This window comes from Chelatococcus sp. KU-N122, from assembly GCF_055391085.1.
The window spans coordinates 2,467,172-2,523,291 of sequence record NZ_AP043981.1 but is presented as its reverse complement, the minus strand read 5'-3'; the positions used below and the strand labels follow the sequence as shown (position 1 = coordinate 2,523,291).

Sequence of the window (56,120 nt, the reverse complement as noted above, 5' to 3'; positions counted from 1 at the left end):
GACGCTCTGAGTTGTCAGCTTTGGAACATGGAGGCTTGGCGGTGATGCCCCGTCCCGATCCCGGTCCACTCGTGAGCAGCAAATGGCTTGCCGCTCACCTCGCCGACACCGACATTCGGATCCTCGACTGCACCTGGCACCACGCCAGCACGAACCTCGACGGGCGCACGCAATACCGCGGGCGCCATCTCCCGGGCGCCGTGCACTTCGACATCGATCATGTCGCCGACACATCGACTTCGCTCCCGCACATGCTGCCGAGCGCCGCCGACTTTGCCAAGAAGGTCGGGCTGCTCGGCGTCGGCGATGGAGACCGCGTCATCGTCTATGACCGGCTCTTCGGCGGCTCCGCCGCGGCGCGGGTCTGGTGGATGTTCCGCGTCTTCGGCTACGACCGGGTGAGCCTGCTGGACGGCGGCTTCGACAGGTGGGCGAAGGACAAGCGTCCCACGGAAATGGCGCCGGTGCGGCCGGAGCCGCGGCCGTTCACGGCGACGTTCACGCCGGCCTACCTGCGCACGCTCGCCGACATGCAGGCCAACCTCGTGTCCGCCGGGGAGCTGGTTGTCGATGCGCGCGGGCCCGGCAAATTCGACGGCACCCAGGAGGACGTCTTCCCGTTCGCCAAGCTGGGCCACATGCCGAACGCCCTCAATCTCCCCTGGGCCGATCTCATCGATCCGGCAACCGGCACATTTCTGCCGCCCCAGGCTCTCAGGGAGCGCTTCGCGACCGCCGGCGTCGACCTCGGGCGCCCGATCGTCGCGACCTGTGCGTCGGGCATCACCTCCTGCGTCGTTGCCCTGGCGCTCAGCCTGCTCGGCCACACCAATACGGCTGTCTACGACGGCTCCTGGGCGGAGTGGGAGGCGGCAGCGGATGCGCCCGCCGTCGCCGCGTGAGGAATGATGCCACATCAGGGCCTGATGCAATGAGCAGGATCGAGGAACCGCTGACCCTCGTAGCCGACGGCGCCGAATATGCGCTTCTCCGGTTGGCCGACGGGAGCCATTTCGTGCTGCGTTCCAAGGTCAACGGCCTCTCGGCGGATCTCCGAGGAGACGATGCCGCCCGCTTCAAAGCCGACTACGAAACGACGCAGCTGCAATTTCCCAGCTGGAGTGCGGATCAGGTTCTGTCCCAGCTCTGGGATCAAGGCGGCTACAGCTGGCTTGCCACCGAGGATGGATGCTGACATGCCGACCCTCATCAAGACGACCCAGGACGGACGACGCCTCGAAGCTTCGGGGCTGGCGATCCTGCTCGACGGCGAGCTCGAAGCATTCGAGCTCATCGAGGTGAAGCTTCATCCCAATCGCCGCGCCATCTGGGAGGCGGATCCCGAGGCGACGCACATGGCCGGTCGAGTCACGCTGACGCGGGACCAGGCCAACGCGGTGGTGGAGGCTTTCAAGCAGGCCGAAGCCGAGATCCTCGCCAGCCCGACCGCCATCAACGAGCGCTTTCGCATCGCGGCGATGTGGAAGGCGCGGGAGCAGGGCATCGAGTAGTCCAAGGGGCGCAGCCGTCGAGCTCGGCCCGGTTGCGGCTATTCATACGTCCGGGCGAGGCAGATTCTGCCGGCGTCGAGGTTCACCCCCATCAGTCCCTTCCGTTCCGCACGGGACTGCCTCCCCACAAGGGGGAGGCCGTTCGTTTGGCCACCTCGCCCAACGTCTCCAAGCTTAAAAGGTGAGGCTCCTCCCTCCCCCTTGTGGGGAGGGGTTAGGGGTGGGGGGCCGTCCAGCCACGCTTTCAGAACAAGACCTTACGCGGCAAGCCTCAGATGTGCTCATATGAACACTTGTGTGCAGAGCTGCTAGGCCGCCTGTTCCGGCACATGGGTCTGGCAGTTCGTCGGGCAGACCCGGGCACAGGCGCCGCAGCCGATGCAGGCACCCTGGTCGTTCATGACCATGATCTTCTTCTCGATCTCGTCGTCCTCATCATCGTCGAGGCTGACGAGCTCGCCGTCCTCGTTGAGGCCTTTGAGGGTCATGACATCCCGGCCGCAGACCTTGAAGCAGCGGCCGCAGCCGATGCACTTCCTGGGATCGATGGCCACGAGGTAGTCGGGTCGCCAGGCGCGGCCGTCTCGGGTTGCGTAGGACATGGTTCGGCGAGCTTTCGATCAAGCGCTTTCGAGGACTTTGAGATCGGCACGCTTCCGCTCGAGCTCGGCGAAGGCGTCGTGGGCCTTCTGCGCGACGCTCATGATCGACGTCCAGTTGATCGGCAGCTCTTCCGACAGGTCGTGCAGGTCCATCTTCGCCTGCGTCGCCTTGGCGGACAGCTTCTTGAGCTCCGCCTTCAACGATTCGATGTCACTCATGGCTTAACCTCAATACTTGGCAACGTCGGGGAACTTCTCGATCATCTCGACGCCGCCCTTGACGTACTTGTCGCCCTCCGCGGCGAGCTTGGCGAGGCTGTCGAAGCCGAAGCGGTGGACGTCGCGCAGCTGCTTGTTGACGACGATGAGGCGCCCGCCGATGAGCACCATGCGGCCGAAGCCCTCGTGGCTCATCTTCAGCATCGGCGAGATCATCACGCCGGTGGCGCGCTCGATCGACAGGGAGATGGCATTGAAGAACAGCTCCAGCCGCCAGATGGTCTCTGGATCCGGGTCGCCGATGATCGGCAGCGCCCGGCGCTTCTCCTTGTCGACGATGTAGGGCTCCAGAAGGTCGAGATCGCTCTTGCCGTCCCAGGCCCCGTGGGTGTCCTGGGCTCGCCAGATCTTGACGAGCTCCTTGACGAACGGCGCCTCGGCGGCGGTTTCCTGTTCGAGCACTGCGGCGTCGGTCATCTCATCCTCACTCGTCGAAGTCGAAAGCACGTTCCTTGCTCTTGGACATCGCCTTCCGCAGCCAGGGCGGTGGCGTGCCCTTCAAGACATCGCTCAGCTTGACCAGGAGATCGGCGATCTCTTCCGGCTGATTGACCTTCATGGGATGGATGTTGTTCGCCACGACGCGCGCCGCGCCCGAGCCGCCGATCGCGGCGACATAGAGGATGGCGCAATCCTTGATCGCCTCGATCTTGGGGGCGAGCTTGTCCTCGTTGCCATCCTCCTTGAGGTCGCCGTCGAACGCGATCGACTCCAGGAAGCGATGTCCGTCCGGCTCCACCTCATAGATCGCGATGTTCTTGGCCCAGCCGAAGTGGGCGTCGACGCGCCTGAGGTCCTGGGTTGCAAACGCGACTTTCATGTCATGTGTCCTCGTGCCGTCAATGCGACGCGGATGGGGCGCCCTGCAGGCTGTCGAAGCCGTGGCGCCAGGTTTCGGGCGTTGCCTGGCGGTTCTGCTCGTGGTCGGCGATGACCAGGTTGGCGATATCGAAGATCAGGTCGCGCGTGCCGCGATAGCCCACCATCAGCTGATGGCCGGCGCCGATGCGGTCGAACATCGGAAAGCCCGCCCGGTAGAAGGGGATGCCCAGCCGCTCAGCCGCCTGCCGCCCGTGCGAATGGGTGATCAGGAGATCGCAGGCCCGCGCCTTGGCCAGGGTCTCGAGGTCCTCCAGGTCGCCGATCAGCACCTCGTCGCCGGCGACCCGCTCCAGCACCGGCGACTGCGTCGTGGTGACCGCCGCCGTCACCTGGGCGCCCATCTCGTGCAGCGCGCTGCTGAGCTCGAACAGCAGATCCGGCTCGGCGCCGATCGCGAGCTTGCGCCCACCGATATGGAAATGCGCATCCAGCATCGCATCGGCCAGCTGGCCGCGCTGCCGCCGATACTTCGCCGGCACCGGGCGGCGGCCGATCTCGCTCAGGAACATGATGAGCTCGTCGTTCGGCGCCAGGCCGCATAGGCGCTCGAACAGCCGGAACGGAACGCCCGTCTTGGCCTGCATCGCTTCGGCGGCGCGCCGCATCTGGGCGCCGACGGCGATGGTCACGGCGGCCTGGCCCATGGTGGCGATCTCCTCGAGGCCGATGCCGCCGATCGTGGTCGGGCTGAAATCCTCCGGGATATGGCCGTCCAGCGAGCCGGCGATGTCGGGGAGGAACGACGGCTCCAGGCCGAAGTCCTCGATGATCGTGCGCAGCTCGTCGAGGTCACCCGGCGTCAGGTGGCACCCGGGCAGAACGTTGACGCGGCTCGGATCGCGCCGCGCCCGGTTGCGCGGCGTCTCGACCAGTTCCTCGACCATGCGCGCGACGGTCTTCTCCCAGCCGTCCTGGAAGGCGTCCTTGAAGTCCGGCGTCGAGATGTAGACGAGCGGATAGGTCGCGAGCTGCGGATGCTTGGCGCGGATCTGGCGGATGAAGCCCTCGACGTCGTCGCCCTTGGTCTCGGTCACCCCTGTCGAGCAGATGCCGATGATCGCCGGCTTCTGCTTGTTGCAGATGTTCAGGACGGCCTGCTCGACGTTCTCGTAGCCGCCGAGCACGGTCGCCACCTCGCTCATCGCCGTCGTCTGGAGCGGCACGTTCTCGTTGAAATGCCGCACGAACAAGGTGAGCCCGAACGACGTGCAGCCTTGCGAGCCGTGCAGCAGCGGCATCGCGTTCCGGAGGCCCAGGAAGGCGAAGGCGCCCCCGATCGGCTGGCTCATCTTCAGCGGATTGACCGAGCAGGCCTTCTTGACGACGGTGACCTTCGCCATGGCCACCTACTCCGCGGCGAGCAGGGCGGGAATGGCACGTGCGGCCGCCAGGATGTCCTCCACCCGCACCGAACAGGCGCCGCATCCCCCCGAGGCGTGGGTGTTGTCGCGAACGCCGTCCACCGTCGTGAGGTCGTGCGCCTTGATCGCGTCCTCGATGGTGCCGAGATCGACGCTCTTGCAATGGCAGATTTTCTTGGCGCGGCGCGCCTCTTCGGCGCGCACCGGGTCGGCGGCCAACGCAGCCGCTTCGGCCTCCATCTGCTGAAGCGCCTTGCTCTGCCAGTTCGACGCGGGGTCCTCCCACGGCGCCGCGCGGCGAAGCTGTCCCCAGATCGGATTGTAGAGCGCCTTGTCGATCTCCTGGACCAGCTTCACCATGCCGACGTAGCCCATGTAGGCGTGCTGGCGCTCCTGGTTGATGTCGAGCCAGGGCATGGCCGCCTTGAGCGCGACGAACTGGGACTTGCCGCCCGACAGCATGATGTCGGCCCGCGCATCCTTGAGCATCTTGTACATCTCGCGCGGGGCCATATCGTCGATCATGTGGGCATCCTGGCCCATCAGCTCCTTGATGCGCTCCTTGTCTTCCTTGGTGGATTTCTTGACGCTGGTGCCGACCATCTCAAGCCCTGCCTCCTGAAGGGCGGCGACGACCGACCAGGACTTCACGCCGCCGGTGATGAGCAGCACCTTCTTGCCGTCGAAGCGCGGCTTATACTTGGCGATCGCGGCCCAGGCCCTGGCCTCCTCGCGGGCGATCACGACCTCGGTGCGCTCCATCAGCTCGGCCGGCGCGCCCCGTTCGATGAGCAGGCGGGCGATCTCGCGCAGGGAGTCGCTCGTATCCTGGATGCCGTAGAAGGAGCCTTCGAAGAAGGGAATGTCGTAGCGCTCCTCCATCTTGCGGGCGATGTTGATCATCGCCTTGGAGCACACCATCATCGCTGCCCTGGCGCGATGGGAGGAGGCGACGTCCTTGTAGCGGCCGTCGCCGGAGATGCAGGCGAGGATGCGGATGCCGATCTCGTCGAGCAGCGGCTTGACCTGCCACAGCTCGCCCGAAAGGTTGTATTCGCCGATGATGTTGATGTCGTAGGGGGTGGTATACTCGGGCTCTTCCGTGCCGATCACATGCTCCAGGATCGCCTCGCCGGCGAGCTTGTTGCCCAGGTTCTTGGGTCCCACGAAGCCCGGCGAGTTGACCGGGACGACCGGCTTGCCGAACTTCTCCTTGGCCGCCTTGCACACCGCGTCGATGTCGTCGCCGATCATCGCCGGCACGCAGGTCTGATACACGAAGACCGCGGGGGGATCGTATTTCTCGATGATCTCCTTGATGGCCTTGAACAGCCGCTTCTCGCCGCCGAAGACCACGTCGGTCTCGTTGATGTCGGTGGTGAAGCCGGTGCGCCAGATCTGCGATCCCGACGAGCGCGCGCCCCTGTTGTCCCACGAGTTGCCCTCGCAGGCGATCGGCCCGTGGACGAGGTGGGCCACGTCGGTCAGCGGCTGCAGGGCGATCTTGGCGCCGTCGAAGGCGCAGCCGCCGGCCGCACCGCCCGGCTGAAGCTGCTTGGTGCAGCCCTTCTTGCGCTCCGCCTCGGTCTTGTTCGCGTTCTTGCCGCAGCCGGGTTCATTGAAGACGTTCTGGATGGTGGCTGAAAGCGAACTCATCTGTTTCTCCTTCAACTAGCGGGCTGCACACGGATTCGACGGGCCGGTTCGCGGCAACGCGTCGCGTTGCCAAGTGGATGGATGGCCGGGTCAAGCCCGACCATGACGTTGAGGATAAGAACCTTTCGCCTCCGCCGCGTCATCGCCGGGCTCGCCCCGGCCATCCCATCCAACTCAAAGAATCAGGATCGCTGCGCAGAGATGCCAGTGGTCCTGCTGGAACAAGCTCCCATCAGCGGATGATGTCGAAGCTGTAGTCGGTCTTCGCCGGAACGTTGGTGTTCTTGTCGATCTCGTCGAAGATCTTGTCGAGGATCCAGACGAGGACGTTCAGGCCGCCCTGATACCCCCACACCGGATAGCGGTGATGGTGGTGCCGGTCGAACAGCGGGAAGCCGATGCGGATCAGCGGGGTGCCGGTATCGCGTTCGAGGTACTTGCCGTAGGTGTTGCCGATCAGGAAGTCGACCGGCTCGGTGAAGAGCAGCGAGCGCATGTGCCACAGGTCGCGGCCGGGATAGACATGGCAGTTCTGGCCGAACGGCGAGCTGTCGAAGAGCGCCTGCACCTTCGCCGCCCAGGCCTTGCCGCCATTGGTGGCCAGCACGTGCGTGGGCTCGGCGCCCAGCTCGAGCAGGAACGCGGCGAGGCCCAGGCACAGATCGGGATCGCCGTAGATGGCGAACTTCTTGCCGTGAATATGCGCGCTGGAATCGGCGATCGCGTCGACGAGCCGGCCGCGCTCGCGGGCGAGCGCCTCCGGGATCTCCTTGCCGGTGATCCGCGACACCTCCATCAGGAAGCGGTCGGTGCCGACGACGCCCACGGGATGGTTGAACGCCACCACCTCGTGGCCATGGTTGGCGATCAACGGCAGCGTCTTCTCGGTGCAATACTCCTGCATCGAGATCGTCGCCTTGGCGTGAACCGCGTTCGCCGCGTCCTCGAGCGTCGTGCCGCCGTCGTACATGCGGAACTCGCCGTCCGTCGGGGTGTCCCACACGTCGCTGTTGTCGGCGAGGATGGTGTATTCGACACCCATCAGCTCGAAGATGCGCTTGATCTCGCGGATATTGCCGACGGTATAGCCGTCGAAGCCGCCGATGAAGTTGATCTTCTCGTTGGGCTGGCGCTCGAGCTTCGGCGCGGTGCCGGCCTTGCCGTCCCAGAAGTGCTCGAAGATGCCCTTCATCACGTTGTCGTAGCCGGTGATGTGGCTGCCGACGAAGGCCGGCGTGTGCGCGAACGGCACGTCGTATTCGGCGGGGACCGAGCCCTTTTCCTTAGCCGTCTTGATGAAGGCGTTGAGGTCGTCACCGATGACCTCCGCCATGCAGGTGGTGGAGACGGAGATCATCTTGGGCTTGTACATGTTGTAGGTGTTGGCGAGCCCGTCGATCATGTTGTTGAGGCCGCCGAAGACCGCCGCATCCTCGGTCATGGACGAGGACACGCAGGAGCTCGGCTCCTTGAAGTGGCGCGAGAAATGGCTTCGGTAGTAGGCGACGCAGCCCTGCGAGCCATGGACGAACGGGATGGTGCCCTCGAAGCCGACCGCCGCGAACACGGCGCCCAGCGGCTGGCAAGCCTTGGCCGGATTGACCGTCAAGGCCTCGCGGGCAAAGTTCTTCTCCCGATATTCGGGCGTCTTGGCCCACTCGCGCACCCGCTCGACCTCGGCGGGATCGCGCGGGTTCTCGAACATCTTCTTCTTGTTGGCCAGCATCTGCTGGTATTCCGGACCCCGGAACAGCTCGAAATGGTCGAGCACGTGATCGGCATTCTGTGTCATCGTGAAGCCTCTGTTTCGATAGCTATTCGGAGCCCGCGGTCGTCCGGCCCTCCCCCATCGGGGAGGGCCGGGGCGAAGATCACTCCGCCGCGAGCAAGGTCGGCTTGGGCGTCACCTTCCAGGGGGCCTTGGCCATCTTCCAGATCGGCGAGTTGATGGCCATGTCCATGTCGCGGGCGAAGATGGCGAACCCGTCGTAGCCGTGGTAGGGGCCCGAGTAGTCCCAAGAATGCATCTGGCGGAAGGGCACGCCCATCTTCTGGAAGACGTACTTTTCCTTGATGCCGGAGCCGACGAGATCGGGCTGGATCTTCTCGACGAACTTTTCGAACTCGTAGCCCGTCACGTCGTCGTAGATCAGCGTGCCGTCCTTCACGTAGTGCTGGGCGGTCCGCTGGTAGTCGTCGTTGTGGCCGAACTCGTAGCCGGTGCCCACCACCTCCATGCCGAGGTCCTCATAGGCGCCGATGACGTGGCGGGGCCGTAGGCCGCCGACGAACAGCATCACGGTCTTGCCTTCGAGCCGCGGCCGGTACTTGGCGATGACCGCGTCCATCAGCGGCTGGTACTTGGCGATGACGCGCTCGGCGCCCTCCTTGATCTTGTCGTCGAAGAAGCTGGCGATCTTGCGCAGGCTCTCGGCGATCTTCGAGGGGCCGAAGAAATTGTACTCGCACCACGGAATCCCGTACTTCTCTTCCATATGCCGCGAGATGTAGTTCATCGAGCGGTAGCAGTGCAGCACGTTGAGCTTGGCCTTCGGCGTCGCTTCGAGCTCGGCCAGGCTGCCGTCGCCGGACCATTGCGCGATGACGCGCAGGCCCATCTCCTCGAGCAGGATGCGCGACGACCAGGCATCGCCGCCGATGTTGTAGTCGCCGATGATGGCGACGTCGTAAGGCGACGGCTCGAACCGCGGCGGCGCGTCCGGGTTGATCTTGTCGAACACCCAGTCGCGGATGGCGTCGTTGGCGATGTGGTGCCCGAGCGATTGCGAGACGCCGCGGAAGCCCTCGCAGCGGACAGGCACGATGGTCTTGCCGTCGTATTCCTTCGACTTCACCTTGGAGACGGCCTCGATGTCGTCGCCGATCAGGCCGATCGGGCATTCGGACTGGACGGTGATGCCGTTGTTGAGGGGAAACAGCTCCTGGATCTCGTCCATGATCTTGGCGAGCTTCTTGTCGCCGCCGAAGACGATGTCCTTCTCCTGGAAATCGGAGGTGAACTGCATGGTCACGAAAGTGTCGATGCCGGTCGTGCCGATGTAGTAGTTGCGCCGCGCCGCCCACGAATACTGACCGCAGCCGACCGGGCCGTGGCTGATGTGGATCATGTCCTTGATCGGGCCCCACACCACGCCCTTGGAGCCGGCGTAGGCGCAGCCGCGGATGGTCATGACACCGGGGATCGACTTGAGGTTGGACTTGACGCCGCAGTCCGACTTGCCGGCTTCGTGGACGTTGAGGTGCTTGGCGCGGCGCTTGGCGGTCTTGTCCGGATAGACCTGCAAGACCTCATCGATCAGCTCTTTGTTGCGAGCCTTGATCTCGGCGATACTGAGTGTCTGGGACACGCTCATTGGGCTATCTCGCTTTCGTTCCGGTTGGCCGCCTCGCCTGCCGGCCGCTGGTGAGAGCGGCCGGCGTGTGGCGGAGTTTGCTCAGGCGGTGGCGAGCTCGGCGGCGGTCCTGCCGATCTGGCTCTCGTCGACGGCCTTCATGATGCCGTGCTCCATCAGCATGTCCTCCAGCTCGTCCATGGTGATGGGGGTGGGGATGATGCCCTTGCCGGCGTTGTTGTGGATCTTCTCCGCCAGCGCCCGGTAGTGCCCGGCCTGGACCGAGTCGGGCGCGTACTCCAGCACCGTCATGCGCCGCAGCTCGGCGTGCTGCACGATGTTGTCGCGCGGCACGAAGTAGATCAGCTTGGTCCCCAGCTTCTTGGCCAGCGCCTCCGCCAGCTCCAGCTCCTTGTCGGTCTGGCGCTCGTTGCACACCAGCCCGCCCAGCCGCACGCCGCCCGAGTTGGCATACTTCAGGATGCCCTTGGAGATGTTGTTGGCCGCATACATCGCCATCATCTCGCCGGACATGACGATGTAGATCTCCTGCGCCTTGTTCTCGCGGATCGGCATGGCAAAGCCGCCGCACACCACGTCCCCCAGCACGTCGTAGGAGACGTAGTCGATGTCCTCGTAGGCGCCGTTCTCCTCCAGGAAGTTGATCGAGGTGATCACCCCGCGCCCGGCGCAGCCGACGCCGGGCTCGGGACCGCCCGACTCCACGCAGCGGATGTCGCGGTAGCCCACCTTCATGACATCCTCGATCTCCAGATCCTCGACGCTGCCGGCGTTGGCGGCCAGGCTCAGGATGGTGTCCTGGGCCTTGGCGTGCAGGATCAGGCGGGTGGAGTCGGCCTTGGGGTCGCAGCCGACGATCAGGATCCTGTGACCCATCTCGGCCAGCGCCGCCAAGGTGTTCTGGGAGGTGGTCGACTTGCCGATGCCTCCCTTGCCGTAAAACGCGATCTGTCGCAGTGACGACATGCTCGTCTCCTTCAAAACCGATTGCCGATTTGCAAAACCGATTGCCGATTGCCTTGCGCCCGCCGCGCGGCCGGGGCTTCACGCCCCGCGCCACCGGCGCTCTTCATCGCTCTGGAACAGGCCCGCGGGTTACGGGAAGGAGTACACCGCTCGTTTCCACGTAGGCGTGCACTCAGCCCTCACTCCTTCGACCGATCCTCCATCAGCAACCAACATGCCAGCACCGTCGATCGCCGAAATATTTTGGAATAACAATAAGATAAAACGTCAGCTCAAGATGATGTCGGGCTTGTCCCAAACCCGACATCGCAGCTGGCAGCCGACATCGGCGACGGGACCTGTCCGAAACGAAACAGTCAGCTGTCGGCCCGGTCGACGCAGACGGCAGCAGCCGGGCCGGACGGCCGCCGTAGACCGGCGGCGCGGTCGCGGGCGAGGGCTGCGACCATGGGATCGGCATCGTCGACGAAGTCAGCCAGGTCGGCCGCGCCGATACGGCTCACCACGTGGTAGCGCACGCGCCAGTCGGAATCCGCCTTCAGCATCGGCAGCCGGTCCACCGGCATGCGCTCCGCCACCTCCAGACGCACCGCGCCTTCCACGTCCTGCGCCATGCGCGGCAGCCATTCGAGGCCGATGCGGCGGGCGACGACGCGCCTGACCTCCGGCTCCGGATCGTGGATCATCAGCGGCAGCAGGTCGGGCGCGATATGACGGGCCACCGTTCGCCGCACGTAGTAGTCCGGGTCGGCGGCCATCGCCAGCAGATCGGCGCCCGCGAGGCGCGTGGCGATGCGGATGCGGACCTCCCGGTGCGGGTCGTGGCGCAGGCGCAGGATGTAGCGCTGCGGCAGGCGCCGGGCCGCCTCCCAGCGCACCGTCTCGTCCGGATCGTCGAGTAGCGGCGGCAGCAGGAAGACGCTGGCGTAGGTGGCGGCAACCGCCCTCACCTCGAAATGCGGATGGCTGAGGTAGGTGTCGGCGAGCGCCGGGTTCCAAGCGAAGAAACGGTCGATGCGTCGAGCGTAGCGATCGCGGACGCAGGCCTTGCGGAGCGCGCATTTGCCCTGCGCCAGCAGGTCCCGGTGGCCGCAGGCCGCGCAGTCCACCTCCAGGCCCTGCCAATCGCGGGCCTCGTCGATGTCAGCCGTCATCGTCCCCGCTCCAGCGGTCGAGAATGTCGAGCAGGACCTTGCCGCCGATCTTGTCGCCCGGATCGAGCTCCAGCAGCTTGAGGGCCGCCTCGCGCCCTTCCTCGAGATTGCCGAGGCGCATCTGCAGGTAGGCGTAGCCCTTGAGCGTGAACATGAAGAAGCGCGGCGTCAGGCTGTCGTAGCGGGCGAAGGCGGCATCGTCCGCGCGCACCGCCCGCCAGTCGGCCGGCAGGTTGGTGTCCCGCGCCGCCTTTGCCAGGCACCGCCTGGCGATGCCGAGCGCCTCGCCGAGGCGTCCCTTGTAGAAGTAGAAGCGATAGAAGCCGATGAGGATGGCCGCGTGATCCGGCGCAATCGCCTCCGCCTGCCGCAGGTGGCCTTCCGCGACGTCGTCCAGGTGATAGGAGAGCCCCGCCTGCCACAGGTGGTATTCGGCGTCGGCCGGCAGCCCTGCCCCCAGGATGGCGCTCGCCAGCAGCGCCTCCGGCGTCAGCGACTCCGGCTCGCCTGCCCCTTCGGCCTCCATCATCGCCGAACCCCTTACTGCACGGTCGTCGCGGCGCCGGTGCTGCAGGCGGCTCCCTTCGGGTCGTAGAAGACAAGGCCGGTCTGCGTCGCCGTGTCGGCGAAATCGACGGTCACGCCGTCGAGCAGCAGGCGGCTTTCGGCCGGCAGAAACAGCTTGATGCCGTTGCGCTCGACGACGGCGTCGCCGGGCTCCGGGCCGGTCAGCACGCTGATGTCGGCCGAGAGGCCGGCGCAGCCGCCGGGGCTCACCGCCAGGCGGAAGCCGCTCTGCGGGCCGCCGTCCGCACGCAGCATGAGGCGGATGAAGCGCTCGGCCGCCGGTGTCACGGTGAAGTTCATCGGCTGCTCCTATGCCGGGGGCTGGTAGCGCGGGTAGGACGTGTCGATCACGCAGGTGTCGTCGACCGGGCACACGGCGGCGCACTGCGGCGTATCGAAATGGCCGATGCACTCGGTGCACTTCTTCGGATTGATCACGAACGTGCCGTTCTTCTCCGAGATGGCGACGTTCGGGCATTCCGGCTCGCAGGCGGAACAGCTCGTGCACTGCGACGCGATGATCTTCAACGTCATCGGGGACTTCTCCTGCCAATGCGGGGTACGCGCGCTGCCCAGATCTAACGGCAACCCGTCGTAACAAGCATCACGCAACGGATGTGCCACATTATAACTTGAATAAATCTAATCAAACCTGAGATTCGACGTCCCGTTTCTGTCGAGATGCGGACAAGCGCCGCGCGGATGTCCTGTTCCGAACACGACAGCGGCCGCGTCCCGGGACGCCTCAGGCGAAGAACGCCTGCGCCTTGGCGAGCGCACGCGCCAGGGCGTCGACCTCCTCGCGCGTGTTGTAGAGCGCGAACGAGGCGCGGCAGGTCGAGGTCACGCCGAAGCGCTCCAGCAACGGCATGGCGCAGTGGGTGCCGGCGCGGACCGCCACGCCCGAGCGGTCGATCAGGGTCGCGACATCGTGGGCGTGCGCCCCCTCCATGGTGAAGGAGATGATCGGGCCCTTGCCCGGCGCGCTGCCGATGATGCGCAGCGAGTTGATCTCGCGCAGTTGCTCGGTGGCGTAAGCGAGCAGCGCGCTCTCGTGCGCCCGGATTCGCGCCTTGCCGATCGACTGGATGTAGTCGATCGCGGCGCCGAGCCCGATCGCCTCGACGATCGGCGGCGTGCCGGCCTCGAACCGGTGCGGCGGGTCGCCATAGGTGATGCGGTCCTGGGAGACCTCGCGGATCATCTCGCCGCCGCCGTTGAACGGCGGCATGGCCGCCAGGTGCTCGTAGCGGCCGTATAGCACGCCGATGCCGGTAGGTCCGTAGAGCTTGTGCCCGGTCACCACATAGAAATCGCAGCCGATGTCCTGCACGTCGGCGTCCAGGTGGACGGCGCCCTGGGATCCGTCCACCAGCACCGGGATGCCACGCGCGTGGGCGACGCGGACGACCTCCTTCACCGGCACGACGGTGCCCAGCACGTTCGACATCTGCGTGATCGCGACCAGCCTGGTGCGTTCGCTCAGCAGCGCCTCGAGCTCGTCCGGCAGGAACTGGCCGGCATCGTCCACCGACGCCCACTTGATCACGGCCCCGTAGCGCTCGCGCAGGAAGTGCCAGGGGACGACGTTGGCATGGTGCTCCATGATCGACAGCACGATCTCGTCGCCCGGCCGAATGCGCTCGCGCCCGAACGTCTGCGCCACCAGGTTGATCGCTTCGGTCGCCCCGCGCGTGAAGACGATCTCCTCCGGCCGCGCGGCGTTGAGGAAGGCGCGCATCGTCTCCCGCGCGCCCTCGTAGCCCTCGGTCGCCGCGTTGGCGAGGTAGTGCAGCCCGCGGTGCACGTTGGCGTATTCACCAGTGTAGGCGCGCTGCATGCGCTCCAGCACGGCCGACGGCTTCTGGGCCGAGGCGGCGTTGTCGAGATATACGAGCGGCTTGCCGTAGACCTCGAGGGAGAGGATGGGAAAGTCCTCGCGCGCCCGGCCGATGTCGTAGCCGCCGTTCACCACCGCCGGATGCATGGCCTCATCCCCTGTCCTGGAGCCACGACACGGTCGCGCTCATCAGCGCCTCGCGCACGGCTTCGCTCGCGATCGTCTCCACGGCGTCGCCGACGAAGGCCTGGATCAGCAGCCCTTCGGCCTCCTGCGCCGGAATGCCCCGCGCCATGAGGTAGAACTTCAAGTCGTCGTCGAGGGCGCCGGTGGTCGAGCCGTGGCCGCACTGCACGTCGTCGGCAAAGATCTCGAGCTCGGGCTTGCTGTCCGCCTCGGCCGCCTCCGACAGCAGCAGCGCCCGCGACATCATGCGGGCGTCCGTCTTCTGGGCGCCTGGACGCACCGTGATCTTGCCCTGGAAGACGGCGCGGCTCTCCCCGTCGAGGACCGACTTGAACAGCTGCCGGCTCTGGCCGCCGCGGGCGGCGTTATCCACGAACAAGGTCGTGTCGGCATGCTGGCGCCCCGCCAGCAGGCTCACGCCGGCGAGGCCGGCGACCGTCTCGTCGCCGGAGAGCCGCACGAACAGCTGGTTGCGCACCAGCGCGCCGCCGACGGTGAAGCTGAAATCGTTGAGCTGAGCACGCGCCCCCAGGTTCGCCAGAACGCTGGCGATGTGGAACGCATCACCCCCCTCCCGCGTGACCTTGACATGGTCGACCCGGGCGCCCTCGCCGATGACGATCTCGATCGCCGAATTGACCTGATAGGCGACCCGGTCCGGCCCCCCGTAGGTCTCCACCACGGTGGCGCGCGCCCCCGGCTCGACCACCAGCAGCGAGCGGGTGAACATGGCGACGGGCGTGTCGCTGGTGCAGGCGAAGACGAGCTGGAGCGGCTGCTCTATCACCGCCCCGGCGGCGACCGCGAGGACGACACCGTCGCCCATGAGCGCCGCGTTGAGCGCCAGCGCCGGATCCTCCGCCGGCACGACCCGGCCCATGTGTGCCGCCACCAGCGGATCGCCGGCGCCCAGCACCTCGGCCATCGACCGTATGGTCAGGCCAGTCTCCAGATCGGCCAGGTCGGACAGCTCGGGGATGAACGCACCGTCGACCATCACGATGCGCCGGCCCTTGATCCCCGCGAGCAGGCTTCCGATGGAGCGGGCACGCGCCCTCGCGTCCGCGTCGGGAGGGGCGGCCAACGGGCCCGCATCCCGCATCAGGCCGCGCAGATCGGTGTATCTCCAGGCCTCGGCCCGGCGTCCCGGCAGGCCGCTGGCCGCGAAGCTGTCGAAGGCCTCCGCCCGCCGCGCGGCGACCTCGTGGCCCCCGGGCAGCCGCGGCCGCATGGCGCTGAAGAGATCGACCAGGTCCTGCTCGGCCTTGGTCCTCATGGGGAGAATCTCGGCGCTCATGGTCGCTACGCCGCCTCGCTCTGATAGGAGTTGTAGCCCGTGGCCTCGAGCTCGCGGGCGAGCTCCTTGCCGCCGCTGCGGACGATCCGGCCGGCGGCGAGCACGTGCACCACGTCGGGCACGATGTAGTCGAGCAGGCGCTGATAGTGGGTGATCACCACCATGCTCCGCTCGGGCGAGCGCAGGGCGTTCACCCCGCCGGCGACGACCTTGAGGGCATCGATGTCGAGGCCGGAATCGGTCTCGTCGAGCACGCAGAGCCGTGGCTCGAGCAGCATCATCTGCAATGTCTCGGCGCGCTTCTTCTCGCCGCCGGAGAAGCCGACGTTCACCGGCCGCTTCAGCATGTCCGGATCGATGCTCAGCTCCCTGGCGATCTCGCGCACGCGCTTGAGCAGGTCGGGCGACGACATCTCCGGCTCGCCCCTGGCCTTGCGCTGGGCGTTCACCGCCGCACGCAGGAACGTGGTGGTGGCAACCCCGGGGATCTCCATGGGATACTGGAAGGCGAGGAACAGGCCGAGCGCCGCCCGCTCGTCGGGCGGCAAGGCGAGGAGGTCGAGGCCGCCGAGCAGCACCTCGCCGCCGGTCACCTCGTAGCCGGGCTTGCCGGCCAGCACGTAGGACAAGGTCGACTTGCCGGCCCCGTTGGGGCCCATGATGGCGTGCACCTCGCCCTTGCCGACCGTGAGATCGAGGCCGTCGAGGATCTTGCGGCCGCCGACCTCGGCGTGCAGGCCGCGAATCTCCAGCAGGGCGGTCATGGCAAAGCTCCTCTTCTCAAGGGTTGGGGGCGGGAGCCGCTAACCGGCGTCCATTTCTTGGGATCATGCTGTCGCTAGAGCAGGATGATTTTTCTTCAAATCATCCTGCTCCAAGTCTTTGTGAGCATGATCTTGTCCAAAAACCGGTGTCCACTTTTTGGGATCATGCTCTAGCCGACGCTGCCTTCGAGGCTGATGGAGATCAGCTTCTGGGCCTCGACGGCGAACTCCATCGGCAGCTGTTGCAAGACGTCGCGCACGAAGCCGTTGACCACGAGCGCCACCGCGTCCTCCTGGGAGAGGCCGCGCTGCATGCAGTAGAACAGCATGTCCTCGGAGATCTTCGAGGTCGTGGCCTCGTGCTCGAACACGGCCGAGGCGTTTTTGGCCTCGATGTAGGGAACCGTGTGGGCCCCGCACTGATCGCCGACGAGCAGCGAATCGCAATTGGTGAAGTTGCGCGCGCCCGACGCCTTGCGGTGGGCCGAGACCAGGCCGCGGTAGGTGTTGTCCGAGCGGCCGGCGGCGATGCCCTTGGAGATGATGCGGCTCGACGTGTTCTTGCCGAGGTGGATCATCTTGGTGCCGCTGTCGACCTGCTGGCGGCCGTTGGAGATGGCGATCGAGTAGAACTCGCCGCGCGACTCCTCGCCCCGCAGCACGCAGCTCGGGTATTTCCAGGTGATGGCCGAGCCGGTCTCGACCTGGGTCCAGGAGATCTTGGAGCGGGCGCCGCGGCAGTCGCCGCGCTTGGTGACGAAGTTGTAGATGCCGCCCTTGCCCTCGCTGTCGCCCGGATACCAGTTCTGTACGGTCGAATACTTGATCTCCGCGTCGTCGAGTGCCACCAGCTCCACCACCGCGGCGTGCAGCTGGTTCTCGTCGCGCTTGGGCGCCGTGCAGCCCTCCAGGTAGCTGACGTAGGAGCCCTTGTCGGCGATGATCAGAGTGCGCTCGAACTGGCCGGTGTTGCGCTCGTTGATGCGGAAGTAGGTGGACAGCTCCATCGGGCAGCGCACGCCGGCCGGGATGTAGACGAAGGAGCCGTCCGAGAAGACGGCCGAGTTCAGCGTGGCGAAGTAGTTGTCCGACTGCGGCACCACCGACCCCAGATACGTCCGCACCAGGTCCGGATGCTTCTGCAACGCCTCGGAGATCGGACAGAAGATGACGCCGGCCTTGGCCAGCTCCTCCTTGAAGGTGGTGGCCACCGACACGGAATCGAACACGGCATCGACGGCGACCCGCGGCCGCTCGACCCCGGCGAGGAGCTCCTGCTCATGGAGCGGGATGCCGAGCTTTTCGTAGGTCTTGAGGATCTCCGGATCGACTTCGTCCAGCGACGCCAGCACCGGCTTCTGCTTGGGGGCGGCGTAGTAGTAGAGATCCTGATAGTCGATCGCCGGATAATCGACGCGCGCCCACTGCGGCTCGCGCAGGGTGAGCCAGCGGCGATAGGCGGCGAGCCGCCAGTCCGTCATCCACGCGGGCTCGGCCTTCTTGGCGGAGATGAAGCGGACGATGTCCTCGGAGAGGCCCTTGGGCGCCTTGTCGGATTCGACATCGGTGACGAACCCGTACTTGTATTGATCCACATCGATGCGGCGGACCTGGTCGATGGTCTCCTGCACGGCTGCCATTCGTCTCTCCGCTCGGGTTCCGCTGCTGCGCTGCCACGTCCCGGCACGCCGGCGCACCCGGCCTGCCTCGCGGTCCGGCTCGGCCGGAGGACCGCTTCCGGCTTGGCGCCGTCCGTCAGCCGGCCGGCACGCAGGTGTTATCGACGGGACAGACGGCCGCGCACTGGGGCGTATCGAACTGGCCCTCGCACTCCGTGCACTTCTTGGGATCGATCACGTACATGTCTCGCTTGAGCGAGATCGCCGCATTCGGGCAATCGAATTCGCAGGCGCCGCAGACGGTGCACTGGGAGGCAATGATCTTGTAGGCCATGACGCCGGCTCCTGATCGCAGAGGCGATGCACAGGGACGTTCTTCAAGTCCTGTGCCAGGGAGCCAATTCTATGGTTTTTAATCGTTTTATTTCGATGCGGCAGAGGGCGACGTGTCCGGCTCACGACAGCTTGTCGCGAAGGCGACAGGCTGTGTCGGCACGCGCACCGATCCGCGGCCGCGCACCGCGCGGTCAGATGTGCTGGCCGCCGTTGATCTGGATCTCCTCGCCCGTGACGTAGCTCGCCGCGTCCGAGCACAGAAAAAGGATGACCTTGGCGACCTCGTCCGGCGTGCCGATCCGCCCCATGGGAATGGTCGGCGCCAGCCGCGCTTCGGTCTCGGGGAGAGGATGTCCGTCTTGATCTCCCCCGGCGCGATGGCGTTGACGCGGATGCCGTGCGGGGCGAGATCGTGCGCCATCTCCCGCGTGAGGCAGGCGAGAGCCGCCTTCGACGTGGCATAGGCCGTGCCGGCGAACGGATGCACGCGTTGGCCGACGATCGACGTCACGTTGACGACAGCGCCGCGTCCGGCGTGTAGCGCATCGAACAGGCCGCGGGCGAGCAGGACGGGAGCGAGGAAGTTGACGTGGAACGTCCGCATCCACGTCTCCGGCGGCGTGGTCAGGGAATCGAGCCGGCCGCCGCCGTCGTCCTTGGGCGATATGCCGGCGTTGTTGATGAGCGCGTGCAGCGGCTCGCCGGCGAGCTGTGCCTTGATCTCGGCGATCGCCCGCGGCAGGGCGCGCTGGTCGCCGAGGTCGACCTGGACGTGGTTGTCGAGCCCTGCCTCCCACGGACACCGTTCGCGGTCGAACGGCTGGCGCGAGCAGGTGATGATCCGCCAGCCTGCCTCCGAGAACAGCTTCACGGTGGCGTGGCCGATGCCACGCGACGCCCCGGTCAGGACCAGGTTCCGGCGGGCCGCCGGCCGGCCGTCGGCGTCCGGTTGGGCGCCGTGATAGGGGCAGGCCGCGGTGCCGGGCCCCGGGCCTGTCCGCTCCGCCTCCAGCTTCCAGCCACCGCTCGGCATGTCATGCTCACCCATGCGCTCGCGATGCATGACTGACATTGTCCGATCTGCGACGCGCAGCGGTAGGCTGCAGGAACCGGGCCAGCCCCGGGCCGGCCAAGCGCGCCTTTCCAGCGCCGTCTCGGAGCAGCTAGAACGGCGGACGCTCCGATGGAAGCGGAGCTGCCGCTTTAGCTCTTTGTTTCAGCATCGGATTTATGCCGAAAACCGGTATCCACTTTTGGATCCGATGCTCTGGATGCGGCCGCTCCCCAGGCTAGTGTCACAACGAACGCTGAAGGTCGATCGCTCTATTCGTGCTGCGTAGCGCTCGGCTCAGCACCTCTGCGAACGTGCTCGTCGCAGAGTGTCGCCGGCTCATCTGCTTTTCGGCCCGCCGCGCGCAGGCGGATTCCTGTATCCCTCACCAGCGAAGCCTGTGCTCAGCGCTGCGAACCGGTTCGCAAGTCGCGCGTTGCGGTCCGGCCGCACGCGGCGCCTAGTCCAAGCTCGACGCCTTAGCATTCGCATTTTCGCATTAGGCCGACGGTCGTCGCTACGGGAAAGCCGTCGATTGCTGCCTGAGGCGGCTGACGCGCGGGTCTATCCACCATTGGTGGTTGGACGCTCCGCACCAAATGCGCCCCACGGCACCGCGCAATTGCCGACAAGCCCGGCAATAGGGGAAAACGCCTCGACACCGCAGGTGCTTGCGGAGCCCCGGCACTTTCGCGTCAGGCTGACGATAAAACCCTCGCCGTCGCACCGACGCCGGGGTTTGCTTCAGCGCGCTCCTTTTAGCGTTCGACCTTTTTCTTCAGGTCGCATTTGCAAGGGAGCGCTTCTGCGATACCCCCCAGGGATCGGAGCCGCCCTAGCTCGGTCTAAAAAGAAAGGCCGGCGCTTGGATGCCGGCCTTTCAACGCTGCACTACGGGCAATACGCTGCGGTACTGAACGGGATGTTCAAGTTTGAGCGAAGTCGATCGCGCGGCGCAAGCACGACTTTGGGCTATGGCTGGCACAAGGCCACACGGTCTCAAGCGCTCGCCATTCGAGCGACACAGCTCCTGGGCAACCGCAAGGTGCTCAGTGTGTTCCGACCTCTATGAAGGACAGACCTGCCCGCTCTCAGCGCCGATCCAACCTCCGCTCGTACCGGTTCGTTCTTCGATCCATCCGACGGTCGTGCCGATAGGCCCGTCGATCCCACCGACGCTGCATTCCCAGTGTCTGCGCCTTAGCGATCAAGCCTTCCTCGACCCCAGGCTTTTCAACCGCCTGCCGTGTACCGCTGAGGGGTGAAGCTACTCCAGCGCTTGCCGCTCCGAGGGAAAGCGCCGCAGCGATAGGAAGAGCGACAAACTTGAAACCAAGCATCGTAACCTCCCTCGATTGCTTGCTTCTCCGCCTCCCCTGTGACCACTTGATCGGACGAGATCGAGAGAGGAGGCGAGATTACTCCCGTTCCTCTCGGCTCAACCATCGTCCTGGTCCCCACGATCGAAGCGCTGGTCAAGCCCGTCCCTCAACTCGTGAAGAACGTAGAGCGTCAGAAAGGCCATCCTGCGCCTTTGGTCCTGGGACAGCGTCTGGTAGAGCGGTTGCCACGCGTCCGCGAGGCTCTTCAAGTCGGTTGCGCGCTGCGTCAGCGCGGCGGCGCGGCGATTCAGGAACGCGATTGGGTCACGATCCCGAACGCTATCGGCGAAGCCGCGCTTCTCAATCTCGCTGACGCGGTTCTCGAGTTCCAGAAGCCGCGCTTGCCGGTTCTTGGAGCGAGTGAGAATGGCCTGCTCGACCGCCGGCCAATATTTCATCTGATCTGGGGTGAGTTGCAGCGCAGCCTTCACGATTTCGATTCGAGCATCCGTGAGCTTGTCGAAATCGACTTGGCTGCTCTGTCGTAGTGCGGGGGCAGTCGTGGCTTGCGCGAGCGCCAAGGGCGTCCCCGCCGTCAGCGTAAGTGCTACGGCCGCTATTCTGATTGTCCCAATAGACATGCTGCGCCTCCCTTCGCATGGTCAGCAGGGTTCGGCACAATTACTATAGCGAATACGGCGAGCCGCTTCGCTCTTAGGCAGTCCACCAATTTGATCCACAATAACTAGGGCGGCGTCCTGGCTCACCATAGCCACGACGGTCGAACCCAAGCGTCCGCCTACTTATAATATTAGCGCAAGGCACAATGCTGAGCTAGAGGAATTCTTATCGCGGTTGTAGCTGTAACAACCTTCACCTCCGCGGTGACCTGCGCTTGGCGAAATCAGACCTTGTGAGCCGCCGAGAGCTGCCCCGCGAGCGAGCGGATGTAGAACGTCGGCGGCGCGCGCCTCTACGGCGCCGCCGCTCCGGTCAGAGTGAGCAGCGCGGCGACCGAGGCGGCGGCGAGCCCGAGCAAGATGCCGGCGACCAGGCGGGCCATCAGGGACGACCCGCCGGCGACAGGAACGACAGCAGCCGGCTGCGCGTCGGCACGTACAGGCCGCGGGCCTGGGCGATGGCGTCGACCTGCTGGCGCGCCTGGCGCACCGCGGTGACGGCGGAGGGGTTGTTGGTGGTCGTGGTGCAGACGCCGTGCGCGCGCCGGTGAGCAACGCGCTGTCCACGAACAGGTCGACGGCGGCGAGGCCCTGCTGCAGTTGGGTGCACGCGCCGAGCAGCCCGCAGACGGCCGCAGCCGCGGCGATGGGCAGTTTCATGGGAGGCTCCAGGTGGTGCAGGTGCGGCTCAGCCCGGCCGCAGGGTGGTCAGATCGGGAACAGCCTCGCTTCGGAGGTTGCGCGATCGGGGACTAGGACAGGAACGAACAGGGGACCGGACTAGAACGAACACCTGATGTCCGGCCGGGAGCGCAACCGCGGATCACGTAGCCGCGGCGGCGGCCGGCGTGGTGCTCAGGAGCGCACGCCGCGTGCATCGCTGCCAACGCCGCCGTTCGGCGACAAGCGAAGCGCGGTTGGTGACGCCGAACTTGGTTGCGCTAACCATGACAGCTCTGACTGCGGCGTTAACCGCTACCGAGTGGGTCCAGAAGCCCTGCCTGCGCGAGCGGCTCGCACAACGCGACATGATCGAGGCGTACATCCGCGCCTACAACGATGAGCGCCGGCGCCTCGCCGCTGGCATCATCAAGGACCGCGCTCAGATTGAGCGGCGTCTCGAATCGGCGAAGCGCGAGATATCCCTGGTGCTCGACCTGCTCGTCAAGGAGATGATGGGCGACGACGAAGGGCGCGAGCGGCTCACGGAATTGCGGGCGAGCAAGGCCGAGGCCGAGCAGCAGCTTGTGTCGATGGAGAAGCCTCCGAAGGTCGTGTCCCTGCACCCGCGGGCCGTCGACGAGTACCTCACCAACGTCGCTCGCCTGGACGAAGCAATCCGCGCCGGCCTTGCCCGTCGGCGCGGAATCGACGCAGGCGCTGCGCGATATGATCCAGACGGTGACGGTGATGCCGCCGGCGAACGGTGAAGCTGAGGTGCTGATCGAGGGGCGGCTCGCGGCGCTTTTGGCCGACCGCACCATGTTCCCGAACGCGAAAGTTCGGGGGGGTGCGATGGTAGCGGAGGCCCGCTACCGTCGTTCCCCACACCCGGGGCAGCGCATCCCTTTCATGCTGGCGGCATAGGGGCGGATGGCCGGCTTCTCAATCAACCTCGAAGATTGGCCGAAGATCGCCGACTACATGCGACGTATCGCGGTGCGCCCATCGGTGATTGCTGCGCTTGCGCGGGAGGCAACAATTCCGACAGTCGAATGAGCGTGACCGCCGCAGCGGGCCTCTTCGTCAACAGCCTGCGAGGCCTACACCCATGCCCTGATCCAGTCCATTCCCAGGCTTGGCAAGCCTTCGCCGACGACGGCCGTGGCGGCGGGCAGCCGGTCACGCCGTGCCGACGCGGTATTGCGGTGGCGGCGGCGTCCCATTCACTGCGAAGTCGCCCACGACGCGCTCGCGATAGATGCGTGGATTGTGGGAGGCGATGGTGCGGGCATTGCGCCAATGCCGGTCGAGCCCATGGCTACGCTTGGTCGCCGAGGCGCCCAGGGCGTCGAACAGCACAGTCGTCGCATCGAGGACGAGGTTGGACACCACCGTCACCGCCTGGTTCACCTCCAGTTCCGCGATATTGCCGGCGGCGTCCTCGGCCTCTCCCGCGCCGGCCACGTGCGCGTCGTAGGTCCGCTGCAGCGCCTCGGCGGCCTTCAGGACGGCCGCGCCCGCCACGTAGGCCGAGCCGCGCACGCGCCCGACCACCTGGAGGATCTGGGGATCGGCGGCAACGCTCTGGCCGTTGCCATGGCTGTAGATGCGCCGGCGCGCCGCGGCCAGCTGGGCCACGTCATTCGATGCCGCGCGGCCGATGCCGGCCAGGGTGGCGAGATGAACGAGCTGGAAGAAGGCGGAGGAATAGCGGAACCGGGTGCCGAACGGATTGGTCAGCACGGGATCGATGGCGACGTTGGAGAACCGCGCCGTGCCGCTGGCGGTGAGCGCCTGGCCGAAGCCATCCCAATCGTCGAGCACCTCGACCCCCGCCGCCCGCCGGGGCACCACGGCACCGACCGGCTCGCCGTTCTCGTCCTGGGCGCCGAGGTTGATCCAGTCCGCAAACAGCGAGCCGGTGGTGTAGTATTTCTCGCCGTTCAGCAGCCACTGGCCGCCGTTGCGGACGAGCCGGGTGGAAAAGGCGCTGAGCTTGCTATCGCCGGTCTCCGAGAAGCCGCTGCCGACGGTCTCGCCCGCTGCGATGCGGGCGAACCAGCGAGCCCGCCATTCGGGCGACGCGGCGTTCAGCACGTCCTCGGTGAAGCCGAAGTGGGACCGCAGGGCATTGGTGACGTTGGGATCGGCCTCGGACAGCTCGATCAGCAGGTTGAACAACTCCGGCAGGGTCGCTCCGAAGCCGCCGTCGTCCGGCGGTAGGCGCAGCTTGGTGAAGCCCTCGGCCTTCAGCCACGCAATCTCGTCGTGCGGCAGGCGGCGCTGCACATCGCGTACGACGGCGGTGGCGCGAATGCGGGCGAAGGTGGGCCGGAACCGGCCAGCCAGCGTCTCGTAGGTGGTGCTGGGGCCGGCCCCCCAGGCAAGATCGATCTGTGTCATGGATTGGATGCGATGTAGAGGTCGGCGAAGCTGCCGTTCAGGCCATCGGCCCCGGGCGCGAAGTTCTTCACCTTGCGGTTGGCGACGATGATCCCGGCGGGCGCCACGAGGTCGACCGAGGGGATCTCCTCGTGGATGATCGCCTGGAACTTGAACCAGAGGTCGCGGCGCTTGGCCTCGTCCGGCTCGACGGCGGCCGCTTCCAGCAGTCGGTCGACCTCGCCGTTGGCGTAGTGGGCGGCGTTCGAGAACGGCAGGCCGATCTTGAAGTTCTTGGACCAGTAGGCGCGCTGTACGCCGAGCGTCGGATCGAAGGTGTTCGACAGGCTCTCGATCACCAGGTCGAACGTCCGGGCCTTGTAGACGACGTTGAGATAGGTCCCGAGATCATAGCGCTGGAGATCCACGTCGAGGCCGATCCGGCGCACCGCCTGGCGGACGAAGTCGCCGAAGGTGACGGGCAGGAAGGGATTCTGGGTAAGCCTGAGCCTGGCGCGCGTGCCATCGGCCCCCCGCTTCAGGCCGGCCTCGTCGAGCAGCCGCTCCGCCGTCCGCAGGTCGAATGGGTAGGCTTTGATGGCGGGATCGTAGAACTTCGGCAGCACGACGCTGATCGGGCTCGGCGAGACCTGGCCGAGCCCGAAATAGACCGTGTTCAGCAGCGCCTTCAGATCGATGGCCTGGGCGATGGCGAGGCGCACCCGCCGGTCCTGCAGGATGCCCGTGTCCAGATTGAAGAACAGCTGCTGCTGCGGCCCGGAATAGGCGTAGGTGGTGGTGTCAACCATCAGGTTCGGATTGGTTTTCAGCCGATCGATATCGGAGAGCGGCGCCGGATTGGCACCGATGTCGACCTCGCCCGCTTCCAGCGCCGCGGCCCGCGCCGCCGGATCGAGGATGATCCGCATCACCAGGCTGTCCACGTAGGGCTTCGGGGCGTCCCAATAGTCGGGATTGCGGACGAAGAGGAGATGGCTCCCCGGCACCCATTCCTTGAGAATAAACGGTCCGGTGCCGATCGTCTGGTTGAACTTCGGCTGCTCCTCGGGGTGGAAGGTCTCGTAGATATGCTTCGGGACGATCGGCGATTCCGCCCCGGACAGCGCCGTGATGAGGAAGGGCGCCGGCCGCGACAGCACGATCTCCGCGGTCAGCGGATCAGGGGTTTCGACCGCGACGACGTTGGCGAAGGTGATGCGGCCGCGCGGATGGGCCTGGCGCAGGCGGTCGATCGAGAAGGCGACGTCGGCGGACGTGAACGACTGCCCGTCATGCCACCGCACGCCGGGCCTGAGCTTGAAGCGATAGCGCAGGCCGTCCGGGCTGATGACCCATTCGGTCGCCAGCACCGGGCGCGGGTTGAGCTCGTAGTCGTAGGTGAGCAGGCCCTCGTTGATCTTTGAGCCGATGGTCTGCCCGGTGCCCGACGACGTGTTGATGGCGATGATCGCCGATGGCTCGGGGTAGTAGACCCAGCGCAAGGTGCCGCCGCGAACCGGCTGGCCCGAAAGAGCGCCGGGCGGCGAAGCCTGCGCCCACCCCGTCCGGGCCCCGAGTACAAGCGCGGCCGCCGAGGCCACCGCCCCGCTGAACTGCCGTCGATCCAGAGACATGGCCAACCCTCGACCGATTTCGGGCGATGCGATGCTTAGATCACGCGAGTATTATATAGACGAAACCGTTGTCAACCGTACGTCGCCGCTATGACTGCGCAGCGCGGGGCGCTATTCGCATGGCATTCAGTCCGTTTACAGAATAGAATTGCGGCACAACAATCTTAAACAGACGATTATGCTATTGACTTTGCGCCCCACGACGTCACCGTTCCCAAGTTCTTACGTCAAGCAGCATGCAGGTGCGTTGTGGGCCAGCACGACCATTCCCAAGCGGACGAGACGCTTCGCCTCATCGGCCCGGCACCGGAGAACTGGGTGCCCGACCGTCGCGACATTGACCACAACGTCCTGATCGTCGGCGGCGGCCAGACCGGGACGACCTTCGCGTTCGCTCTGGGGCGGGCGGGGATCGGCAAGGTTGCCGTCATCGACGCCGCCCCGGACGAAGCGCAGGCCGGCGTCTGGCGCACGCGGGCGCGCATGGACAAGTTGCGCACGCCGAAGATCCTGCCCGGCCCCGAGCTTGGCCTGCCGGGCCTCGGCGTCCAGGCCTGGTATGAGGCGCGTTTCGGTAAGGAGGCCTACGCCGCCGTCGACCGGATCCCGCGCCTGGCGTGGGCCGACTATCTGAGCTGGTATCGCCAGGTGCTCGGCATTCCCGTTCGGTACGGCACACGGCTTCAGCACATCGAGCCCGGCGATGGTCATCTGCGCCTCCACCTGGATGTCGCGGGGACCAGCCGGATCGAGACCGCGCGCAAGGTGATCCTGGCCAACGGCGTCGCCGGCAATGGTCGTCCCCGTCTTCTTCCAATGCTCGCCGGCCTGCCGGGGTCGCATCACGCCCACACGGCCGACGCCATCGATTTTCCCGCGCTGCGCGGCAAGCAGGTTGCGGTGCTCGGGGCGGCGGCCTCCGCATTCGATGCGGCGGCCGTGGCGCTCGAGGCGGGAGCGGCTGCCGTGCATCTGTTCGCCCGGCGCGACAGGATCGCGGCGCTGCCGGTGATCCGCGCGCGCGGCTATCCGGGCGCCTACGACAATTACGCGCATTTGCCGGATGCGGCCCGCTGGCAGCAGGCCATCCGCTTCCGGGATGCCGGCTCCACGCCGCCGCCCGACGCCGTCGCCCGCGCCGTGGCGTTTGCCAACTTCCACCTTCACCTCGCCGCGCCCTGGACCGCGGCGCGGCTCGACGGCGGCCGTGTCGTCGCCGAGGCCTCCGGCGGCCCGTTCAGCTTCGATTTCGTCATTTCGGGAACCGGCTACGTCGTCGATCTCGCAGCGCGGCCGGAGCTCACCGCCATCGCGGCGGACGTCCTGTTGTGGCGTGACCGCTTCACGCCGCCGCCCGGGGACGAAGACGACGATCTCGCCGCCCACCCCTACCTCGGCACGGGCCACGAATACCTCGAGCGCACGCCCGGTCGTGCGCCGTTCCTCAAGAACATCCACGTCTACAATCCGGCGGGCTTCGTCAGCTTCGGCCTGCCGGTCGGCGACGTGCCGAGCCTCAAGCGCGACGTTCCGGCGGTCGTCGCCGCGATCAGCCGCGACCTGTTCTTCGATGATTTCGATGCGCACCAAGCGCGCATCACGGCGCCGATCCCGCCCGACTTCGACGAGACGCTCTATGCCTCGGCGATCTGGCGCGGCCAGCCGCCGCTGGCGGCCGAGTGAGACGAGGAGGCACGCCCATGGCGGCCCAGCGGCAGCTGACGCTGAACCTGTTCATCTATCCCGGCGGCCACCACGAAGCGGGCTGGCGCTATCCGGGGTCCCAACCGGAGCGACTGCTGGACATCACCTTCTACCAGGACCTGGCCCGGCGCGCTGAAGCCGCGAAGTTCGACGCGGTGTTCTTCGCCGACGGGCCGGCCTTGTCGGACGACGTGCGCTACGGCTCGCGCTTCCGGCTCGAGCCGCTGACGTGGCTGTCGGCGATCGCAGCCGCCACCAGCCATATCGGCCTCATCGGCACCGCCTCGACCACCTACTACGAGCCCTACAACCTCGCCCGCCTCTACGCCTCGCTGGACCACCTCAGCGGCGGCCGCGCGGGCTGGAACATCGTGACCACGAGCGTCGCGGCCGCGGCACAGAATTTTAGCCTCAAGGACCACCCGGTTCATGCCGATCGCTACGACATCTCACGGGAGTTCCTGGAGGTGGTCACGCGCCTCTGGGACAGTTGGGAAGACGACGCCCTCGTCGTCGACCCCGCATCCGGGATCTACGCCGACACCAGCAAGATCCATGCGATCGATCATGTGGGGCGGCACTTCAAGGTGCGCGGGCCGCTCAACGCGCCGCGCAGCCCGCAAGGCCGGCCGGTCTACGTGCAGGCCGGCTCCTCCGATGAGGGCCGGTCCTTCGCGGCGCAGTGGGCCGAAGCCATCTTCACCGCCCATCAGACCCTCGCCAGCGCCCAGGAGTTCTACGGCGACATCAAGCAGCGGGCCGCCGCGTTCGGGCGCAATCCCGCCCACGTCAAGATCCTGCCCGGCATCAGCCCGTTCATCGGATCGACCGAGACGGAAGCCAGCCGGCTCGTCGAAGAGTTCAACGACCTGATCCAGCCCGCCTACTCGCTGGACCAGTTGCACCGGATGATCGGTCTCGACCTCTCGGGCTTCGATCTCGACGCGCCCTTCCCGCGCCACCTGGTGCGGACCGACAGCCCGATCGGCGTGGCGAGCCGGTTCAAGGTGGTCATCGACATCGTCGATCGCGAGCGGCCCACCATCCGGCAGCTCATCCAACGGCTGGCCGGCGCGCGCGGCCACTGGGTGCTGGCCGGCACGCCCGAGGGCATCGCGGACGCCATCCAGACCTGGTTCGAGGGCGGCGCGGCCGATGGCTTCAACGTCATGCCGCCGTGGTTCCCCGGCGGCCTGGACGTCTTCGTGGCGGAGGTGGTGCCCTTGCTGCGGCGGCGCGGCCTGTTCCGAGAGGACTATGCCGGCCGCACGCTGCGCGATCACCTCGGCCTGCCTCGGCCGGACAGCGGTTACGCCGGGGCGCTGCGGGCCAGCGCCTGATCAGCCCCATCGAAGGACGACGGCATGTCCGGGACACGACAGTTGCGCCTCGGCGCGTTCCTGATGACCGACGGGCATCACGTGGCCGCGTGGCGCCACCCTGAGTCCGATGCGCGCGCAGGCGTCAGCGTCGAGCACTTCATCCATCTCGCCCGGATCGCGGAGCATGCCAGGTTCGACACGCTGTTCCTCGCCGACAGCGCCGGCGTCCGCGAGCGCGACCTGGCGCCGCTCAGCCGCACCTCACGCGCCGTTTCCTTCGAGCCGCTGACGCTGCTTGCGGCCCTCTCGGTCGTCACCGAGCGGATCGGCCTCATCGCCACGGCCTCGACCAGCTTCAACGAGCCCTACAACATCGCGCGCAAGTTCGCCTCGCTCGACCAGCTGAGCAAGGGCCGCGCGGGCTGGAACCTGGTCACGTCCAGCAGCGAGGCCGAGGCGCTCAACTTCAATTTCGACGCCCATCCCGCCCACGCCGATCGCTACGACCGGGCGCGCGAGTTCGCCGAGGTGGTGAAGGGCCTGTGGAACTCGTGGGAGGACGACGCCTTCGTCCGTGACCGGGAGACCGGCCTGTTCTTCGACCCGGCGAAGCATCACCTGCTCGATCACCATGGCAGGCACTTCAAGGTGCGTGGTCCGCTGAACGTGGCGCGCTCGCCGCAGGGGCATCCGGTCCTCGTGCAGGCGGGCGCCTCGGAGGCCGGCAAGGACCTTGCGGCCGGCACGGCGGAGGTCATCTTCGCGGCGCAGCGTACGCTGGAGGAGGCGCAGGCCTTCTATGCCGACATCAAGACCCGGGCCGACCGCTACGGGCGCAATCCCGACCACATCAAGATCATGCCCGGCATCTTTCCCGTGATCGGCCGCACGGAGGCCGAAGCCCGGGAGAGATTCGAGGAGCTTCAGTCGCGCATTCATCCGGTCGTCGGCCTGTCGCTGCTCGGCTCGACGCTCGGCGGGGTGGACCTCAGCGGCTACCCGCTCGACGGCCCTCTGCCGGAGCTGCCGGAGACCAACGGGCCCAAGAGCCGGCAACAACTGCTGATCGATCTCGCGCGACGCGAGAACCTGACGATTCGTCAGCTCTACCTCGAGATCGCCGGTGCGCGTGGCCATTGGCAGGTGATCGGCACGCCCGGGCAGATCGCCGACCAGCTCGAGGAGCGCTTCCGCAACGGCGCCGCAGACGGCTTCAACGTCATGGCGCCCTATCTGCCGGGCGGGCTGGAAGAGTTCATCGAGCTGGTGATCCCCGAGCTGCGCCGGCGCGGCCTGTTCCGGACGGAGTACGAAGGCCGCACCCTGCGGGCCAACCTGGGGCTGCCCTACCCCGCGCACCAACGCCTGGCCGATCGGACGTGATCATCCGTCAGTGCCGCAGGCCGGCCTGCCGCATCAGCGGCAGCACCCGCTCGCCGAAGAACGCGAGGTCCGGCTTGAAGTCGTAGAACGACAGCTGGAGCCCGTCGATGCCGGCCCGCTTGAGGGCCAGGAACTGCTCCACGACCTGCTCGGGCGAGCCGATGACGCGGATGTTGCCGCCGATCGGGCGATAGGGATCGTCGCGGCCCTCGCGCCCCTTCCAGGCGTGAGCGTCGCTGTCGAAGCCGTTGAAGCCCTTGGGCACCCGGCTGTCGCCATGGGCCACGATGGCGTCGGCGTAGGCCCATGCCTCGCGTTCCGTCTCCCGCACGACGACCAGCGGATTGATGAGCGTGCGGATCTGGCGGCCGACCGCGGTGGCCGCCTCCTTGACGCGCGCGGTGTGCGCCGGAAGCGCCTCGAGCGTGCTCGCGATGTCCGATCCGGCGGGACTGGTGATGAAGACGATGTCGGAATAGCGGCCCGCAAAGGCGATGCCGGCGTCCGACCCGGTGGCGTTGACCAGGATCGGGCGCCCGAAATTCGGCTTCGGGGTGACGAAGGCGTCCTTGAGCTTCCAGGACGAGATCCCCTCGAACGACACATTCTCGTCCTCGCTCCACAGCCGCTGGACCACGTCGATGAATTCGGCAGCGAGCTCGTAGCGGCGGTCGTGCTCGATCCGGTTCCAGCCGAACATCTCGTGCTCGACCGCGCGGTGCCCGGTGACGACGTTGACCCCCCAGCGGCCGCCCGAGATGTGGTCGAGGGTGGCGCCGTATTTGGCGAAATGCAGCGGGTGCCAGGGCCCGTAGAGGACATGGACGGTGGAGATGAGAATGATGCGCCGGGTGATCGCCGTCAGTGCCGCGGTGGTCACGAAGGAGTCCAGCGCCTGACCGTCGTGGACCCCGCCGTAACCGCCCTTGGGCAGCCATTGCGACAGGGCGAAGACGAGGTCGAAGCCCAGCTCCTCAGCGGTCAGGACGAGATCCCGGTTGTAGTCGAAGCGCCAGTCCGTGGTGCGGGGCAAGGTCGACTGGCTCCAGCCGCCCGCCTGGATGGGCAGGAACAGGCCGAGCAGGATCGGCTGCCGCAACGCCTGCGACAGCGGGCTTGCGGGAAACGCGCCCGGCCCGAGGGATGACGCAGTGAGGCCGGCGGGCGAGCTGGGCTTATGGACGATGGTCATGCGCACCTCTCGCATTCGAACGGCAGCGGGCGACGCCGCCGCAGCCGCCATCAGTCAGACGGCAGTATATAATTTCGCAATTCAGCCAAATCACGATAGACAAAACCTACAATCGCCACAAGATTTGAAATTATAATTCTCTTCAGTCTGATCTTATCCCTGGCGAAAAGCAGAATTACTTGATGACCTGGACCAAGACCTAGTTGACGGGTTTTATCGAACTAGTCAAATGTGCGTGCAGCAATCGGTACAGGCACCGGAGATGATCGTGCAGCGCATCGAAGCGGCCTCCGGGCGCAGCCCGGCGCAGAGAGCGGCGGCGGCCAGGCCGCGGCGCCGGATGGGCCGATGAAGACCGTCCTGCGCCTCGCGCGGACGATGCGGCGGACGGCCCTGCATGCCATTCCGACGGTCTTCGGTATCCTGCTCTTCAATTTCTTCCTGCTGCAGCTCGCGCCCGGCGATGCGGCCGACGTGATGGCGGCGGAGGCCGGCGCGGCCACGGAAGAGACCATGGCCATGCTGCGCTCCCGCTTCGGGCTCGACCTTCCGGTGGTGCAGCAGCTCATCGCCTACCTGAACAATCTCGCCCATTTCAGCCTGGGCTTTTCGCCGCGCTACAACATGCCGGTGGCGGAGCTGATCGGACAGCGGCTGCCCGGCACGCTGCTGCTGATGGTGTCGGCCATCGTCATCGCGCTGGCGCTCGGGATCCTGCTGGGGGTGGCCATGGCCAGCTTTTCCGGCACGTGGCTGGATCGGCTGCTGTCGGTGCTGGCGCTGCTGTTCTATTCGATCCCGGGCTTCTGGATCGGCCTGATGCTGATCGTGCTGTTCTCGGTCAAGCTCGGCATCCTGCCCAGCGGCGGCGTGCGCACCATCGGCGCCAACCTCAGCGGCTGGGAGGCGGTGCGCGACCAGCTGCGCTACATGATCCTGCCGGCGACCGCGCTCGCGCTGTTCTACGTCGCGATCTATTCGCGCCTGGTCCGTGCCGCCATGCTCGAGGTGCTCTCCCAGGACTATGTCCGCACCGCCGCGGCCAAGGGTCTCTCCCCACTCGTCATCACCTTCCGCCACGTGCTGCGTAATGCCCTGCTGCCGCTAACCACGGTCGCCGGCGTGCACTTCGGCGGGCTGCTCGGCGGCGCAGTGGTGGTCGAGACCGTCTACAGCTGGCCCGGCCTCGGCCGGCTCGCCTTCGAGGCGGTCATGGCGCGCGACTTTTCCGTGCTGCTCGGCGTTCTCTTCCTCTCGTCACTCCTGGTCATCGCCGTCAACGTCGTCGTCGATCTCGTCCAGGCCTATCTCGACCCTCGCATCGCGGTCCGCTGATGAGCGTCCAGCGCACGAGCTCCCTGCCGGTGAGGGCCGACGCCATCGGCCTGCCGCCGGGAGGGGCGGAGGCAGGCTGGACCAATGTCCACGCCGCCGATGCCGCCCGCGCGACCAGCGCGGCGGTCGCCGACCTGACGCCGCCCGACCCGCGACGGGCGCTGCGCGTCTTCCTGCGCAACCCGACCGCGCTGCTCGGCCTCGCCATCCTCGCCGGCGTCGTGCTGATGGCGCTCGCCGCGCCCCTGCTCTATCCGGACGACCCGCTGGGCATGGTGGCGCGGCCATTTCTCTGGCCCGGGCAGAACCCGGAATATCCGCTGGGAACCGATTCCCTGGGCCGCGACGTCGCTGCCGGCATTGCCCACGGCGCCAGGGTCTCGCTTCTGGTCGGCTTCGCGGCGACCGTGGTCGGCCTGACCCTCGGCATTCTCGTCGGCGCCACCGCCGGCTATTTCGGCGGCACCGTCGACGATGTGCTCGTGCGCCTCATCGAGCTCTTCCAGACCATCCCCGGCTTCATCCTGCTCGTCGTCCTGGTCGCCATCGCGCAGCCCTCGATCATCACGATCACGCTGGCGATCGGCATGACCACGTGGCCGACCGTTGCGCGGCTGGCGCGGGCGGAGTTCCGCTCGCTGCGCGAGACGGACTTCGTGCTCGCCGCGCGGAGCCTCGGCTACGGCCACGGCCGCATCATCGTCCGAGAGATGCTGCCCAACGCGCTGCCGCCCATCATCGTCACGGCATCGGTGATGGTCGCCTCGGCAATCCTGATGGAATCCGCGCTCTCGTTCATGGGGCTCGGCGATCCCAACGTGGTGAGCTGGGGCAGCATGATCGGCGCGGGTCGCGAGCTGCTGAGGACAGCATGGTACCTGACGGCCATCCCCGGCCTTGCCATCGTGTTCACGGTGCTGGCCCTCAACCTCGTCGGCGACGGCCTCAACGACGCGCTCAACCCGCGTTTGTCCAGGGACGGCTGACGTGGCCGCGCTGCTCGACGTCGACGACCTCACCGTCGCCTTTCCTTCCGCCACGCCGGTCCGCGGCCTCAGCTTCTCGGTTCGGGACGGCGAAACGGTCGCCATCGTCGGCGAATCGGGCTCGGGCAAGTCGCTGACCGCGCTCGCGCTGATGCGGCTGCTGCCGCGGACGGCACGCACGCCGACGGGCGCAATCCGCTTCGCCGGCACCGACGTCATGGGGCTCACCGACCGGGCCTTCCGGCGCATCCGCGGCCGCGACATCGCGATGATCTTCCAGGAGCCCATGACGTCGCTCAATCCAGTGCTCACCATCGGGCGGCAGCTAACCGAAGTGCTGCGTCTGCATGAGGGTCTCTCGGCCAAGGCGGCGCGGGCGCGGGCCGTCGAACTGCTCGACCTCGTGCGCATTCCGGACCCGCAGCGGCGGATCCACGACTACCCGCACGAGCTGTCCGGCGGCATGCGCCAGCGCGTCATGATCGCCATCGCCGTCGCCTGCGGCCCGCGCCTGCTGATCGCCGACGAGCCGACGACGGCGCTCGACGTGACCATCCAGGCGCAGGTCCTCGACCTGCTGGACGGGCTGCGCCGCGACCTCGGCATGGCGCTCGTCCTGATCACCCACGATCTCGGCATCGTGGGGCAATGGGCCGACCGGGTGGTGGTCATGTACGCCGGCCGCAAGGTCGAGGAGGCCGCACCCGAGGCGCTGTTCACGGCGCCACTGCATCCCTATACACGCGGCCTGCTGCGGGCCTCCCCGCGCCTGGAGGCGGCCCTGCACTACCGCGACGGACCGCTGCCGGAAATCCGCGGCAACATCGCCTCGGCGCTGGGCGAACCGGGCTGCCCCTTCGCTCCGCGCTGCGACCTCGCCCGGCTCTCCTGCCGGGATGCGGCGCCGCCGGCGATCGCCGCCGCGGACGGCCGGCTCGTGGCCTGCCCCGTCACCGTTGCCGTCGAGCCCGCCCATGCCGCTGCTGTCCGTCTCTGAGCTCAGCACCCACTACCCCGGCCGCGACGGCGTGCTGCGCGCGGTCGACGGCGTGTCGTTCGAGCTGGAAGCGGGCGAGACCGTCGGCCTCGTGGGCGAGTCGGGCTGCGGCAAGTCCACCCTCGGCAAATCGCTGCTGCGCCTCGTCGAGCCGACAGAGGGCACGATCCGGTTTGACGGCGCCGACATTCGCCGCCTCGGAGGCGGGGACCTGCGGGCGCTGCGCCGGCGCGCGCAGATGGTGTTTCAGGACCCCTTCGCCTCGCTCAATCCGCGCCATACCATCCGCGATATCCTCTCCGGGCCGCTCGCCGTCCACGGCGTCAAGGACCGGCGCGAGCGCGAACGCCGGGTGGCAGGGATGGCGGAGCGCGTCGGCCTGCCGGTGGGCGCCCTGTCGCGCTACCCGCACGAGTTCTCCGGCGGCCAGCGGCAGCGCATCGGCATCGCCAGAGCGCTGATCCTCAGCCCCAGCCTGATCATCTGCGACGAGCCGGTGTCGGCGCTCGACCTGTCGATCCAGGCGCAGATCCTCAATCTGCTCGGCGAGATGAAGCGCGAGTTCAGCCTGTCCTACCTGTTCATCTCGCACGATCTGTCCGTCGTGCACTATTTCGCCGACCGGGTGCTGGTCATGTATCTCGGCCGCATCGTCGAGACGGCGGATAACCACAGCCTGTGGAGCCGCCCGCGCCACCCCTACACCCGCGCCCTGATCGACGCGGTGCCGGACCCGGCGCGCCGGCGCCACGCCGCGCCGCTCGGCGGCGACCTGCCGAGCCCCCGCCACGTCCCGCGCGGCTGCCGCTTCCACCCGCGCTGTCCGCTCGCGACGGCAGTCTGCGCCCAGGAGGAGCCGGAGCTGCGACCGATCGGCGGTGGGCATCGGGTCGCCTGCCACCATGCCACGTGAGCGGGAGCGCCGCGCCGCTCGGCGGGTGGATGTGCGGCCATCAATAAAGAAACCGTTAATTCCATGTATACTACCGACAACGAAAGCATATTCTACTGATCCGCGTTCTCTCGTCTGCTAGCATTGAATAGATATTCCACCATCGTGTGGGTGCTGCTGCGGCCGCTCGGAATCACGCGCGTGGACGGTGGACACCGGCTTCGATCCCGACGCCCTTCTCCGGCAGTCGAAGCGGTGCTCTCCGGTCCCGCGCGCACCGGTGCGGGATGGCGGCTGCTCCCCGTTCACACGAGGACGAGATGAGCGTTTCCAGACGTGATCTTCTTGCGGCATCCGCTGCCGGCGCGCTCATCGGCATGGCGTGGCGCGGGGCCTACGCCCAGACGCCCGGCGAGACGCCGCGGCGGGGCGGCACGCTGAGCTTCGTCATCCATCCCGAGCCGACGACATTGTCGAGCTTCAACACCACCGAAGGCCCGGCCATCCAGGCGAGCACCAAGGTGCACGAAGGCCTGCTCACGTACGACTTCGATCTCAGCCCTCGGCCGCAGCTCGCGACGGCCTGGTCCCTGAGCGAGGATTCGCTGGAATACACCTTCGAGCTGAGGCAGGGCGTGGCCTGGCACGACGGCAAGCCGTTCACCGCCGACGACGTGGTCTTCTCGCTCGGCCTGCTGAAGGCGTTCCATCCACGCGGCCGCACGACCTATGCGAACGTCCGGGAGGTCCGCGCCGTCAACCCCCACACGGTCGTCGTCAGCCTGACGAAGCCGGCGCCCTACCTGCTCTACGCGCTCGCCGGCGGGGAATCGCCGATCGTCGCCAAGCACGTCTACGACGCCAAGGGCGACCCGTTGGCCAATCCCGCCAACCGCGCGCCCATCGGCACCGGCCCGTTCGTGTTCAAGGAGTGGCTGCCCGGCAGCCACATCCACTACGTCCGCAATCCGAACTACTGGGATCAGCCGAAGCCTCATATCGATGCGCTCCTGGTCCGCATCATCCCGGACAATGCGGCGCGCGCGACGGCGTTCGAGACGGGCGAGATCCTTCTCGGCGGGGCCTCTCCCGTCTCACCCCCTGACATCGAGCGGCTGGGGGCGCTGCCTCACCTCGGCCTCGAAAGCCGCGGCAACGAATACAGCCCGACGGTCTACGCCATCGAGTTCAACCTGGACAATGCCTACCTCAAGAACGTCAAGGTGCGGCAGGCGATTGCCCACGCCATCGACCCCAAGGTCGTGCTCGACGTGGCCTGGTACGGGCTGGGCGACCCGACCTTGAACATCGTCAGCCCGACGCTGACACGCTTCTACAATCCCGACGTCAAGACCTATCGGTTCGACCCGAAGCTGGCCGAGCGGCTACTGGACGAAGCGGGTTTTCCACGCCAGTCCGGGCAGCCGCGGTTCAGCCTGTTCCACGACTACCAGCCGTTCGGCGAAGGCTTCAAGCGCACCGGGGAATACCTCAAGAATGCGCTGGCCAAGGTCGGCATCGAGGTCACCGTCCGCGGCCAGGATTTCCCGACCTACCTGCGACGCGTCTACGGCGACCGCGACTACGACTTCACCAACCACCCCTTCACCAACATGTTCGATCCGACGGTCGGCCTGCAGCGGTTCTTCACCAGCGACAACTACCGCAAGGGTGTCGCCTTCACCAACGCAAGCCACTATGCCAATCCGGAGGTGGATCAGCTCTTCGCGCAGATCGCCGTCGAGGCGGACACGAGCAAGCGCAAGGCGCAGATCGACAAGGTGCAGTCGATCCTCGCCGAGGACCTGCCTGTCCTGCCGCTGCTGCTCAGCCGCTCGGTCACCATCTACAACCGGAAGGTCGTCGGCCACACCACCGGCGCCACCGGCGTGAGCAGCAATTTCGCCGACGTCTGGCTGAAGGGCTGAGGCGGCGCCATGCGTATTTCCCGACGCCAGTCGCTCGTGCTCGCCGCCGCTGGCGCCACCCGCTTGGCCGGTCTGGCGCGGCCGGCATCCGCCCAGACGACACCTCGCAAGGGCGGCACCATCACCCTGGTCGAGCAGGGCGAGCCGACGACCCTGGTGCATCTGCTCGATTCCAACACGCGCACCCGCACCGTCAGCAGCAAGGTCCTGGAAGGCCTGATCGGCTTCGATCCGCAGTTCGTCGTGCAGCCGCGCCTCGCAACGGATTGGAGCGTCAGCGCCGACGGCCTGCGCTACCGCTTTTCGCTGCGCCAGGGGGTCAGGTGGCACGACGGCAAGGACTTCACCGCCGAAGACGTGCGCTTCTCGCTGCTGGCGCACAAGCGCGTGGGGCCACGCGGCCGCATCACCTTCGCCAACCTGGACGCCGTCGAGACGCCGGACGCGCACACGGCCATCCTCGTGCTGTCCAAGCCGACGCCCTACCTGCTCAAGGCGCTGACCGGCGGCGAGACGCCCATCGTCGCGGCCCATACCTACGCCACGGCCAACCTGGCCGAGAGCCCCAACGGCAACGCGCCGGTGGGAACCGGGCCGTTCGTCTTCGTGGAATGGGAGCGCGGCAGCCACGTGCTGCTGCGCCGCAACCCGCACTACTGGCGCGCCGACCGCCCTTTGGTCGACGCCGTCGTCGTGCGCTTCGTGAGCGATGCGGCGGCCGCTTCCGTCGCATTGGAGACGGGCGAGGCCGACGTCAGCTTCAGCGTCGCCCTGCCCGATCTGGAGCGGCTCAAGGCCAATCCCCGCCTGCGGATCGACACCTTCCGCGACGCCTACCTGAACAACGCGCAGATCTTCGAGTTCAATCTCGACCATCCGGCGCTTGCCCGCGCGGAGGTGCGCCACGCGCTGGCCCATGCCATCGACCGACGCTTCATCGTCGAGTCGATCTACTACGGCCATGCGGCCGCGGCGGCGTCGACCATTCCGGCGGCGCTCGCCGCCTACAACGACGAGGCGCCGTTCGACTATCCCTTCGACCTGGCCAAGGCGAACCGCCTGCTCGACGCCGCCGGACTGCCGCGCGGCGGTGACGGCAGCCGCCTCTCGCTGCGGCTCGCCTTTCTACCCGGCGCCACCTTCAAGCAGACCGCCGAATACCTCCGCGCCGCCTTTGCCCGGGTCGGCGTCAAGGTGGAGATCGTGGACGGCGATCTCGCCACCTACATCAAGCGCGTCTACACGGACCGCGGCTTCGAGCTGAACCTCAACGGCATCAGCCGCCTGTTCGATCCCACAGCGGGCGTGCAACGGCTCTACTGGTCGGACGGCATCAAGCATCCGCTGCCCTATCTCAACGCGGCCCACTACAACAATCCGCGCGTCGACGACCTGTTCAGGCAGGCGGCGGTGGAGGTGGACGAGGGCAAGCGGGCCCAGCAGTTCAAGGAGATCCAGGCGATCACCGGCGCGGATCTGCCGGCCATCGCGCTGGTGGCCTTGCCGACCATCATCGTGAGCAACAGCCGCGTCCACGACCACGTGACGACGGTCGACGTGGCCTCCAGCGATTTTGCCGACACCTGGCTTGCCCAGTGAATGGGCCCGGGCGGCTCAAGGGGTGGGTGGCGACGATCCCGCGACCTGCCGTCGCGGCCGGAGCCGGGATCGTCGGCCGGGCTTGTCTGTCTGCCTTCAGTTCTTCGTGCCCGCCTTCCGGATCCACTCCGCGGTCACCTCGCCTTTCAGATCGAAGCCCGGCAGCTTGGCGTTCAGCTCCTCCTCGTTCTTGATGTCCTTGTCCTTGAGGAATGCCTGGGTGATGAGGGTCGGCGGCAGCAGCACGCGCGTCGTCTTGAGCTCGCCGGTACGGGCGAGGGCGACCGCGCGGAGTGCGGCAGCACCCGTCCCGGCGGCGCTGATCGCGGACGTGGCGACCCAGGGGCTGCCCGGCTCGCGGATCGCCTGGATGTCGGAGGTCGAGACATCGACGCTGTAGATCTTGATCTTGTCGGATAGGCCGGCCTCGTCGACCGCGATCTTGGCGCCACGCGCGAACTCGTCCCACGGGCCCAGGATGACGTTGATCTCGGGATTGGCGCGCAAGGCCGCCGCCGTCTGGTTGGCGGTGGTCTGGGCCGGCGTGTCGTCCACCGCGCCCCACTGGGCCAGCTGCTTCACCTTCGGGTGGGCCTTCAGGAAGGCGCGCCACGCCACCTCCCGCTTGTCGAGGGCAGGAAAGCCTTCGACATAGATGTAGCCGGCCCTGAAGTCGTCGCCGTTGTCGGCGATCGCCTGATTGAGCACTAGGTCGAGCTGCTTGGACTCGTCCTGGTCGATGACGATCACCTCCTTCTGCGGCAGCGTGATGTTCTGCGTGACGATCGTGATGCCGGCATCGATGGCCTCCTGCACCACGTCGGACACCGCTTCGCCCTTGCCGCCGGCCAGGATGATGCCGTTGACGCCGAGGTTGATCGCCTGCCGGATCTGTTCGCGCTGCTCGTCAGGCTTCTGTCGGCCTTGGAAGGAGCGCAGCTCGATGCCCAACTCGGCCGCCTGCCGTTTCACGCCGGCTTCGTAGTTCTGGTAATAGTCGCCACCCGACAGATAGACGATCAGCGCCACCCGGACGCCGCCTTTGTCGAAGGGGGCCGGCGCACCGGCAATGCCGGCCGCGTCGGCGGCTGATGCGAAGCCCAGCGACGCCAGCAGCGTGCCGGCAAGCCCAAGACGCAGGAACGTGCGACGGATCACGATCGATCTCCTTGCTTTCCACGATGGACGTGATCAGGACGTGCGTCGGGCCAGGCCGAACGTCAGCGCAAGGGCGGCGATCAGCACGACGCCCTTGATGAAGTCCTGAAGGTAGTAGGGGGCGTTGAGCATCGTCAGGCCGTTGAGCAGCACGCCGACGAAGATGGCGCCGACGACCGTGCCGAACACGTTGGGCCGGCCGGCTCCGAGCACCGCGTAGCCGATCAGCGAGGCGGCGACCGCGTCGAGCATCAGCGAATTGCCGGCGCTGACGTCGCCGCGCCCGAGGCGGGCGGCGAGAAGAATGCCGCCCAACGCGGCGATGAGCGACGACAGCACATAGGCGAGCGTGCGGTAACGGCGGGTCGGCGCGCCCGCGAGGTGTGCGGCCAGCTCCGAACCGCCGACGGCGTAGAACACCCGTCCCCACCGGGTGCGCTCCATCACGAACCAGAACACCAGCGCCACCACGGCCAGGATGAGCACCGGCACCGGCACGACGCCCCACAGCCGGGCGCGGCCGAGCGCCAGAAAGGCGGCGGGAAACGTGCCCGTGGCGGCCGTGCCGTCCAGCAGCGCCATGCCCGGCGCGATCGACCGCCCGCCCGTGGGAATGAGCTGCAGGCCGGCCAGCAGGAACAGCATGCCGAGGGTCGCGAGCAGGTCCGGCACGCGCAAGCGCACGATCAGGACGGCATTCATCAGCCCGACGGCGGCGCCGATCGCGAGCGTGACGAGGATGGCGGCCGTCGTGGAGCCGTTGAGGACGATCAGGACATAGGCCACCGCCATCTGCGCCAGCGCCGCCAGTGCCCCGACCGACAGATCGAAGCCGCCGACGGCGCTCGAGATCGTCACCCCGATGCCGAGCAGGGCCACGATGGCGACCGCCTGCAGGATGCTGAAGATGTTCGCGACGCGCAGGAATGCCGGCTCCTGGATGTGGAAGGCCACGACCATGATGGCGAGCAGCCCGAAGACTCCGCCGCGAACGACGATCGATCGCCACGACGGAGCGCCCGCCCGGGGTGGCGTGGCGGACGAGTTGACAAGCGCGGTCATGGGTCGCCCCTCGCCTCCCTCTGCAACGGCTCGGATACGGAACCGACGGGCATGCGGCCGTCGGAGAGGACGCGGTGCGCATCCATGGGGACGATGCGGTCGCCGACCTCGAGCGCCTCCTCGTAGTCGCTGACGAAGACGATGGTCGCCCGATCGGTGGAGCGGGCCCGCAAGGCGGCGATGATGTCCTCGCGCGCCCCCACGTCGACGCCCTGGAACGGCTCGTCGAGCAGCAGCAGCCGGGCCGCCTGCGCATGCCAGCGCGCCAGGACCACCTTCTGCTGGTTGCCGCCGGACAGCGCGTTCAGCCGGTCGCGCCCGCTCGTCGCCTTGATGCCGAAATCGCGGATCGCCGCGGCTCCCGCCTCCGCCTCGCGCCGGCGCGGCAGCAGCCCCGCCGGCGACCACTGCGGCAGGAACGGGAAACTGATGGCGCCGGCGATCGAGGCGAACGGCACCGTCGCCGGAAAGAACGACGTTCGCCAGCGGTCTTCGCCCGCATAGAACACGCCCGCGCGGATGGACCGCGCGGGATCGCGGGGCACCCAGCGGGCGCCGTCGAGCACCATCGACTCGTGGGCGAGGGGCCAGACGCCGAAGATGCCGCCGGCCAGCGTGGTCTTGCCGGCGCCGAGCGGACCGGTCACGGCGACGATCTCGCCGCGTTCGACCGTCAGGTCGAACGGCGCCTCGCCCCGCGGCAGCCGCGCCCCGCGGAGCCGGAAGAAGGCATTGTCGCTCGCCGCCACCCCGCCTCGGCGGCTGCGCCGCACGGTGCGGCCGATCATGGCCTCCACCGCCGCATCATGATCGATCGGCGGCGAGACATGCGCCGAAATCCGTCCATCGCGCAGCACCAGGACCCGCGTGGCGAGCCGCGACAGATCGGAGAGCTTGTGCGAAATGTAGATGATCGCGACGCCGTCGGCCTTGAGCGCCTCGATCAGGGCAAACAGCCGCTCGGCCTCGGCGCGCGACAGGCTGGCCGTCGGCTCATCGAAGATCATGACCTTGGGCCGGCGGGCCAGCGCCCGCGCAACGGCGATGAGCTGGCGGTCGGCGAGCGAGACGCTGTCGAGCCTGGCCCGGAGGTCAACCGCCAGCCCCACCCGCTGCGCTCGGTCGGCGGCCTCGGCAAGGACTTTTTTGCCGGACAGCACCCACGGTGCGCGGCCGGTGCAGTAGAGGTCGAGCAGCAGGTTGTCCGCCACGCTGAGCGACGGCACGCCGATGTCGGCCACGGATTGATGGACGGCGACGATGCCCGCTGCCTCTGCCGCTGCGGGGCTGACAAATGTCTGCACGACGCCGTCGAGCACGATGGAGCCGCCGTCGGCCGTCTGGACGCCGGATATGATCTTGACCAGCGTCGACTTTCCGGCGCCGTTCGCGCCCATGAGCGCCAGGACTTCGCCGGCCTCGACATCAACGTCGACGCCGCTCAGCGCGCGCGTGGCGCCGTAGTGCTTCGTGATCGCCCTGAGCCTCAGCACGAAACGCGCTCACCCTGAATCCCGGCCCATCGCCCAGCGTGGACAGGACGGCACCACATACTGCGACGAATCAACCCGCGCCCGCCTAATTTCCTCTTTGGCTTCAGCCGTTACGCTACGCAATACTGCGACATGATATCAATAGACGCTAAGTTTTAATTCATGGATATATTTAGATTAATATTGATAAATTGCCAATTTCAATAGAATTTAATTTCATTCTCCGCTTGACGCGAGGGCAGTGCCATAATCCGCGTCTCCGTGTCGGCTAAGGCTCCGCCGGTACCGCGAGCACGACCCAGGCGCCGATCAGGCGCGGCCGCGTCGCGGTCCTTTCCGCGCCTTCGGCCCCATCGGCGATCCCCCGATGCCGGAGGGATCGAGCGCTGCTGGCGCTGGCCGCGAGCAGCGGCGGCGGTCAGGCCAACCACACGACGCTGCGGACGCAGAGAAGCGGCCCGCTGGCGCCACCATCCGGCGGTTGGACGACCTTGCCGGCGGACAGGAGGCGCGCGCCAGTGGTTGAAACGTCGAGGGCAGAATAATCGTTCCTGCAAGTCCTCTATTGAGCCAAGATCAGTCTATGTAACATACTAATTTCATTGAAATTTTTCTCTAGCGTAGCCACGCTTCGCCCTTAGACTGGCCCGCGAAGCACGCACACGATCGCCTGCCGGCAGCGGTGCCGTCTCTATACGTTGTAAGAGGACAGTCATATGAAAGCCCTATCCATTCTGGCGGGCCTTGTCTTTGCGCATGCGATCGCGGCCCCCGGCGCCGTTTGGGCGAAGGATGCCGAGAAATCCGGCGGCACTCTGATCGTGGCGCAGAACGCTGAGATCACGCAGCTCGACCCCGGCCGCCAGAAAGGCTGGGAAACGTTCCGCATTACGCGCCATATCTTCGACGCGCTGGTCAGCGAGGATCTCTCCAAGTCGGGCAACGAGGTTGCGACCCCGGCGATCATCCCGGCGCTCGCTGAAGCCTGGACGATATCGCCCGATGGCAAGGTCTATACCTTCAAGCTGCGCCACGGCGTAAAATTCCACGATGGAACCGATTTCAATGCTGAAGCGGTGGCTTTCAACATTCGCCGCGCATGGGACCCGTCATTTGAATTCTACGACGAGATCACCGCGACGAATGTCAAGAACACATACCTATACCTGGAGAAGCTCGAGACGCCGGACCCCTTCACGGTTGTGTTGACCTTCAGGCAGCCGTTCAGCCCCCTTCTGCGGCTCCTGGCGCAGGGCTCCGGCGGCACCGGCCTGATCGCGAGCCCGACATCGATCCGGACCTACGGCAACGACGGCGTGGTCGAGCATCCGACCGGCACGGGACCGTTCAAATTCGTCGAACGGGTGCGCGGGCAGCTCGTCGAAGTCGAACGCTTCGACGGCTATTGGGGCGAGGCTCCGTATCTCGACCGCATCATCTTCCGTCCCATCCCCGACGGCAATGCTCGGGTGGCGGCACTCGAGACCGGAGAGGTCGACTTGATTTCCTGGCCGCCGCGCGACGCCGTCGAGCGTTTGAAAGCCGAGGGGTTCGACGTTCCGAACGTCAGTATTCCGTCGATCTACTACTACAATATCAATTTCTCGCACGCCGCATTCAAGGATCTGCGCGTCCGCCAGGCGCTGATCCACGCCATCGACAGGAAAGGGCTTGCCAAGGACCTGCTCAAGGGCACCGCAGGCCCCGCCTACAGCGTGCTCGCGCCCGGCAGCGCGGCGTTCGACCCGGCATTCCGCGACTACGACTACGATCCGGTGAAAGCCGGGCAGCTGCTGAAGGAGGCGGGCTTCGAGCGCGGCGTCAGCGCCACGATCAACGTCTATGCCGGCGGCGAGGCGGTCGCCGAATGGGTGCAGCGGGACGCCGCCAAGGTCGGCATCAACCTCACCGTCCGCGCCTACGACTGGAACAGCTTCCTGGCTCAGGAACACGCGCTTGGCGCCAACGTCGGCTTCAGTTCGATGGAATGGGGCTTCCTGACGCCCTACTGGCTGTCCATCGTCGGCAGCAGCAACAGCGGCGCCAATATCGGCGGCTACACGAGCGCGGCCTTCGACGCGGCGGTCGCCAAGGCCATCGCCGCAACGGACCCCGCCGACGAGGTGGCCCATTGGCAGGAGGCCAATCGCATCCTTGCAGCCGACGCCGGCAAGATTCCGTTGTTCCTGGAACGGACGCATTACGCCGTTGGCAAGAAGGTTCGCGATTTCGCCTCCCCGGCTCAGGCGTGGTACGACCTCAAGAAAGTATGGCTGACCAAGAAATAACCGCGAGCCACGGCGAAGATGCTTCTGTTCTTGTTGAGGCGCCTGGCAGCCGCGGTCCTCGTGCTGGCAGCTGTCACCTGCGTGGTCTTCATCATCGTCCATGCGTCGTCCGGCGATCCGGTCACGACGCTGCTCGGACAGACGGCGACGCCCGAGCAGATCGCGGCCATGCGAACGAAGCTCGGCCTCGATCTGCCGTTTCCGCAGCAATATGCCGCCTGGCTGTGGCGGCTGCTGCACGGTGATTTCGGCCGGTCGATCAGCACGCAGGTCCCCGCGCTGGCGATCATGGTCCCCGCCTACGGCAACACGCTGGTGCTCGCCCTGTCGAGCCTGTTCGTCTCCCTGCTGTTCGGCGTAGCGATCGGGGTCGTCGCCGGCTTCCATGCCGGCCGGCTCTTGGACAAGATCCTGATGTTCGTGACCGAAGTGCTCGCGGCAACGCCGGTCTTCTGGCTCGGCATCATTCTGATCTGGGTCTTTGCCCGGACGCTCGGCTGGCTGCCGTCGTCGGGGATGCACGACATGCGGATGCGCGGCTCCTCCGTCGACCTGCTTGCGCATCTCGTGCTGCCGTCCGTTGCGGCGTCGGTGCTGGCGGTCTCGATCATCGCCCGCCTGGTGCGCGGGGCGGTCATCGACGTCCTGGCATCGGATTATGTGAAGATCGCCCAAGCCGCGGGCATGACGCCGCTACGCATCTTTCGCACACAGGTCTGGCGCAACATCCTGCCGCCCATCGTCAGCGTCGGCGGCCTGCAGTTCGGCACGCTGTTCGGCGGCGTCATCTTCGTCGAGGCCGTCTTCGCCTGGCCCGGCATCAGCTCCCAGCTCTTCAACGCCATCACGGCGGGGGATGTCGCTGTGGTGCAGACGGGCATCCTGATGATCGCCGCCACCTTCGTGGCGATCAATCTCGTGGTCGATCTCGCTCTTGCGTGGCTCAATCCGAGGACTGCGGTTTCATGAGCGTTTCGCCTGCCCCGTTTCCGGTTCCGAACCGGCGTCCCGCTTTCGGCGCCGGCGTCCGCATCGGTCGGACGGCCCTCGCCGTCGCCCTCATCCTGGCCATTGTCGCGGCCGCGCTGCTCGCACCCTGGATCGCGCCGTTCGACCCCCTGGTGGGCAACGGGGCAATGCGCCTTGCGCCGCCCGGCACGGCGGGGCACCTGCTCGGGCTCGACGGTCAGGGGCGCGATGTCTTGAGCCGTCTCGTCTGGGGGGCTCGGCCATCGCTGATCGCCGGCATCGCGCCCGTCGTGCTCGCGCTCGCGATCAGCCTCGTACTGGGTCTATTTGCCGGCTATACGCCATCGTTCGTCGGCGGCGCCGTCATGCGCGTCGTCGATGCGCTGTTCGCCTTTCCCATGATCCTGTTCGCCATCGCCATCACCTCGCTCATGGGGCCGGGGCTCGGCACGATCGTCGTGACCATCACGGTTTCGCTCGTCCCCTACATGACCCGCATCGTCTACGGCGCCGTCGTCGGGGAGATCGGCAAGGGCTATCTGGAGACGGCGAAGCTGCTGGGCGCCGGGCGCACCACCATCCTCGTGAAGGAGCTGCTGCCCAACGTGGCATCGCCGTCAATCGTCTATGCGACGACGCTGATCGGGCCGATGATCGGCTTCTCGTCGGGCCTGAGCTTCCTCGGTCTCGGCATCCAGCCGCCCGATGCGGACTGGGGGCGCATGACGGTGGAGGGCGTCGAGGTCTTTGCGCGGGGCGCGCCTCATATCGTTCTCGCCGCCGGCGTCGCGATCATCGTGACATCGCTCGCCTTCAATTGGCTCGGGAGCGGACTGAGGGACATCCTCGACCCGCACTATGGATGACGTCCATGAGCGCTGACGCTCAAGCCCCCGCGCTTCTCGACATTGCCGGGCTCAATGTCGACGCTCTGACACGGACCGGAGCGGCGCGGATCCTCACCGATGTCGATCTTGCGGTCTATCCGGGCGACCTCCTCGCCATCGTCGGGGAATCGGGCAGCGGCAAGACCATGACCATGGCCGCCGTGCTCGGTCTCCTGCCTCGGCCCGCCGTGCACATAGCCTCCGGCCGCATCCGTTTCGACGGGACGGACATGCTGGCCTCGCGCATCGCGCGGCGTCGGATTCTTCGCCAGGACATCGCCTTCATCACGCAGAATTCGCTGACCTCGCTCAATCCGGTCCATACGGTCGGACGCCAGCTGACGGACATGATCGCCTTCAGGAACCGGCTCGGCCGCCAGCAGGCGCTCGCTCAGGCGTCCAAATGGCTCGACAAGGTTGGCTTGACGGATGTCGAGCGGGTGCTGCGCGCTCATCCCCACAATCTCAGCGGCGGCATGCGGCAGCGCGTCGTCATCGCCATGGCGATCAGCAGCAGACCGCGCTTGCTGATCGCCGACGAGCCGACGACTGCGCTCGACACGATAACCCAGCTGCAGGTCCTCGACCTCCTGGCCAGCATCAACGCGGAATTCGGCACCGCCGTCGTGATCATTACCCATGATTTCGGCGTCGTGTCCTATCTGAGCCGACGCATCGCGGTCATGTACCAAGGGCGCATCGTCGAGGACGGCAGCACCCGGCAGGTGCTGTCGGCGCCACGAAGCAGCTACAGCCGCGGCCTCATCGCCGCCGTCCCCCGGCTCGACCTCACGTCTGCGAGCGGCGGGAGCTCCGATGCCGTCGCCGCTCCGGCTCCGCTTGGACCGGTGTCCGCCTGAGCGCCCGATGCCCGAAGCGCGCAACACGGACGAAGGAGACGGCAAGGTGAGCGACGACGCCCTGATATCCGTCCGCAATCTGCGGCGGACGTTCGAGAGCGGGAGTGGCGTGCTGACGCGCAAGCGGCAGCGTATGACCGCTGTGAACGATGTGACGTTCGACGTGCCGCGGGGGGAAACCGTCGGCCTCATCGGCGAATCGGGATCAGGCAAATCCACCATCGGCCGGATCATCGCCGGTCTCGAGCGCACCGACGGCGGGCGCGTCCTGTTCGGGGGGACCGACATCAGCCGGCTCGACGAGACGACGCGGCGCGTCTACCGCAAGCATATCCAGCTCGTTCCGCAGGATACGTCCTCGTCCCTCAATCCGCGCCGCCGCGTCGGCCCGCAGATCGCCGATCCGATGCTCCATCTGGGCATCGTCCAGTCGAGGCGGCAGGCGCGGCGCGAAACGGGGCGTCTCCTCGAGCGCGTCGGTCTGACCGAGGCGGACGCAGACCGCTATCCGCACGCCTTCTCGGGGGGACAGCGGCAGCGGATCAACATCGCCCGCACGCTCGGCGTCAAGGCACGCTTCATCATCCTGGACGAGCCGACGTCGGCGCTGGATGTCTCCGTCCAGGCCCAGGTCCTGGACCTGCTCCGCGAGCTGAAAGCCGAATTCGGTCTCACCTATCTGTTCATCGGGCACAATCTGGCGGTGATCCAATCCTTCTGCGACCGCATCCTGGTCATGGAGCGCGGCCGCCTCGTCGATCATTTCCCCGCTCACGAGCTCGGCCATCCCGCGCGTCACGGCGCGACGCGCCGTTTGGTCGAGGCGGTGCTGCCGATCCGGGCCTGAAATCGTCCCTGCCGCTATGATGCGCGTCGTACGGCTGTCGGCGCCTTGCCCCACGAGGAGCGATCGCGCGCCCCGGCGCCCGGGTGGTCGTCGCGAAGCCGCGTCTGGCCCGCGCCTTGCAGCCGCTCGCGCAAGGTGACGGGCTCGGCGCCGCGCTCCCGGATGCGGCCGCGCCTGCGCAGCTCCGGAACGACGAACTCGACGAAATCGGCGAACGAGCCCGGGCTGATCGCATAGGCGATGTTGAAGCCGTCGATTCCGGCCTCGTCGACGATGCGTTCCAATTCGTCCGCCACCGTCGCCGGCGCACCGACGATGGTCGGATGCAAGCCGCCGACGCCGATATACTCGGCGACGCTGCGGACCGTCCACGTGTGCTCCGCATCGATGCTGGTCAGCGTCGACAGCAGCGACCGGCTGGCGTTCGTCTCGATATATTCGAGCGGATGGTCGAGCGGGTACTGTGACCAGTCGACACCAGTCCAGGCCGAGAAGAGCGCCAGGGCGGCATCGATATCCGCGTACGACGCGAGGTCGGCGTACTTCGCCTGGGCCTCCGCCTCCGTCGCCGCCGTGACCACCGTCGCGCCGGCGATGAACTTGATCGAATCGGGCGACCGTCCGAGGGCCGCGGCCTGCGTGCGGATCGACTCGACGGACCGCTTCAGCGCAGCGACATTGGTGCCGGCGAGGAAGATGACTTCCGCGTTGTGGGCCGCGAATGTGCGGCCGCGGGTGGAGGTGCCCGCCTGGAACAGCACGGGCGTGCGCTGCGGGCTGGGCTCGGACAGGTGCGCTCCGGGAACCGTATAGTGCTCTCCGAAATGGCCGATCGGATGCACCTTTGCCGGATCCGTGAAGATTCCGGCCGCCGCGTCGCAGACGACCGCGTCGTCCTCCCAGGAACCCTCCCACAGCTTGTAGGTCACGTCGAGGAATTCCTGGGCGCGGTCGTAGCGCCGGTCGTGATCGATCTGCTGCGGCAGCCCGAGATTCTTCGCCGCCGATTCCAGCATCGACGTGACGATGTTCCAGGCGATGCGGCCCTTGGTCAGATGATCGAGCGTGGTGAACTTGCGCGCCAGCAGATAGGGCTGCTCGTAGGTGGTGGACACGGTGATGCCGAAGCCGAGGTGCTTGGTTGCCGCAGCCAGCGCCGACACCAGCAGCAGCGGATCGTGCACCGGCGATTGCGCCGCGGTCCTTAGCGAGGCATCGGCCGTGCCCCGGTAGACATCGAGGTGGCCGAGCGCGTCGGCGAGAAACAGGCTGTCGAACCCGCCTTCGTCCAGAAGGCGAGCCAGGTCGATCCAATAGTCCAGGCTCGTATAGTGGCGCGCCCTGTCGTCGGGGTGCCGCCACAGGCCGGCGGACAGATGCCCGACGACGAACATGGCAAATCCGTTCAGCACGAACGGCTTCTTGACGAACGGCTGCTCGGCGGCCTCGTCATGGCTTTCACGGCTCATCGTCTCGTCTTCCTCGTACTGCTCGATCAGGCGTAGTGGCCGGGCTCAGGGTAGGCGCCGGTCGCATACCATCGGCCGACATTGCGCAGCTTGTACTCCGCGGGATTGTGCAGCGTGTGCACCCGGACGTTGCGCCAGAACCGGTCGAGCCCGAGCGTCCTTGTCGTCGAGCGCGTACCCGTGACTTCGAATATTCGGTTGGTGACCTCGACGGCCGTATTGCCGGCGTGCACATTCGCCGCCGCGACGATCACGGCCGTCTCGCCGCGCGTCCGGTCCGTCAGCGCCCGTCCCTCGGCCCAGGCCTTGTCGAGCCCAGCAAGCGCCCGGTCGGCGAGACCTTCCGCGGCCAGGACCTGGATCAGCAATTCGCCGAATTGCCGCTGGATGCCGGGGTCGTCGACGGCCTGCTCGACCCCGGAGGTAACCCAGGGACGCGCGCTCGTCCGGGTGTAGTCGCGGGCGGCCTCGAGCGCGCCTTCGGCCACGCCGACGAAGATGTTGAGAAGCACGCTCTGGGAGAGGATGGCGCCGATGGTGCCGAAGGGACGGTTCTCGTTGGCGCCGGCATCGAGTACCTCGTCGGCGGACACCCGCACGTTCTCGAAGGTCGTCGTGCCGCTGCCCGTTTGCCGCTGGCCGAAGGAATCCCAATCGTCCTTGACCGTCACGCCCGGCCGGCGGGTCGGAATGGCGCCGAAATGAAGCACCTCGTCCGCCGCGTCCTCCCAGGAGATGATGAGATGGTCGGAGCCCGACGCTCCCGTGCTGTAAGGTCGCCAGCCGTTCAGCACATAGCTGCCGTCGTCCTGGCGGACACCCTTCAGGCTGCGCGAGGCGGCGTTGACGGCATTACCCCAGAAGATGCGCGGATCGCTGGACAGCCGGTAGTAGAAGTCTTCGTGCTGCCGGTGCGAGCGGAAAGCGGGGGAGACTACGGCAATGTAGTGATAGCCGAGAAGATGCGCGATGGCCGCGTCCGCGCGGGCGATCCGGCGAACGACCGTCAGCAGGGTCGACCACGCAACCCCGCCGCCACCCTGGGCGGCGGGAACGATGAGGCTGAGAAGCCCGCTGCCGCGCAGCAGCTCGAGCTGGGCCAGCGGCACGCCGCCGGCCCCGTCGCGCTCGACCGCATCTGGAGCGAGCCTCACTGCCACATCCTCTGCCGTCTTCAGGTGGATGTCGGATGAAGGATTGGACAGGGTCATGATGGCGTCTTGATGCGATGTCCGGACACGCCAGGTCGATGACGCCCGGGCGAAACACTTGGTCGAGCGGCCCGTTGCGGCCCGAAATCCTCGGCCGCTGACACGCCGCGTCAGGTCCGCGGCGGGACCCACACTGCGTCCTGGACGGCGACCGGCTTCGGGATGAGGCCAAGCTGATGGAACGTGTCGGCGATAGCTTGCTGCTGCGCCACGATTTTCGCGTCGATGGGCTCGAAGGTATAGCCGGCGCGGTCGGCGGCTTTTCTCAAGATGGCCTTGTCGAGGCCCGTCACCTCGGCCAGAGCCTGCGAGACCTCGTCGCGATGGGCGTCGGCCCAGACCGTGAGCTTCGCCAGCTCGTCGAGCGCCGCCGCCAGCACCTGCGGATGCTCCGCGGCGAACGTCTTGTTGGCGAGATAGAAGCTGTGACCGTCGACGATGCCCTTCGTCGTCGTGAGGATCCGAGCCTTCTGTCCTTCCTCGGCGATGGCAAAATACGGATCCCAGATCGTCCAGGCATCGACGCTGCCGCGGGAGAACGCGGCGGCCGCGTCGGCCGGGCTGAGATAGGCCGGCGTGATGTCGCCGAAGGCAAGGCCGGCCTTGGCCAGGGCCTGAACGGTGAAGTTGTGCGAATTCGACCCTTTCGCGACCGCGATCTTCTTGCCTTTCAGCTCCGGCAACGTGCGGATCGGCGAGTCCTGCGGCACCAGAATGGCTTGTTCCGTTCCGGCGATCGCCGCGGCATAGACGATGTTGGCGCCCGCCGCCTGCGCAAAGATCGGCGGCGTATCCCCGGTGACGCCGATGTCGACCGAGCCTATCCCGAGCGCTTCCAGAAGCGGCGGACCATACTGGAACTCGGTCCATTTGACGTTCTGGATGCCGAACTCCTTCAGCCTCGTCTCGAACACCTTCTCGCGCCGGGCAACGACGAATACGCCGCTCTTCTGAAAGCCGATCCGGAATTCCTTGATCTCCGCGGCCCGGGCCCGGGGCGCCAATGCCAACGTCGCGACCGTTCCGGCGAGCCAACCTCGTCTCGTAAGCGTCATGTCCGTCTTGCCCCTCCTCGAACAGGGCGAACGGTCGGAGTTCCGGCGCTTCAGGTCAATAGACGTAACGTCTATAGTTTTTTACTTATTAGATAAAATTCTTGCTTTTGATGCGCAGACAAGAATTGCATTCCGACAGGTGTCCCTCCCCGCTCGCTCAAACGGCCGGTTGCGGCACTCATGTCTCCGACCACCTGTCCCCCCGCTCCCCGATCGAGGCGCGGCGCGGCTCAGACGCCGAGGTAGATCCGCTTGATGTCGTCGTTCTGCCTGAGGGACTCGGTATCGCCGCAGAGCGCCACCTTGCCGTCGCTCACCAGGTAGCCTCGTGTCGAGATATTCAGCGCCATCATCGCGTTCTGCTCGGCGATGAGCACACCGGTCCCCTCCCGGCTGAGCTCGGCAATCTTCCTGAAGATCTCGGTTATGATCTTGGGCGCCAAACCGAGAGAGGGCTCGTCGAGCAAGAGGAGCCTGGGCTTGCTCATCAGCGCCCGCCCGATGGCGAGCATCTGCTGCTCACCGCCGGACAATGTTCCCGCTTTCTGAGCAAGACGCTCCCTCAGCTGCGGGAAGATGCTGAGCACCCAATCGAAATCCCGGCCGACCGCCGCCGAATCAGCACGCGTGAAAGCGCCCACGGTGAGGTTCTCACGCACCGTGAGGGGCGAGAACACGCGCCGTCCCTCGGGCACGAGCGAGAGGCCGCGCCTGACGATGGCGTTGGCTGGGACGGACGCGATGTCGGTGCCGTCGAACCGGATGCGGCCCTTGACCGGCCTCAGGAAGCCCGAGATGGCATGCATGATGGTCGACTTGCCAGCCCCGTTCGCGCCGATGAGGCAGACGGCTTCGCCGGCGTCCACCTCGAGCGCGATATCGTGGAGGATATGGCTCGCACCGATCGATGCGTTCAGGCCGTCAATGGTCAGGAGCAATGTCGGCTGCCTCTCCGAGATAGGCATCGATGACGGCCTGGTTGTTGCGGACCTCGTCGGGTGTTCCCTCCGCGATCCGCGTGCCGTTGTTGACGACGAGCACGTCGTGCGACAGCTCCATCACGACGCGGACGTTGTGCTCGACCAGCAGGATCGAGACGCCCGCCCGGTTGAGCGACAGGATGATGTCCGACACGAGGCGGACGACGTCGGAGGGCAGGCCCGCCATCGGCTCGTCGAGGAGCAGCAGCTTGGGCTCCGTCGCCATTGCCCGCGCGATGTCGAGGATCTTCGCCTCGCCATAGCTCAATGTTCCGGCTTTGATGTTGGCGCGCTGCGCAAGACCTAGCCGGTCCAGTATCTCGTAGGCCAGCGCCCTGTCCTGCGCCCGCTCCCGGCGGGCGAAGGGGGTGGCGAGCCATCCCCTCACAAAGCCCGATCGCGTGCGGATGTGGCGGCCGGCGATCACGTTGTCGAGCACGGTGAGTTCGGAGAAGGTCTGCAGGTTCTGGAACGTCCGCGCCATGCCGCGCGCCACCCGGCGATGGATCGGCATGGTTTCGATGGACTCGCCGTCGAAGGAGATGTGCCCGGCCTGTGTCGGGATGATGCCCGTCAGGATGTTGAACAGCGTGGTCTTGCCGGCGCCGTTCGGCCCGATGATCGATTTGATCTCACCGGTCCTCACGGTGAACGACACGCCGCTCAGCGCCTGCAGGCCACCGAACCCCTGGCTCAGCCCCCTCACCTCCAGGATGCTAGCCATGACGAGTTCTCAAACGCCCGGCAAGCTGCGACAGCCCGGCCGCCAGCCCGCCCGGAAGGAAGCCGACGACGACGATCATCAGGATCCCGAAAATGAGCAGCTCCAGGTCCTCCAGAGAGCGCGTCAGCTCGGGAACGGCGGTGAACAGCAGCGCGCCGAGGAAGCCGCCCCAGTAGTGTCCGAGCCCGCCGACGGCGGCCATGACGAGGAGCAGCACGGAGGTGAAGAACGAAAACGTCTCCGGCGTCGTGTAGTTGTTCTGGTGCGCGTAGAGGGCGCCCGCCAGGCCGGCGATCGACGCGCTCAGGGAAAAGGCGATGAGCTTGTAGCGGAACACGGGCACGCCGATGGAGGAGGCCGCAATGTCGCTGATGCCGAGCGCCCGCAACCCCAGACCAGCCCGCGAGCGGACCAGGTTGAGCAGGCCCAGCATCACGAGACCGCTGACGGTCCAGGCGACATAGAAGAACCCATCGGCGTCGCCGAGGCTCCGGCCGAGGATCGCATAGGAGGGTATGCCGCCAAGCCCGTTCGGGCCGCCCGTGAGGCCCACCAGGCCGACGAACAGGGTGGACATGATCACATTGAGCCCGACCGTCGCCATGGCGAGGTAGTGCCCGCGTGCGCGCAGCGTCGGCAGGCCGACCACGGCGGCAACGGCCGCCGCCACTGCGATCGCGGCGATGGTGGAGAGCCACGGTGAGACGCCATAGCGTGCCGACAGGATGCCGCTGGCGTACGCGCCGAGACCGTAGAAGGCGGCATGGGCGAGCGAAATCTGGCCCGAGATGCCTACCAGCAGGTTGAGGCTCGCGATGAGCAGGACGTTGATGAAGAAGGTGGAGCCCAGGCTCGTGATGTAGTCGTTGGGGGACAGATGCGGCAACAATGCCAGCAGAACCCAGGCGGCCGCCAGGAGGAGATAGTTGCAATCCCGGTCCCCGCCGGCGGCAGATCGCGCGAACTTGACCACTTTCGCTATACCTTCGTGACCTGCGGCCGGCCCAGCAGGCCCTGGGGCCGCGCGACGAGAACCGCCAGCAGCACCAGGAACGAGACCGCGTCCTTGAACTGGCTCGTGACGTAGCCGGAGACCAGCCCTTCCATCAGCCCCAGCAGCAGGCCGCCGAACACCGCGCCGTAGAGGCTGCCGAGGCCGCCGAGCATGGCCGCGCTGAAGCCCTTGAAGCCGAGGATCGCGCCGCTGTCGTAAGTCATGAGCGTCAGCGGTGTGATGATGGCGCCGGCGACCCCGCCGAACAGCGCGGCCAGGATGAAGGACGCGGCGACGACGTAGTGGTTGTTGATCCCGACCAGCGTCGCTGCCTTCGGGTCAGCGGCGGTCGCCTTCATGGCGATGCCGAATCTGGTCTTCTCGAAGAAGAGGTGCGTCGCCACCATGAGGACGGAGGTGACGCCCAGCACCCAGAAGATCTGGGTCGGGATATTGACCCCGAACAGCTTGACCAGGCTGGGTTCGGAGAGGCCGCCGTAGCCCTGCGGGTCCTTGCCGATCGTCAGCATGACGAGGCTCTTCGTCACGAGCGACAGGCCGACCGAGACCAACGTGATCGCCAGCGGCGAGCGGTGGCGGATCGGCCGGATGGCGATGCGCTCCGACACTCCGCCCACCAGTGCCACCGCAAGGGCCGC

General features: G+C 66.8%; 52 protein-coding genes and 1 pseudogene (2 of these 53 running past the window's edge). 19 read left to right on the top strand and 34 right to left on the bottom strand.

Annotated features, from left to right (window positions below; translation table 11 throughout):
- The 4 genes in view from ACZ5PO_RS11340 to ACZ5PO_RS11325 are tightly spaced (at most 34 nt apart) and all read left to right on the top strand, a layout consistent with a single transcriptional unit that may run on beyond the window.
- Positions 1 to 10, top strand: the end of a protein-coding gene (locus ACZ5PO_RS11340; RefSeq protein ID WP_464193384.1) for a hypothetical protein. The gene continues 449 nt to the left of window position 1, outside the view; only the last 10 of its 459 coding nucleotides appear in the window; the start codon falls outside the window, past its left edge; its stop codon occupies positions 8 to 10.
- A gap of 34 nt (positions 11 to 44) precedes the next feature.
- Positions 45 to 902 (top strand): sulfurtransferase, encoded by an 858-nt coding sequence (locus ACZ5PO_RS11335; protein WP_464193382.1) that lies wholly within the window; start codon positions 45 to 47, stop codon positions 900 to 902.
- A gap of 29 nt (positions 903 to 931) precedes the next feature.
- Positions 932 to 1,195, top strand: a complete 264-nt coding sequence (locus ACZ5PO_RS11330) for a hypothetical protein (protein WP_464193380.1) — start codon at positions 932 to 934, stop codon at positions 1,193 to 1,195.
- Between the two features lies 1 nt (position 1,196).
- Entirely contained in the window at positions 1,197 to 1,511 is a 315-nt protein-coding gene (locus ACZ5PO_RS11325) for a hypothetical protein (RefSeq protein ID WP_464193377.1), read from the top strand.
- Positions 1,512 to 1,819: 308 nt separating this feature from the next.
- Here the strand turns inward: ACZ5PO_RS11325 and fdxB are convergent, their stop codons facing one another.
- The 21 genes and pseudogenes from fdxB to ACZ5PO_RS11220 all read right to left on the bottom strand — a co-directional run bounded on the left by fdxB (position 1,820) and on the right by ACZ5PO_RS11220 (position 22,057).
- A complete protein-coding gene (fdxB, locus tag ACZ5PO_RS11320; RefSeq protein WP_464193375.1) occupies positions 1,820 to 2,113 on the bottom strand; it encodes a ferredoxin III, nif-specific in 294 nt (97 codons plus the stop codon).
- 18 nt (positions 2,114 to 2,131) lie between these two features.
- A complete protein-coding gene (locus ACZ5PO_RS11315) occupies positions 2,132 to 2,332 on the bottom strand; it encodes a CCE_0567 family metalloprotein (protein ID WP_464193373.1) in 201 nt (66 codons plus the stop codon).
- A 9-nt stretch (positions 2,333 to 2,341) separates the two neighbouring features.
- Complete coding sequence (locus ACZ5PO_RS11310; protein WP_464193371.1) at positions 2,342 to 2,809, bottom strand: NifX-associated nitrogen fixation protein; 468 nt, start codon at positions 2,807 to 2,809, stop codon at positions 2,342 to 2,344.
- A gap of 7 nt (positions 2,810 to 2,816) precedes the next feature.
- Positions 2,817 to 3,212 (bottom strand): nitrogen fixation protein NifX, encoded by a 396-nt coding sequence (nifX, locus tag ACZ5PO_RS11305; protein ID WP_464193368.1) that lies wholly within the window; start codon positions 3,210 to 3,212, stop codon positions 2,817 to 2,819.
- A gap of 19 nt (positions 3,213 to 3,231) precedes the next feature.
- A complete protein-coding gene (nifN, locus tag ACZ5PO_RS11300) occupies positions 3,232 to 4,614 on the bottom strand; it encodes a nitrogenase iron-molybdenum cofactor biosynthesis protein NifN (protein WP_464193366.1) in 1,383 nt (460 codons plus the stop codon).
- Between the two features lie 6 nt (positions 4,615 to 4,620).
- Positions 4,621 to 6,291 (bottom strand): nitrogenase iron-molybdenum cofactor biosynthesis protein NifE, encoded by a 1,671-nt coding sequence (nifE, locus tag ACZ5PO_RS11295; protein WP_464193364.1) that lies wholly within the window; start codon positions 6,289 to 6,291, stop codon positions 4,621 to 4,623.
- Positions 6,292 to 6,523: 232 nt separating this feature from the next.
- Positions 6,524 to 8,083 carry a nitrogenase molybdenum-iron protein subunit beta gene (nifK, locus tag ACZ5PO_RS11290; RefSeq protein ID WP_464193362.1) on the bottom strand — a complete coding sequence of 520 codons (1,560 nt, stop codon included), beginning with the start codon at positions 8,081 to 8,083 and terminating at the stop codon, positions 6,524 to 6,526.
- 79 nt (positions 8,084 to 8,162) lie between these two features.
- Entirely contained in the window at positions 8,163 to 9,665 is a 1,503-nt protein-coding gene (nifD, locus tag ACZ5PO_RS11285; RefSeq protein WP_464193359.1) for a nitrogenase molybdenum-iron protein alpha chain, read from the bottom strand.
- Between the two features lie 81 nt (positions 9,666 to 9,746).
- Positions 9,747 to 10,631 carry a nitrogenase iron protein gene (gene nifH, locus ACZ5PO_RS11280; protein ID WP_464193357.1) on the bottom strand — a complete coding sequence of 295 codons (885 nt, stop codon included), beginning with the start codon at positions 10,629 to 10,631 and terminating at the stop codon, positions 9,747 to 9,749.
- Between the two features lie 356 nt (positions 10,632 to 10,987).
- Entirely contained in the window at positions 10,988 to 11,785 is a 798-nt protein-coding gene (locus tag ACZ5PO_RS11275) for a 4Fe4S-binding leucine-rich repeat protein (protein WP_464193355.1), read from the bottom strand.
- A complete protein-coding gene (locus tag ACZ5PO_RS11270; RefSeq protein ID WP_464196800.1) occupies positions 11,775 to 12,311 on the bottom strand; it encodes a hypothetical protein in 537 nt (178 codons plus the stop codon). The genes ACZ5PO_RS11275 and ACZ5PO_RS11270 overlap by 11 nt, the downstream gene beginning before the upstream one ends.
- 14 nt (positions 12,312 to 12,325) lie before the next feature.
- Positions 12,326 to 12,652, bottom strand: coding sequence for a HesB/IscA family protein (locus tag ACZ5PO_RS11265; RefSeq protein WP_464193353.1), 327 nt, complete (start codon positions 12,650 to 12,652; stop codon positions 12,326 to 12,328).
- A gap of 9 nt (positions 12,653 to 12,661) precedes the next feature.
- Positions 12,662 to 12,886, bottom strand: coding sequence for a 4Fe-4S binding protein (locus ACZ5PO_RS11260; RefSeq protein WP_464193351.1), 225 nt, complete (start codon positions 12,884 to 12,886; stop codon positions 12,662 to 12,664).
- A gap of 211 nt (positions 12,887 to 13,097) precedes the next feature.
- On the bottom strand, positions 13,098 to 14,339 hold the full coding sequence (locus tag ACZ5PO_RS11255) for a cysteine desulfurase (RefSeq protein ID WP_464193349.1): 1,242 nt from the start codon (positions 14,337 to 14,339) through the stop codon (positions 13,098 to 13,100).
- Positions 14,340 to 14,343: 4 nt separating this feature from the next.
- Positions 14,344 to 15,654 carry a Fe-S cluster assembly protein SufD gene (gene sufD, locus ACZ5PO_RS11250; protein ID WP_464193346.1) on the bottom strand — a complete coding sequence of 437 codons (1,311 nt, stop codon included), beginning with the start codon at positions 15,652 to 15,654 and terminating at the stop codon, positions 14,344 to 14,346.
- A gap of 26 nt (positions 15,655 to 15,680) precedes the next feature.
- Entirely contained in the window at positions 15,681 to 16,439 is a 759-nt protein-coding gene (gene sufC, locus ACZ5PO_RS11245) for a Fe-S cluster assembly ATPase SufC (RefSeq protein ID WP_464193344.1), read from the bottom strand.
- 170 nt (positions 16,440 to 16,609) lie between these two features.
- Positions 16,610 to 18,079, bottom strand: a complete 1,470-nt coding sequence (sufB, locus tag ACZ5PO_RS11240; RefSeq protein WP_464193342.1) for a Fe-S cluster assembly protein SufB — start codon at positions 18,077 to 18,079, stop codon at positions 16,610 to 16,612.
- Between the two features lie 115 nt (positions 18,080 to 18,194).
- A complete protein-coding gene (locus tag ACZ5PO_RS11235; protein ID WP_464193339.1) occupies positions 18,195 to 18,392 on the bottom strand; it encodes a 4Fe-4S dicluster domain-containing protein in 198 nt (65 codons plus the stop codon).
- Positions 18,393 to 18,585: 193 nt separating this feature from the next.
- Positions 18,586 to 19,427 (bottom strand): annotated as a pseudogene (locus tag ACZ5PO_RS11230) (SDR family NAD(P)-dependent oxidoreductase).
- A 1,456-nt stretch (positions 19,428 to 20,883) separates the two neighbouring features.
- Positions 20,884 to 21,348 (bottom strand): Spy/CpxP family protein refolding chaperone, encoded by a 465-nt coding sequence (locus ACZ5PO_RS11225; protein WP_464193337.1) that lies wholly within the window; start codon positions 21,346 to 21,348, stop codon positions 20,884 to 20,886.
- Between the two features lie 481 nt (positions 21,349 to 21,829).
- Positions 21,830 to 22,057, bottom strand: a complete 228-nt coding sequence (locus tag ACZ5PO_RS11220; protein ID WP_464193335.1) for a hypothetical protein — start codon at positions 22,055 to 22,057, stop codon at positions 21,830 to 21,832.
- A 337-nt stretch (positions 22,058 to 22,394) separates the two neighbouring features.
- Between ACZ5PO_RS11220 and ACZ5PO_RS11215 the strand changes: the two genes are divergently transcribed.
- Positions 22,395 to 22,877 (top strand): hypothetical protein, encoded by a 483-nt coding sequence (locus ACZ5PO_RS11215; RefSeq protein ID WP_464193333.1) that lies wholly within the window; start codon positions 22,395 to 22,397, stop codon positions 22,875 to 22,877.
- Positions 22,878 to 23,289: 412 nt separating this feature from the next.
- Here the strand turns inward: ACZ5PO_RS11215 and ACZ5PO_RS11210 are convergent, their stop codons facing one another.
- The gene (locus ACZ5PO_RS11210; RefSeq protein WP_464193331.1) at positions 23,290 to 24,513 is read right to left on the bottom strand and encodes an acyl-CoA dehydrogenase family protein; all 1,224 of its coding nucleotides are present in this window, start codon (positions 24,511 to 24,513) and stop codon (positions 23,290 to 23,292) included.
- Complete coding sequence (locus ACZ5PO_RS11205; RefSeq protein ID WP_464193328.1) at positions 24,510 to 26,126, bottom strand: ABC transporter substrate-binding protein; 1,617 nt, start codon at positions 26,124 to 26,126, stop codon at positions 24,510 to 24,512. Before ACZ5PO_RS11205 ends, ACZ5PO_RS11210 begins: the two co-directional genes overlap by 4 nt.
- A gap of 318 nt (positions 26,127 to 26,444) precedes the next feature.
- On the opposite strand from ACZ5PO_RS11205, the gene ACZ5PO_RS11200 reads away from it, so the two are divergent.
- Genes ACZ5PO_RS11200 through ACZ5PO_RS11190 form a run of 3 tightly spaced genes read left to right on the top strand, consistent with a single transcriptional unit; the run spans position 26,445 to position 30,535 of the window.
- Positions 26,445 to 27,809, top strand: coding sequence for an FAD-dependent oxidoreductase (locus tag ACZ5PO_RS11200; protein WP_464193326.1), 1,365 nt, complete (start codon positions 26,445 to 26,447; stop codon positions 27,807 to 27,809).
- 17 nt (positions 27,810 to 27,826) lie between these two features.
- On the top strand, positions 27,827 to 29,170 hold the full coding sequence (locus ACZ5PO_RS11195; RefSeq protein WP_464193324.1) for an LLM class flavin-dependent oxidoreductase: 1,344 nt from the start codon (positions 27,827 to 27,829) through the stop codon (positions 29,168 to 29,170).
- Positions 29,171 to 29,194: 24 nt separating this feature from the next.
- Positions 29,195 to 30,535: an LLM class flavin-dependent oxidoreductase gene (locus ACZ5PO_RS11190; protein WP_464193321.1), complete on the top strand. Its 1,341-nt coding sequence runs from the start codon at positions 29,195 to 29,197 to the stop codon at positions 30,533 to 30,535.
- A 7-nt stretch (positions 30,536 to 30,542) separates the two neighbouring features.
- On the opposite strand, the gene ACZ5PO_RS11185 is transcribed toward ACZ5PO_RS11190, so the two are convergent.
- Entirely contained in the window at positions 30,543 to 31,727 is a 1,185-nt protein-coding gene (locus ACZ5PO_RS11185; RefSeq protein WP_464193319.1) for an LLM class flavin-dependent oxidoreductase, read from the bottom strand.
- Positions 31,728 to 32,075: 348 nt separating this feature from the next.
- On the opposite strand from ACZ5PO_RS11185, the gene ACZ5PO_RS11180 reads away from it, so the two are divergent.
- From ACZ5PO_RS11180 to ACZ5PO_RS11155, 6 genes are all read left to right on the top strand, one after another.
- The gene (locus ACZ5PO_RS11180) at positions 32,076 to 33,062 is read left to right on the top strand and encodes an ABC transporter permease (protein ID WP_464193317.1); all 987 of its coding nucleotides are present in this window, start codon (positions 32,076 to 32,078) and stop codon (positions 33,060 to 33,062) included.
- Positions 33,062 to 34,048, top strand: coding sequence for an ABC transporter permease (locus ACZ5PO_RS11175; RefSeq protein WP_464193315.1), 987 nt, complete (start codon positions 33,062 to 33,064; stop codon positions 34,046 to 34,048). Before ACZ5PO_RS11180 ends, ACZ5PO_RS11175 begins: the two co-directional genes overlap by 1 nt.
- A 1-nt stretch (position 34,049) precedes the next feature.
- Positions 34,050 to 35,045 (top strand): ABC transporter ATP-binding protein, encoded by a 996-nt coding sequence (locus ACZ5PO_RS11170; RefSeq protein WP_464193313.1) that lies wholly within the window; start codon positions 34,050 to 34,052, stop codon positions 35,043 to 35,045.
- Complete coding sequence (locus tag ACZ5PO_RS11165; protein ID WP_464193312.1) at positions 35,023 to 35,958, top strand: ABC transporter ATP-binding protein; 936 nt, start codon at positions 35,023 to 35,025, stop codon at positions 35,956 to 35,958. The genes ACZ5PO_RS11170 and ACZ5PO_RS11165 overlap by 23 nt, the downstream gene beginning before the upstream one ends.
- Positions 35,959 to 36,257: 299 nt before the next feature.
- Entirely contained in the window at positions 36,258 to 37,865 is a 1,608-nt protein-coding gene (locus tag ACZ5PO_RS11160; RefSeq protein ID WP_464193310.1) for an ABC transporter substrate-binding protein, read from the top strand.
- 9 nt (positions 37,866 to 37,874) lie between these two features.
- Positions 37,875 to 39,464 (top strand): ABC transporter substrate-binding protein, encoded by a 1,590-nt coding sequence (locus ACZ5PO_RS11155; protein WP_464193308.1) that lies wholly within the window; start codon positions 37,875 to 37,877, stop codon positions 39,462 to 39,464.
- A 96-nt stretch (positions 39,465 to 39,560) separates the two neighbouring features.
- On the opposite strand, the gene ACZ5PO_RS11150 is transcribed toward ACZ5PO_RS11155, so the two are convergent.
- Genes ACZ5PO_RS11150 through ACZ5PO_RS11140 form a run of 3 tightly spaced genes read right to left on the bottom strand, consistent with a single transcriptional unit; the run spans position 39,561 to position 43,177 of the window.
- Entirely contained in the window at positions 39,561 to 40,622 is a 1,062-nt protein-coding gene (locus ACZ5PO_RS11150; protein ID WP_464193306.1) for a substrate-binding domain-containing protein, read from the bottom strand.
- Between the two features lie 33 nt (positions 40,623 to 40,655).
- A complete protein-coding gene (locus ACZ5PO_RS11145; RefSeq protein WP_464193303.1) occupies positions 40,656 to 41,684 on the bottom strand; it encodes an ABC transporter permease in 1,029 nt (342 codons plus the stop codon).
- Positions 41,681 to 43,177 (bottom strand): sugar ABC transporter ATP-binding protein, encoded by a 1,497-nt coding sequence (locus ACZ5PO_RS11140; RefSeq protein WP_464193301.1) that lies wholly within the window; start codon positions 43,175 to 43,177, stop codon positions 41,681 to 41,683. Before ACZ5PO_RS11140 ends, ACZ5PO_RS11145 begins: the two co-directional genes overlap by 4 nt.
- Before the next feature lie 716 nt (positions 43,178 to 43,893).
- Between ACZ5PO_RS11140 and ACZ5PO_RS11135 the strand changes: the two genes are divergently transcribed.
- The 5 genes from ACZ5PO_RS11135 to ACZ5PO_RS11115 are packed head-to-tail and all read left to right on the top strand — an operon-like array spanning position 43,894 to position 49,028.
- Positions 43,894 to 45,465 carry an ABC transporter substrate-binding protein gene (locus ACZ5PO_RS11135; protein ID WP_464193299.1) on the top strand — a complete coding sequence of 524 codons (1,572 nt, stop codon included), beginning with the start codon at positions 43,894 to 43,896 and terminating at the stop codon, positions 45,463 to 45,465.
- Between the two features lie 18 nt (positions 45,466 to 45,483).
- A complete protein-coding gene (locus tag ACZ5PO_RS11130; protein WP_464193297.1) occupies positions 45,484 to 46,434 on the top strand; it encodes an ABC transporter permease in 951 nt (316 codons plus the stop codon).
- The gene (locus ACZ5PO_RS11125; protein WP_464193296.1) at positions 46,431 to 47,300 is read left to right on the top strand and encodes an ABC transporter permease; all 870 of its coding nucleotides are present in this window, start codon (positions 46,431 to 46,433) and stop codon (positions 47,298 to 47,300) included. The genes ACZ5PO_RS11130 and ACZ5PO_RS11125 overlap by 4 nt, the downstream gene beginning before the upstream one ends.
- A gap of 5 nt (positions 47,301 to 47,305) precedes the next feature.
- The gene (locus ACZ5PO_RS11120; protein WP_464193294.1) at positions 47,306 to 48,181 is read left to right on the top strand and encodes an ABC transporter ATP-binding protein; all 876 of its coding nucleotides are present in this window, start codon (positions 47,306 to 47,308) and stop codon (positions 48,179 to 48,181) included.
- A 46-nt stretch (positions 48,182 to 48,227) separates the two neighbouring features.
- Positions 48,228 to 49,028 carry an ATP-binding cassette domain-containing protein gene (locus tag ACZ5PO_RS11115; protein ID WP_464193292.1) on the top strand — a complete coding sequence of 267 codons (801 nt, stop codon included), beginning with the start codon at positions 48,228 to 48,230 and terminating at the stop codon, positions 49,026 to 49,028.
- 14 nt (positions 49,029 to 49,042) lie between these two features.
- Here ACZ5PO_RS11115 and ACZ5PO_RS11110 read toward each other — a convergent pair whose 3' ends face one another.
- From ACZ5PO_RS11110 to ACZ5PO_RS11080, 7 genes are all read right to left on the bottom strand, one after another.
- The gene (locus tag ACZ5PO_RS11110) at positions 49,043 to 50,497 is read right to left on the bottom strand and encodes an LLM class flavin-dependent oxidoreductase (RefSeq protein WP_464193290.1); all 1,455 of its coding nucleotides are present in this window, start codon (positions 50,495 to 50,497) and stop codon (positions 49,043 to 49,045) included.
- 26 nt (positions 50,498 to 50,523) lie between these two features.
- Positions 50,524 to 51,708 (bottom strand): acyl-CoA dehydrogenase family protein, encoded by a 1,185-nt coding sequence (locus ACZ5PO_RS11105; RefSeq protein WP_464193288.1) that lies wholly within the window; start codon positions 51,706 to 51,708, stop codon positions 50,524 to 50,526.
- A 110-nt stretch (positions 51,709 to 51,818) separates the two neighbouring features.
- A complete protein-coding gene (locus tag ACZ5PO_RS11100) occupies positions 51,819 to 52,763 on the bottom strand; it encodes a sulfonate ABC transporter substrate-binding protein (protein WP_464193286.1) in 945 nt (314 codons plus the stop codon).
- 230 nt (positions 52,764 to 52,993) lie between these two features.
- Positions 52,994 to 53,701 carry an ABC transporter ATP-binding protein gene (locus ACZ5PO_RS11095; RefSeq protein WP_464193283.1) on the bottom strand — a complete coding sequence of 236 codons (708 nt, stop codon included), beginning with the start codon at positions 53,699 to 53,701 and terminating at the stop codon, positions 52,994 to 52,996.
- A complete protein-coding gene (locus ACZ5PO_RS11090; protein ID WP_464193280.1) occupies positions 53,685 to 54,467 on the bottom strand; it encodes an ABC transporter ATP-binding protein in 783 nt (260 codons plus the stop codon). Before ACZ5PO_RS11090 ends, ACZ5PO_RS11095 begins: the two co-directional genes overlap by 17 nt.
- On the bottom strand, positions 54,460 to 55,440 hold the full coding sequence (locus ACZ5PO_RS11085) for a branched-chain amino acid ABC transporter permease (protein ID WP_464193278.1): 981 nt from the start codon (positions 55,438 to 55,440) through the stop codon (positions 54,460 to 54,462). The genes ACZ5PO_RS11090 and ACZ5PO_RS11085 overlap by 8 nt, the downstream gene beginning before the upstream one ends.
- 5 nt (positions 55,441 to 55,445) lie before the next feature.
- Positions 55,446 to 56,120, bottom strand: the 3' portion of a protein-coding gene (locus ACZ5PO_RS11080) for a branched-chain amino acid ABC transporter permease (protein ID WP_464193276.1). 192 nt of this gene lie beyond the right edge of the window; 675 of the gene's 867 nt are visible here — the last part of the coding sequence; the start codon falls outside the window, past its right edge; the stop codon is at positions 55,446 to 55,448.

What these genes read in the sequence shown, in the direction of transcription:
- ACZ5PO_RS11335 (WP_464193382.1), top strand. Translation starts at nt 45, where the DNA reads ATGCCCCGTCCCGATCCCGGTCCACTCGTGAGCAGCAAATGGCTTGCC.
- ACZ5PO_RS11330 (WP_464193380.1), top strand. Translation starts at nt 932, where the DNA reads ATGAGCAGGATCGAGGAACCGCTGACCCTCGTAGCCGACGGCGCCGAA.
- ACZ5PO_RS11325 (WP_464193377.1), top strand. Translation starts at nt 1,197, where the DNA reads ATGCCGACCCTCATCAAGACGACCCAGGACGGACGACGCCTCGAAGCT.
- fdxB (WP_464193375.1), bottom strand. Translation starts at nt 2,113, where the DNA reads ATGTCCTACGCAACCCGAGACGGCCGCGCCTGGCGACCCGACTACCTC.
- ACZ5PO_RS11315 (WP_464193373.1), bottom strand. Translation starts at nt 2,332, where the DNA reads ATGAGTGACATCGAATCGTTGAAGGCGGAGCTCAAGAAGCTGTCCGCC.
- ACZ5PO_RS11310 (WP_464193371.1), bottom strand. Translation starts at nt 2,809, where the DNA reads ATGACCGACGCCGCAGTGCTCGAACAGGAAACCGCCGCCGAGGCGCCG.
- nifX (WP_464193368.1), bottom strand. Translation starts at nt 3,212, where the DNA reads ATGAAAGTCGCGTTTGCAACCCAGGACCTCAGGCGCGTCGACGCCCAC.
- nifN (WP_464193366.1), bottom strand. Translation starts at nt 4,614, where the DNA reads ATGGCGAAGGTCACCGTCGTCAAGAAGGCCTGCTCGGTCAATCCGCTG.
- nifE (WP_464193364.1), bottom strand. Translation starts at nt 6,291, where the DNA reads ATGAGTTCGCTTTCAGCCACCATCCAGAACGTCTTCAATGAACCCGGC.
- nifK (WP_464193362.1), bottom strand. Translation starts at nt 8,083, where the DNA reads ATGACACAGAATGCCGATCACGTGCTCGACCATTTCGAGCTGTTCCGG.
- nifD (WP_464193359.1), bottom strand. Translation starts at nt 9,665, where the DNA reads ATGAGCGTGTCCCAGACACTCAGTATCGCCGAGATCAAGGCTCGCAAC.
- nifH (WP_464193357.1), bottom strand. Translation starts at nt 10,631, where the DNA reads ATGTCGTCACTGCGACAGATCGCGTTTTACGGCAAGGGAGGCATCGGC.
- ACZ5PO_RS11275 (WP_464193355.1), bottom strand. Translation starts at nt 11,785, where the DNA reads ATGACGGCTGACATCGACGAGGCCCGCGATTGGCAGGGCCTGGAGGTG.
- ACZ5PO_RS11270 (WP_464196800.1), bottom strand. Translation starts at nt 12,311, where the DNA reads ATGGAGGCCGAAGGGGCAGGCGAGCCGGAGTCGCTGACGCCGGAGGCG.
- ACZ5PO_RS11265 (WP_464193353.1), bottom strand. Translation starts at nt 12,652, where the DNA reads ATGAACTTCACCGTGACACCGGCGGCCGAGCGCTTCATCCGCCTCATG.
- ACZ5PO_RS11260 (WP_464193351.1), bottom strand. Translation starts at nt 12,886, where the DNA reads ATGACGTTGAAGATCATCGCGTCGCAGTGCACGAGCTGTTCCGCCTGC.
- ACZ5PO_RS11255 (WP_464193349.1), bottom strand. Translation starts at nt 14,339, where the DNA reads ATGCATCCGGCGGTGGTGAACGGCGGCTACGACATCGGCCGGGCGCGC.
- sufD (WP_464193346.1), bottom strand. Translation starts at nt 15,654, where the DNA reads ATGAGGACCAAGGCCGAGCAGGACCTGGTCGATCTCTTCAGCGCCATG.
- sufC (WP_464193344.1), bottom strand. Translation starts at nt 16,439, where the DNA reads ATGACCGCCCTGCTGGAGATTCGCGGCCTGCACGCCGAGGTCGGCGGC.
- sufB (WP_464193342.1), bottom strand. Translation starts at nt 18,079, where the DNA reads ATGGCAGCCGTGCAGGAGACCATCGACCAGGTCCGCCGCATCGATGTG.
- ACZ5PO_RS11235 (WP_464193339.1), bottom strand. Translation starts at nt 18,392, where the DNA reads ATGGCCTACAAGATCATTGCCTCCCAGTGCACCGTCTGCGGCGCCTGC.
- ACZ5PO_RS11215 (WP_464193333.1), top strand. Translation starts at nt 22,395, where the DNA reads ATGACAGCTCTGACTGCGGCGTTAACCGCTACCGAGTGGGTCCAGAAG.
- ACZ5PO_RS11210 (WP_464193331.1), bottom strand. Translation starts at nt 24,513, where the DNA reads ATGACACAGATCGATCTTGCCTGGGGGGCCGGCCCCAGCACCACCTAC.
- ACZ5PO_RS11205 (WP_464193328.1), bottom strand. Translation starts at nt 26,126, where the DNA reads ATGTCTCTGGATCGACGGCAGTTCAGCGGGGCGGTGGCCTCGGCGGCC.
- ACZ5PO_RS11195 (WP_464193324.1), top strand. Translation starts at nt 27,827, where the DNA reads ATGGCGGCCCAGCGGCAGCTGACGCTGAACCTGTTCATCTATCCCGGC.
- ACZ5PO_RS11190 (WP_464193321.1), top strand. Translation starts at nt 29,195, where the DNA reads ATGTCCGGGACACGACAGTTGCGCCTCGGCGCGTTCCTGATGACCGAC.
- ACZ5PO_RS11185 (WP_464193319.1), bottom strand. Translation starts at nt 31,727, where the DNA reads ATGACCATCGTCCATAAGCCCAGCTCGCCCGCCGGCCTCACTGCGTCA.
- ACZ5PO_RS11180 (WP_464193317.1), top strand. Translation starts at nt 32,076, where the DNA reads ATGAAGACCGTCCTGCGCCTCGCGCGGACGATGCGGCGGACGGCCCTG.
- ACZ5PO_RS11175 (WP_464193315.1), top strand. Translation starts at nt 33,062, where the DNA reads ATGAGCGTCCAGCGCACGAGCTCCCTGCCGGTGAGGGCCGACGCCATC.
- ACZ5PO_RS11165 (WP_464193312.1), top strand. Translation starts at nt 35,023, where the DNA reads ATGCCGCTGCTGTCCGTCTCTGAGCTCAGCACCCACTACCCCGGCCGC.
- ACZ5PO_RS11160 (WP_464193310.1), top strand. Translation starts at nt 36,258, where the DNA reads ATGAGCGTTTCCAGACGTGATCTTCTTGCGGCATCCGCTGCCGGCGCG.
- ACZ5PO_RS11155 (WP_464193308.1), top strand. Translation starts at nt 37,875, where the DNA reads ATGCGTATTTCCCGACGCCAGTCGCTCGTGCTCGCCGCCGCTGGCGCC.
- ACZ5PO_RS11145 (WP_464193303.1), bottom strand. Translation starts at nt 41,684, where the DNA reads ATGACCGCGCTTGTCAACTCGTCCGCCACGCCACCCCGGGCGGGCGCT.
- ACZ5PO_RS11135 (WP_464193299.1), top strand. Translation starts at nt 43,894, where the DNA reads ATGAAAGCCCTATCCATTCTGGCGGGCCTTGTCTTTGCGCATGCGATC.
- ACZ5PO_RS11130 (WP_464193297.1), top strand. Translation starts at nt 45,484, where the DNA reads ATGCTTCTGTTCTTGTTGAGGCGCCTGGCAGCCGCGGTCCTCGTGCTG.
- ACZ5PO_RS11125 (WP_464193296.1), top strand. Translation starts at nt 46,431, where the DNA reads ATGAGCGTTTCGCCTGCCCCGTTTCCGGTTCCGAACCGGCGTCCCGCT.
- ACZ5PO_RS11120 (WP_464193294.1), top strand. Translation starts at nt 47,306, where the DNA reads ATGAGCGCTGACGCTCAAGCCCCCGCGCTTCTCGACATTGCCGGGCTC.
- ACZ5PO_RS11110 (WP_464193290.1), bottom strand. Translation starts at nt 50,497, where the DNA reads ATGAGCCGTGAAAGCCATGACGAGGCCGCCGAGCAGCCGTTCGTCAAG.
- ACZ5PO_RS11105 (WP_464193288.1), bottom strand. Translation starts at nt 51,708, where the DNA reads ATGACCCTGTCCAATCCTTCATCCGACATCCACCTGAAGACGGCAGAG.
- ACZ5PO_RS11100 (WP_464193286.1), bottom strand. Translation starts at nt 52,763, where the DNA reads ATGACGCTTACGAGACGAGGTTGGCTCGCCGGAACGGTCGCGACGTTG.
- ACZ5PO_RS11090 (WP_464193280.1), bottom strand. Translation starts at nt 54,467, where the DNA reads ATGGCTAGCATCCTGGAGGTGAGGGGGCTGAGCCAGGGGTTCGGTGGC.